Annotated in this window: 53 protein-coding genes (2 of these 53 cut by a window edge); 27 read left to right on the forward strand and 26 right to left on the reverse strand. The window is 67.3% G+C overall.

The window, feature by feature from the left end; genetic code table 11:
• The 10 genes from D7316_RS15385 to D7316_RS15430 form a co-directional block, all read right to left on the reverse strand.
• Nucleotides 1-404: the 5' end (the start) of a lyase family protein gene (locus D7316_RS15385; RefSeq protein WP_124709020.1), read on the reverse strand. The gene continues 835 nt to the left of window position 1, outside the view; only the first 404 of its 1,239 coding nucleotides appear in the window; its start codon is at nt 402-404; its stop codon lies beyond the left edge, outside the window.
• A gap of 3 nt (nt 405-407) precedes the next feature.
• The gene (gene pcaG / locus D7316_RS15390) at nt 408-962 is read right to left on the reverse strand and encodes a protocatechuate 3,4-dioxygenase subunit alpha (RefSeq protein WP_124709021.1); all 555 of its coding nucleotides are present in this window, start codon (nt 960-962) and stop codon (nt 408-410) included.
• Nucleotides 959-1,753: a protocatechuate 3,4-dioxygenase subunit beta gene (gene pcaH, locus D7316_RS15395; RefSeq protein ID WP_124709022.1), complete on the reverse strand. Its 795-nt coding sequence runs from the start codon at nt 1,751-1,753 to the stop codon at nt 959-961. Before pcaH ends, pcaG begins: the two co-directional genes overlap by 4 nt.
• A complete protein-coding gene (locus tag D7316_RS15400) occupies nt 1,738-2,922 on the reverse strand; it encodes a 4-hydroxybenzoate 3-monooxygenase (RefSeq protein ID WP_124709023.1) in 1,185 nt (394 codons plus the stop codon). The genes pcaH and D7316_RS15400 overlap by 16 nt, the downstream gene beginning before the upstream one ends.
• Nucleotides 2,923-3,267: 345 nt before the next feature.
• On the reverse strand, nt 3,268-4,104 hold the full coding sequence (locus tag D7316_RS15405; protein ID WP_124709024.1) for a type IV toxin-antitoxin system AbiEi family antitoxin domain-containing protein: 837 nt from the start codon (nt 4,102-4,104) through the stop codon (nt 3,268-3,270).
• Nucleotides 4,105-4,420: 316 nt separating this feature from the next.
• Nucleotides 4,421-5,752 (reverse strand): FMN-binding glutamate synthase family protein, encoded by a 1,332-nt coding sequence (locus D7316_RS15410; RefSeq protein ID WP_124709025.1) that lies wholly within the window; start codon nt 5,750-5,752, stop codon nt 4,421-4,423.
• A 17-nt stretch (nt 5,753-5,769) separates the two neighbouring features.
• Entirely contained in the window at nt 5,770-6,465 is a 696-nt protein-coding gene (locus D7316_RS15415) for a GltB/FmdC/FwdC-like GXGXG domain-containing protein (RefSeq protein WP_124709026.1), read from the reverse strand.
• On the reverse strand, nt 6,453-7,358 hold the full coding sequence (locus D7316_RS15420) for a class II glutamine amidotransferase domain-containing protein (RefSeq protein WP_124709027.1): 906 nt from the start codon (nt 7,356-7,358) through the stop codon (nt 6,453-6,455). The genes D7316_RS15415 and D7316_RS15420 overlap by 13 nt, the downstream gene beginning before the upstream one ends.
• Before the next feature lie 21 nt (nt 7,359-7,379).
• Nucleotides 7,380-8,726, reverse strand: a complete 1,347-nt coding sequence (glnT, locus tag D7316_RS15425; RefSeq protein ID WP_124709028.1) for a type III glutamate--ammonia ligase — start codon at nt 8,724-8,726, stop codon at nt 7,380-7,382.
• A gap of 126 nt (nt 8,727-8,852) precedes the next feature.
• On the reverse strand, nt 8,853-9,740 hold the full coding sequence (locus D7316_RS15430; protein WP_124709029.1) for a LysR substrate-binding domain-containing protein: 888 nt from the start codon (nt 9,738-9,740) through the stop codon (nt 8,853-8,855).
• Between the two features lie 129 nt (nt 9,741-9,869).
• On the opposite strand from D7316_RS15430, the gene D7316_RS15435 reads away from it, so the two are divergent.
• From D7316_RS15435 to D7316_RS15450, 4 genes are all read left to right on the forward strand, one after another.
• Entirely contained in the window at nt 9,870-10,436 is a 567-nt protein-coding gene (locus D7316_RS15435) for a HutD/Ves family protein (RefSeq protein WP_164473801.1), read from the forward strand.
• Nucleotides 10,433-11,716, forward strand: a complete 1,284-nt coding sequence (locus tag D7316_RS15440) for an allantoate amidohydrolase (RefSeq protein ID WP_124709031.1) — start codon at nt 10,433-10,435, stop codon at nt 11,714-11,716. Before D7316_RS15435 ends, D7316_RS15440 begins: the two co-directional genes overlap by 4 nt.
• Nucleotides 11,713-12,906 (forward strand): NAD(P)/FAD-dependent oxidoreductase, encoded by a 1,194-nt coding sequence (locus tag D7316_RS15445; RefSeq protein ID WP_124709032.1) that lies wholly within the window; start codon nt 11,713-11,715, stop codon nt 12,904-12,906. The genes D7316_RS15440 and D7316_RS15445 overlap by 4 nt, the downstream gene beginning before the upstream one ends.
• A 75-nt stretch (nt 12,907-12,981) precedes the next feature.
• Nucleotides 12,982-13,842 (forward strand): ribokinase, encoded by an 861-nt coding sequence (locus D7316_RS15450; RefSeq protein WP_197718244.1) that lies wholly within the window; start codon nt 12,982-12,984, stop codon nt 13,840-13,842.
• Between the two features lie 7 nt (nt 13,843-13,849).
• Here the strand turns inward: D7316_RS15450 and D7316_RS15455 are convergent, their stop codons facing one another.
• A complete protein-coding gene (locus D7316_RS15455; RefSeq protein WP_164473878.1) occupies nt 13,850-14,626 on the reverse strand; it encodes a crotonase/enoyl-CoA hydratase family protein in 777 nt (258 codons plus the stop codon).
• A 106-nt stretch (nt 14,627-14,732) separates the two neighbouring features.
• On the opposite strand from D7316_RS15455, the gene D7316_RS15460 reads away from it, so the two are divergent.
• Both D7316_RS15460 and D7316_RS15465 read left to right on the forward strand, forming a co-directional pair.
• Complete coding sequence (locus D7316_RS15460; protein ID WP_124709034.1) at nt 14,733-16,058, forward strand: aspartate aminotransferase family protein; 1,326 nt, start codon at nt 14,733-14,735, stop codon at nt 16,056-16,058.
• A 9-nt stretch (nt 16,059-16,067) separates the two neighbouring features.
• The gene (locus D7316_RS15465; protein ID WP_124709035.1) at nt 16,068-17,222 is read left to right on the forward strand and encodes a lipase family protein; all 1,155 of its coding nucleotides are present in this window, start codon (nt 16,068-16,070) and stop codon (nt 17,220-17,222) included.
• A 27-nt stretch (nt 17,223-17,249) separates the two neighbouring features.
• Here the strand turns inward: D7316_RS15465 and D7316_RS15470 are convergent, their stop codons facing one another.
• Nucleotides 17,250-19,262, reverse strand: coding sequence for an OPT family oligopeptide transporter (locus D7316_RS15470; RefSeq protein ID WP_124709036.1), 2,013 nt, complete (start codon nt 19,260-19,262; stop codon nt 17,250-17,252).
• Nucleotides 19,263-19,414: 152 nt separating this feature from the next.
• Nucleotides 19,415-20,134, reverse strand: coding sequence for a DsbA family oxidoreductase (locus D7316_RS15475; RefSeq protein WP_124709037.1), 720 nt, complete (start codon nt 20,132-20,134; stop codon nt 19,415-19,417).
• A 198-nt stretch (nt 20,135-20,332) separates the two neighbouring features.
• Between D7316_RS15475 and D7316_RS15480 the strand changes: the two genes are divergently transcribed.
• Nucleotides 20,333-20,764 carry a MarR family winged helix-turn-helix transcriptional regulator gene (locus D7316_RS15480; protein ID WP_124709038.1) on the forward strand — a complete coding sequence of 144 codons (432 nt, stop codon included), beginning with the start codon at nt 20,333-20,335 and terminating at the stop codon, nt 20,762-20,764.
• A gap of 19 nt (nt 20,765-20,783) precedes the next feature.
• Here the strand turns inward: D7316_RS15480 and D7316_RS15485 are convergent, their stop codons facing one another.
• Both D7316_RS15485 and D7316_RS15490 read right to left on the reverse strand, forming a co-directional pair.
• Nucleotides 20,784-21,374 carry a TetR family transcriptional regulator gene (locus D7316_RS15485; protein WP_124709039.1) on the reverse strand — a complete coding sequence of 197 codons (591 nt, stop codon included), beginning with the start codon at nt 21,372-21,374 and terminating at the stop codon, nt 20,784-20,786.
• Between the two features lie 6 nt (nt 21,375-21,380).
• Nucleotides 21,381-23,000, reverse strand: a complete 1,620-nt coding sequence (locus tag D7316_RS15490; RefSeq protein ID WP_124709040.1) for a carboxylesterase/lipase family protein — start codon at nt 22,998-23,000, stop codon at nt 21,381-21,383.
• Nucleotides 23,001-23,163: 163 nt separating this feature from the next.
• Between D7316_RS15490 and D7316_RS15495 the strand changes: the two genes are divergently transcribed.
• Nucleotides 23,164-23,475 (forward strand): hypothetical protein, encoded by a 312-nt coding sequence (locus tag D7316_RS15495; RefSeq protein ID WP_124709041.1) that lies wholly within the window; start codon nt 23,164-23,166, stop codon nt 23,473-23,475.
• A gap of 14 nt (nt 23,476-23,489) precedes the next feature.
• Here D7316_RS15495 and D7316_RS15500 read toward each other — a convergent pair whose 3' ends face one another.
• The 3 genes from D7316_RS15500 to D7316_RS15510 form a co-directional block, all read right to left on the reverse strand.
• On the reverse strand, nt 23,490-24,899 hold the full coding sequence (locus D7316_RS15500) for a linalool dehydratase/isomerase domain-containing protein (RefSeq protein ID WP_197718245.1): 1,410 nt from the start codon (nt 24,897-24,899) through the stop codon (nt 23,490-23,492).
• Nucleotides 24,896-25,510, reverse strand: a complete 615-nt coding sequence (locus D7316_RS15505) for a hypothetical protein (protein ID WP_124709042.1) — start codon at nt 25,508-25,510, stop codon at nt 24,896-24,898. The genes D7316_RS15500 and D7316_RS15505 overlap by 4 nt, the downstream gene beginning before the upstream one ends.
• Before the next feature lie 126 nt (nt 25,511-25,636).
• Nucleotides 25,637-26,641, reverse strand: coding sequence for a LacI family DNA-binding transcriptional regulator (locus D7316_RS15510; RefSeq protein WP_124709043.1), 1,005 nt, complete (start codon nt 26,639-26,641; stop codon nt 25,637-25,639).
• A gap of 156 nt (nt 26,642-26,797) precedes the next feature.
• Here D7316_RS15510 and D7316_RS15515 point away from each other — a divergent pair, with 156 nt between their 5' ends.
• From D7316_RS15515 to D7316_RS15540, 6 genes are all read left to right on the forward strand, one after another.
• Nucleotides 26,798-27,979 carry a Gfo/Idh/MocA family protein gene (locus D7316_RS15515; protein WP_124709044.1) on the forward strand — a complete coding sequence of 394 codons (1,182 nt, stop codon included), beginning with the start codon at nt 26,798-26,800 and terminating at the stop codon, nt 27,977-27,979.
• A 57-nt stretch (nt 27,980-28,036) separates the two neighbouring features.
• Entirely contained in the window at nt 28,037-29,035 is a 999-nt protein-coding gene (locus D7316_RS15520; protein ID WP_124709045.1) for a sugar phosphate isomerase/epimerase family protein, read from the forward strand.
• 102 nt (nt 29,036-29,137) lie between these two features.
• Nucleotides 29,138-30,076: a substrate-binding domain-containing protein gene (locus D7316_RS15525; protein ID WP_124711372.1), complete on the forward strand. Its 939-nt coding sequence runs from the start codon at nt 29,138-29,140 to the stop codon at nt 30,074-30,076.
• Nucleotides 30,076-30,981, forward strand: coding sequence for a sugar phosphate isomerase/epimerase family protein (locus tag D7316_RS15530; RefSeq protein ID WP_124709046.1), 906 nt, complete (start codon nt 30,076-30,078; stop codon nt 30,979-30,981). Before D7316_RS15525 ends, D7316_RS15530 begins: the two co-directional genes overlap by 1 nt.
• A gap of 118 nt (nt 30,982-31,099) precedes the next feature.
• Nucleotides 31,100-32,002 carry an SDR family oxidoreductase gene (locus D7316_RS15535; protein WP_408610072.1) on the forward strand — a complete coding sequence of 301 codons (903 nt, stop codon included), beginning with the start codon at nt 31,100-31,102 and terminating at the stop codon, nt 32,000-32,002.
• A gap of 3 nt (nt 32,003-32,005) precedes the next feature.
• Nucleotides 32,006-32,509, forward strand: a complete 504-nt coding sequence (locus D7316_RS15540) for a methylated-DNA--[protein]-cysteine S-methyltransferase (protein ID WP_124709047.1) — start codon at nt 32,006-32,008, stop codon at nt 32,507-32,509.
• 16 nt (nt 32,510-32,525) lie between these two features.
• Here the strand turns inward: D7316_RS15540 and D7316_RS15545 are convergent, their stop codons facing one another.
• Nucleotides 32,526-33,752: an oxygenase MpaB family protein gene (locus D7316_RS15545; RefSeq protein ID WP_124709048.1), complete on the reverse strand. Its 1,227-nt coding sequence runs from the start codon at nt 33,750-33,752 to the stop codon at nt 32,526-32,528.
• A 67-nt stretch (nt 33,753-33,819) separates the two neighbouring features.
• Here D7316_RS15545 and D7316_RS15550 point away from each other — a divergent pair, with 67 nt between their 5' ends.
• Nucleotides 33,820-34,692 carry an SDR family NAD(P)-dependent oxidoreductase gene (locus D7316_RS15550; RefSeq protein ID WP_124709049.1) on the forward strand — a complete coding sequence of 291 codons (873 nt, stop codon included), beginning with the start codon at nt 33,820-33,822 and terminating at the stop codon, nt 34,690-34,692.
• Nucleotides 34,693-34,695: 3 nt separating this feature from the next.
• Here D7316_RS15550 and D7316_RS15555 read toward each other — a convergent pair whose 3' ends face one another.
• From D7316_RS15555 to D7316_RS15565, 3 genes are all read right to left on the reverse strand, one after another.
• Nucleotides 34,696-35,922 carry a sulfotransferase family protein gene (locus D7316_RS15555; protein WP_124709050.1) on the reverse strand — a complete coding sequence of 409 codons (1,227 nt, stop codon included), beginning with the start codon at nt 35,920-35,922 and terminating at the stop codon, nt 34,696-34,698.
• A 2-nt stretch (nt 35,923-35,924) separates the two neighbouring features.
• Nucleotides 35,925-37,112 carry a hypothetical protein gene (locus D7316_RS15560; protein ID WP_124709051.1) on the reverse strand — a complete coding sequence of 396 codons (1,188 nt, stop codon included), beginning with the start codon at nt 37,110-37,112 and terminating at the stop codon, nt 35,925-35,927.
• 141 nt (nt 37,113-37,253) lie between these two features.
• Nucleotides 37,254-38,429 (reverse strand): MFS transporter, encoded by a 1,176-nt coding sequence (locus D7316_RS15565; RefSeq protein ID WP_124711374.1) that lies wholly within the window; start codon nt 38,427-38,429, stop codon nt 37,254-37,256.
• Between the two features lie 60 nt (nt 38,430-38,489).
• Here D7316_RS15565 and D7316_RS15570 point away from each other — a divergent pair, with 60 nt between their 5' ends.
• Both D7316_RS15570 and D7316_RS15575 read left to right on the forward strand, forming a co-directional pair.
• The gene (locus D7316_RS15570; RefSeq protein ID WP_232016930.1) at nt 38,490-39,686 is read left to right on the forward strand and encodes an ROK family protein; all 1,197 of its coding nucleotides are present in this window, start codon (nt 38,490-38,492) and stop codon (nt 39,684-39,686) included.
• A gap of 25 nt (nt 39,687-39,711) precedes the next feature.
• Nucleotides 39,712-40,938 carry an NAD(P)/FAD-dependent oxidoreductase gene (locus D7316_RS15575; protein WP_124709052.1) on the forward strand — a complete coding sequence of 409 codons (1,227 nt, stop codon included), beginning with the start codon at nt 39,712-39,714 and terminating at the stop codon, nt 40,936-40,938.
• Between the two features lie 3 nt (nt 40,939-40,941).
• Here the strand turns inward: D7316_RS15575 and D7316_RS15580 are convergent, their stop codons facing one another.
• From D7316_RS15580 to D7316_RS15595, 4 genes are all read right to left on the reverse strand, one after another.
• Nucleotides 40,942-42,204 carry an MFS transporter gene (locus D7316_RS15580; RefSeq protein ID WP_124709053.1) on the reverse strand — a complete coding sequence of 421 codons (1,263 nt, stop codon included), beginning with the start codon at nt 42,202-42,204 and terminating at the stop codon, nt 40,942-40,944.
• Complete coding sequence (locus D7316_RS15585; protein ID WP_124709054.1) at nt 42,201-42,842, reverse strand: GntR family transcriptional regulator; 642 nt, start codon at nt 42,840-42,842, stop codon at nt 42,201-42,203. The genes D7316_RS15580 and D7316_RS15585 overlap by 4 nt, the downstream gene beginning before the upstream one ends.
• 62 nt (nt 42,843-42,904) lie before the next feature.
• Nucleotides 42,905-43,381, reverse strand: a complete 477-nt coding sequence (locus D7316_RS15590) for a glutathione peroxidase (RefSeq protein ID WP_124709055.1) — start codon at nt 43,379-43,381, stop codon at nt 42,905-42,907.
• A 95-nt stretch (nt 43,382-43,476) separates the two neighbouring features.
• Nucleotides 43,477-44,187: a hypothetical protein gene (locus D7316_RS15595; protein WP_124709056.1), complete on the reverse strand. Its 711-nt coding sequence runs from the start codon at nt 44,185-44,187 to the stop codon at nt 43,477-43,479.
• Between the two features lie 115 nt (nt 44,188-44,302).
• On the opposite strand from D7316_RS15595, the gene D7316_RS15600 reads away from it, so the two are divergent.
• From D7316_RS15600 to helR, 10 genes are all read left to right on the forward strand, one after another.
• On the forward strand, nt 44,303-45,160 hold the full coding sequence (locus D7316_RS15600; RefSeq protein WP_124709057.1) for an LLM class flavin-dependent oxidoreductase: 858 nt from the start codon (nt 44,303-44,305) through the stop codon (nt 45,158-45,160).
• An 88-nt stretch (nt 45,161-45,248) separates the two neighbouring features.
• A complete protein-coding gene (locus D7316_RS15605; protein ID WP_124709058.1) occupies nt 45,249-45,506 on the forward strand; it encodes an acyl carrier protein in 258 nt (85 codons plus the stop codon).
• Between the two features lie 90 nt (nt 45,507-45,596).
• Complete coding sequence (locus D7316_RS15610; protein ID WP_124709059.1) at nt 45,597-48,035, forward strand: GcvT family protein; 2,439 nt, start codon at nt 45,597-45,599, stop codon at nt 48,033-48,035.
• A complete protein-coding gene (gene solA / locus D7316_RS15615) occupies nt 48,032-49,180 on the forward strand; it encodes an N-methyl-L-tryptophan oxidase (RefSeq protein WP_124709060.1) in 1,149 nt (382 codons plus the stop codon). The genes D7316_RS15610 and solA overlap by 4 nt, the downstream gene beginning before the upstream one ends.
• Nucleotides 49,177-50,358, forward strand: coding sequence for an aromatic ring-hydroxylating oxygenase subunit alpha (locus D7316_RS15620; protein WP_124709061.1), 1,182 nt, complete (start codon nt 49,177-49,179; stop codon nt 50,356-50,358). The genes solA and D7316_RS15620 overlap by 4 nt, the downstream gene beginning before the upstream one ends.
• A gap of 68 nt (nt 50,359-50,426) precedes the next feature.
• On the forward strand, nt 50,427-51,251 hold the full coding sequence (locus tag D7316_RS15625) for an IclR family transcriptional regulator (protein WP_124709062.1): 825 nt from the start codon (nt 50,427-50,429) through the stop codon (nt 51,249-51,251).
• 65 nt (nt 51,252-51,316) lie between these two features.
• Nucleotides 51,317-52,630, forward strand: coding sequence for a competence/damage-inducible protein A (locus D7316_RS15630; protein WP_124709063.1), 1,314 nt, complete (start codon nt 51,317-51,319; stop codon nt 52,628-52,630).
• 15 nt (nt 52,631-52,645) lie between these two features.
• Nucleotides 52,646-53,305 (forward strand): TetR/AcrR family transcriptional regulator, encoded by a 660-nt coding sequence (locus D7316_RS15635; protein WP_124709064.1) that lies wholly within the window; start codon nt 52,646-52,648, stop codon nt 53,303-53,305.
• A gap of 340 nt (nt 53,306-53,645) precedes the next feature.
• A complete protein-coding gene (locus D7316_RS15640) occupies nt 53,646-55,247 on the forward strand; it encodes a GMC oxidoreductase (protein WP_124709065.1) in 1,602 nt (533 codons plus the stop codon).
• Between the two features lie 216 nt (nt 55,248-55,463).
• Nucleotides 55,464-57,671 carry the 5' portion of an RNA polymerase recycling motor ATPase HelR gene (helR, locus tag D7316_RS15645; protein WP_124709066.1) on the forward strand. Its footprint extends 6 nt past the window's final position, so the window shows 2,208 of its 2,214 coding nt (coding positions 1-2,208); its start codon is at nt 55,464-55,466; the stop codon falls past the right edge of the window.

The raw sequence follows: 57,671 nt of genomic DNA on the forward strand, positions 1-57,671 counted from the left end.
TGGCGCGCGAGGATCTCGACCTGCCGATCGAGTTCGCCGGCGATGGCGGCGAACGCCTCGGCGACACAGATCATCAGTGCCGTATCCACGACGTCCTGACTGGTGAGTCCACGGTGCAACCAGGTCGCGGCCGGGGACGAGCCGAGGCCGTCACGAAGCCGTCGCACCAGCGGGATCACCGGGTTGCCTCCGGATTCCGCCTCCACCGCGATCTGCGCACGGTCGGCACCGGTGATCAACCCGCGGAGCGTATCCGCCGTGACAGCGGCCTCCGGCGGAGCGACCCCGGTTGCCACCAGAGCCGCCGACCATGCCGCCTCGACGGCGATCATGGCCTCGAGAATCGCTGCGTCGGTGAGGATTTCACCGGCGTGGTGATCGCCCGGCCAGAGGAGGTCGGCCACAGGTCATCGGCCTCCGTGGTCGAGGAAGACCGTCTCGCCGTCACCCTGAAGGCGGATGTCGAAGCGGTAGCCGCCGTCCTCGGCGATCGAGATCAATGTCGATCGACGATCCTCGGGGACGGAGGTCAACAAAACGTCGGCGGCCAGCGCGCGAGCACTGTCGGGCAGGTAGGCACGCGTGAACAATCGGTCGAGCAGTCCGCGTGCGAAGACACAGATCGCGAAGAACGGAGCAGCCTCCGAGACGATCGGTCCGGGCGCCACCGTCGCAAACGAGTAGTGCCCGGTTCGATCGGTCTGGACGCGACCGAACCCGGTGAAGGTGAATCCGTCCCGCCGCAGCGATCCGGGCTCCTGGCTGACGTGGCCGGCTCCGTCGGTCTGCCAGATCTCGATCAGTGCGTCGGGCACCGGGTCACCTGCACCATCGAATACTGTGCCGTGCAGTCGAATCCGATCCGGATGTCCGGACGGCACCAACTCCGCACCACCGTCGAACGGCAGGGCGTAGTGGAAGAACGGACCGACGGTCTGGCCGGGGGTGGGTGGATGAGTCACTGGTCCTCCTCCATCGGGGTCTGGCGACTGCCGGTGAGCACGATGTCCCAACGGTATCCGGTGGACCACTCGTGCTGGGTCAGATCGTGGTCGTAGGTGGCGACGAGGCGGTCGCGCGCCTGCTGATCGACGATCGCCTGGTAGATCGGATCGAATGCGAAGAGCGGGTCGCCGGGAAAGTACATCTGGGTGACGAGCCGCTGGGTGAAGGCGGTGCCGAACACCGAGAAGTGGATGTGCGCGGGGCGCCACGCATTGTGATGGTTCTTCCACGGGTACGGGCCGGGCTTGATGGTGGTGAACCTGTACCACCCGTCGTTGTCGGTGAGGCAGCGGCCGACTCCGGTGAAGTTGGGGTCGATCGGCGCCGGGTGCTGGTCACGCTTGTGGATGTAGCGCCCCGCTGCGTTGGCCTGCCACACCTCGACGAGCTGGCCGCGGATCGGGCGGCCGTCACCGTCGAGCACACGCCCGGTGACGACCATCCGCTCACCCACCGGTTCGCCGCTGTGCTGGATGGTGAGGTCGGCCTCCAGGGGGTCGACGTCGCGGTGCCCGAATGCCGGCGACCAGAGCTCGATCCCCTCCGGATCGGAATGATGAAAGCTCTTGGTGGGATGGCGGAGCAGACTCGACCGGTAGGGCGCATAGTTCAGGCGCGGTGCGGTCTCGGGTGCCGTCCCGGCCGACACCGACGAGGCGTACTCCGCACCGATCCGTGCGATCTCGTCGCTGATCTGCTGCTGTGTGCCCGCGGCGGCGTCCGAGCCGGCGATCAATGGTGTGGCCATCCTGTGTACCCTTCTGCGAGATAGGTTGAGCCGGCCTCCGAGGAGACCAGGGACTGAAGCTCTCCGAGTTGTCGCTGTTCGTCGAATTCCGAAGCGCCCGAGACATTGTGGAGCATCGAGGTCATCCAGTACGAGAAGTGCTGCGCCTTCCACACCCGCGCCAGCGCGCGGTCGGTGTAGCCGTCCAGGGCGTCGCCGTCGTTCTTCTTGATGGCACGTTCGATCGCCTCGGCGAGCACCCGGACGTCGGAGAGCGCGAGATTCAGACCTTTGGCGCCGGTCGGCGGGACGGTATGGGCGGCGTCGCCGGCCAGCAGCAGTCGACCGTGGCGCATGGGCGACTGCACAAAACTGCGGAACGGCAGCACCGTGCGCTCGATGACCGGCCCCTCCTGGAGTCGGAAGCCGTCGGAACCGGACAGCCGAGTGTGCAGCTGATCCCAGATCCGGTCGTCGGACCATTCGCCCGGGTTCTCGCCGGGATCGCACTGGAAGTACATGCGCTGCACGGTGTCAGTGCGCTGACTGATGAGCGCGAAGCCCTCGGGCGCCCGGTTGTAGATGAGTTCGGGAGCGCTCGGCGGCGCCTGCACCATGACGCCGAACCAGGCGAAGGGGTACTCGCGGAAGTACTGGTGAGCGTCGGCGACCAGTGATCGGCAGATGCTGCGGGAACCGTCGGCGCCGACCAACAGGTCCGCGGTCACCTCGTGCGAGATGCCGTCGGCATCGGTGTATCGGACGGTCGGAGAATCGAGGACGCCGTGCACCTCGGTGTCGGTGATGCCGTAGCGCAGGTCGCCACCGTCACGGGTGCGGGCCCGGTGCAGATCGATGAAGACCTCGGTCTGCGGATAGAGCCAGCATGATGCACCGGTCAGCTTCTGGAAGTCGATGCGATGGCTGACACCACCGAAGCGCAGCGCGATGCCCTCGTGCTCGTGGCCCTCGGTGAGCACGCGATCGGAGACCCCGGAGTCGACCAGCAGCCGCACGCTGTCGCGCTCGAGGATGCCGGCGCGGTGCGTGGTCTCGATCTGCTCGACGGTCCGGTTGTCGACGACGACGCTCTCGATCCCGGCGACGTGCAGCAGGTGAGAGAGCATGAGGCCCGCCGGCCCGCCGCCGACGATGGCCACCTGGGTTCGGGTGGTGGGCCCAGCGTTCATGGACTGTCTCCGCGTTCTGTGAGGTGGTGCAATGGGTCGACCATAGGAGTCGCCGATCACAACTGTCGATGCGCGGATTTCACTCAGTGAAAGTTGGTTGGTCCGGGTTCAAGTTCGGGTTCGGGTACCTCGGACAGTCGCCAAGCCGCTCCCGGGAAATGCACCCCGGAAATGCGCCCGACTCAGCGGAGGCATCGACACTGTGTCGACGGGCTCGCTGCAGGGGGTGCATCTCCGGGGCGCATTCCCGGGCCGCAGGTGCGGAGCGGCTTCCCAGGGAGCGTTTCCCAGGAGCATTCCCAGCGCCACCATCTTGCCGGCACGCATCAGATCGGACGTCCGCGATCAGCACGCCCGACGGCGATGGATCTGCTGACGCATGATCCGCTGGATGTCGGCGTAGGTGGCCTCCCATTGCCGGAAGACCTGACCATAGGTGAGGCGGAGCGGGATGTAGCCATCCGCGACCAACAACCGATCCCGACGACGGTCGGATTCGTAGTTCGTCACACCCGTGTGGTGGTCGCGGCTGTCGAGTTCGACCGCGAGCCGCTCCCCGACGAGCAGATCGATGTGCCCGACACCGGGGACGTGCTGCTGGACCTCGACGGTCTCCCCGGCCGCGCGAAGCCTGAGCCGCACCGCGGTCTCGGTGCCGGATCCGGCCAATTTGTCGCGCCTCTCGATCAGCCGACGTATCGAGTCCGGAGAATGCCGGAATTCGGTCCTCAGCTGCTCTTCCGTGAGCTTCCCGTGATGCATCGCCGAATCGCACAGGATCACGAAATCCTCGGCGGAACAACACCGCGCGGCGTAGTGCAGCGCGGTCATCACATCGTCGATCGCGCCGACTGCCGGCGTCGGCCGACCGTGGCGTCGGCACCGATCATGGGATTGCCGGCGTCCATATCGTGTGACGCGCGAATGCACACCCTCGTGTCCCTCTGGGATCCACAGACCGTGCCGGGTCAGCGCGGTGATGCACGTGACGAGGCACCCGTCCTCGACCGTGCTCACCACCTCGAGATCCGCATCGAACGTTGCGTACCAGCCGTGCCGGAGGCGTCTGAGCACGTCTGCGTCCACCGCCCGACGGATCGCTTCTTCGCTCTGTCCCGACTCGAGCAACTGGCGCGTGGAGACCACGCCACCGAACTTCTCGATCACTGCGTCATAGTCCACGACGACGAGCGTGACCGGATGTCAGTCGAATTCCGGACCCGAGATCTCAGATTGTCGAGATCTGGGGATGAATATCCACCGGTGGATAGATGGGAGGCTGACCCGGCACACACCGTCGCAATCCGTCCCTCCACCCGGAAATGCGCCCCCTGCAGAGGCGCCGACGACACAGTGTCGATGGTCCCTCTGCAGGAGGCGCATTTCCGGGGCGGTTTTCCTGGGTGGCTCCCCGGGTGTACTGCAGGGGGCGGGTCTCCGAGGCACACTTCCGGGGCGGCTTCCCGGCAGAGTTTCCCGACGACCCCTCACCAACCGATCAGAACCCCTGCCCTGGAATCCAACTCGTGCCGGCCAGCGGCACGCGTGCCATCGCCGACGCCTCGATGGTGATCGCCACCAGGTCCTCCGGCTCGAGGTGCTGCAGATGCGCCTTGCCGCAGGCACGCGCGATGGTCTGCGCCTCCATCGTCATCACGCGCAGGAAGTTGGCCAGCCGACGGCCACCCTCGACCGGGTCGAACCGTGCAGAGAGCTCGGGGTCCTGCGTGGTGATGCCCGCCGGGTCCCTGCCCTCCTGGAAATCGTCGTAGTAGCCCGCCGCCGAGCCGAGCTCCTCGTACTCTGCCGAGTACCGAGGATCGTTGTCACCCAGAGCGATCAGCGCCGCGGTTCCGATCGCGACGGCGTCGGCGCCGAGGGCCATGGCCTTGGCGACGTCCGCACCGTTACGAATACCACCCGACACGATGAGCTGGACCTCTCGGTGAACTCCCAACTCCTGCAACGCCTGCACGGCCTGCGGGATCGCGGCAAGGGTCGGGATTCCGACATGTTCGATGAAGACGTCCTGGGTCGCAGCGGTGCCACCCTGCATGCCGTCGACGACGACGACGTCGGCGCCCGAATGCACGGCCAGCTTCACGTCGTAGTAGGTGCGTGTCGCGCCGACCTTGACGTAGATCGGCTTCTCCCAGTCGGTGATCTCACGCAGTTCGTTGATCTTGATCGCGAGATCGTCGGGACCGGTCCAGTCGGGATGCCGGCAGGCGCTGCGCTGATCGATGCCCTCCGGAAGGGTGCGCATCGACGCGACGCGCTCGGAGATCTTCTGACCCAGCAGCATTCCTCCACCGCCGGGTTTGGCTCCCTGACCCAGCACGATCTCGATCGCATCGGCGCGACGCAGGTCGTCGGGATTCATCCCGTAGCGCGACGGAAGATACTGGTAGACCAGGTTCTTCGACTGACCGCGCTCCTCCGGGGTCATCCCGCCGTCCCCGGTGGTGGTCGACGTCCCCACTTCCGACGCGCCGCGACCCAGCGCCTCCTTGGCGCCCGCCGACAACGCGCCGAAGCTCATTCCGGCGATGGTGACCGGGGTGTCGAGATGCAAGGGGAACTTGGCATTCCGCGAGCCGAGCACGACGTCGGTGTCACAGCGCTCGCGGTATCCCTCCAACGGGTACCGCGACATCGAGGCACCCAGGAAGAGCAGGTCGTCGAAGTGCGGTAGCTTGCGCTTGGCGCCCCAGCCGCGGATGTCGTAGATGCCGGTGTCGGCGGCCCGCTGGATGGCGGCGATGGTGGTGCGGTCGAAGGTGGCGGACTCGCGGAGCCCGCGCTGTTCGACGGACAGATTGTCGGTCATGGTGTTCTCCGAGGTCCTCAGTAGGCCGACGTGTTGTCGACGTGGAAGTGGTAGAGCTCGCGGGCCGACCCGTATCGGGTGTAGTCCTTCGGGTCGTCGTCCTTGAACCCGGCGGCCTTGAGCAGGCCGGCCAGTTCGTCGAGATGCTCGGCGCGCATCGGCTTCGCGATGCAGTCGGCACCGAGGGAGCCGACGTCACCACGCACATAGATCCGCGTCTCGTAGATCGAATCACCCAGCCCGTCACCGGCATTGCCGCGGATGACGAGGCGTCCGGCCTGCGCCATGAACGCACTGTTGTGGCCGACGTCGCCGCCGACGACGATGTCGACACCCTTCATAGAGATCCCACAACGCGCGGCCGCGTCGCCCTCGACGACGAGGAGACCGCCATGCGCGGTCGCCCCGGCCGACTGCGAGGCGTTGCCCTTGACGACAACGGTCCCGCTCATCATGTTCTCGGCCACACCGGTTCCCGCGTTGCCGTTGATGGTGATCTCCGCCTGCTGGTTCATACCGGCGGCGTAATAGCCGACGTGTCCGTCGACGGTGATCTTCACCGGTGCGTTGACACCGGCCGCGACACTGTGCGCCCCGGAGGGGTTCTCGACGAGGATCTCACCGGAGATGTCGTCAGCGTGCAGCGCGGCGTTGATCTCCCGCAAGGGGGTCGTGGCGAGATCGAATGTGTGATGGGGATTCAGCGTGTCCATGCGTAGACCACCTCCGGCTCGGGTTCCCAGATACGTGCGTCGGCGACGCCGGGCAGGTGGGCCAGGGCGCGGTACTCGCTGGCCATGGCGACCCAGTCGTCGGTCTCGGCGATGACCGCCGGCTTGCATGCGATGGCGTCGCGCACCACCGCGAACGAATCGTGATTCGAGACGAGCAGGGTGTAGAAGCCGTCGAAGGTGGCGCACACCTCTTTCAGTGCGGTCTCGACGTCCTTGCCCTGTGCGAGCTGATGAGCGACGAAGCGTGCACCCACCTCCGTGTCGTTCTCGCTGTCGAACTCGACACCGACAGCACGCAATTCACGACGGATGGTCGCATGGTTGGAGAACGAGCCGTTGTGCACCAGGCACTGCTCGGGTCCGACGGCGAACGGATGTGCGCCCGACGGGGTCACGGCAGACTCGGTGGCCATACGGGTGTGTCCGACACCCTGCCAGCCGCTCGCGTTCGACAATCCCCACGCCTGCACCAGATCACGCGGCGCACCGACGCCCTTGAGGACCGTCAGGTCGGCACCGAAACCGGCGACGAGAGCGTCCGGGTACACCGTGATGGCCGTCGCGAGGAGGATCTCCGAGTCGACCTCCGCGCTGAGCACCAGCGTGTCGTCGACGAGCCGACCCGCGACCTCGCTCCCCAGTGCCGCTCCGACGGCGGCGGTCGCGGCATCGAGTTCGGCTGCACCGACGCCGGTTTCGAGCAGCGACACACAGCCCTGCCCAGCAGGTGACCAGGTCGGATCACCGTAGATGGCGATGCCGGCCGAATCGGCGCCACGGTCCTGCATCTCGCCCAGCATCTGGCCGAGGAGCTCACCGAGGCGAGGATGGAGTTCGGGGTTGCGCAGGTGCAACCCGACGATTCCGCACATGTGTTGGCTTTCCTGTTCTGTCTAGAAGGCGGTCAGGTAGTTGTCGATCTCCCACGGCGACACCGCGGAGTGCCAGGTGAAGAACTCCTCGCGCTTGAGGTGAGAGAAGTACTGCGAGACGGTGTTCTGCGCCTCCGGCCAGTCGTCGGGCAGCGCGGCGTCGAGGGTTGCGGACACCACCGGGTCGTTCTCGAGCGCCTCGACGGCGTGCAGCAGGGTGAGCGGCAGCTCGTCGACGTGATCGGGGCAGGTGCCCAGCGGGCCCGGGTCCAGGCTGCGCTTGATGCCGTCGAGCCCGGCACCCAATGCCGCGGCGATGGCGAGATACGGATTGGCCGAACCATCGCCGCCGCGCAGCTCTGCGCGCTGGGCGTCGGGGATGCGGACGTAGTGCGTGCGGTCGTTGCCTCCGTAGGTGGCCCGCCGCGGCGCCCACGAGGCACCCGAGCGGGTGGCGGTGGCCCCGGTTCGCTTGTAGGAGTTGACCGTCGGTGCCATGACCGCCTGCAGGGCGGGTGCATGTTCGAGCACGCCGCCGACGAAACCGTAGGCCTCTGGGGACAGGCCCAGGCCGCGCACGTCGTCGGCCTCGATGCCGGGGAAGACCGGTTTGCCCGCCGATGTCAGGGACAGGTGCAAGTGCAGCCCCGATCCGGTCCGCTCGGCGAACGGCTTGGGCATGAAGGTGGCGACCATGCCGCGTTCGGCGGCGATGGTCGACAGCAGATAGCGCAGGGTGACCACCCGGTCGGCAGTGGTGAGGGCATCGGCGTACTGGAAGTTCTGTTCGAACTGGCCGTTGCCGTCCTCGTGGTCGTTGGCGTAGTTGCCCCACCCGAGCTGGTTCATCGCAGTGGACACCGCGGTCAGGTGGTCATACATGCGGGTCAGACCGCGCACGTCGTAGCAGGGCTGATTCGAGTCGTCGGCGTCGTCGGCGGTGACCAGCGAACCGTCGGCGGCACGCTTGAGCAGGAAGTACTCGACCTCGGCGCCGACCCACGGCTCGAAGCCGGCGTCGGCGGTCTGCGCGATGAGCGACTTGAGGATGTTGCGCGGCGCGAACGGCCACGGCTTGCCCTCCACGTGCGGATCGCAATGGACAAGAGCCAGTCCCTCTTTGATGAACGGGATCGGAGTGAAGGACGCGACGTCGGGGATCGCGACGAGGTCGGGGTCCTTCGGCTCCTGGCCGATCGCGCCCACCGCGTATCCGGCGAAGCCCACTCCGTCGTTCGCGAGTTCCTCGACGGCCTCGACGGGCACGAGCTTGGCACAGGGCTTGCCGCGGAGGTCGACGAACATGGCGAGGATGAACGTGGTCCCCGACGCCGCGCAGAGGTCGGCGAGTTCGTTGCGGTCGGTCATGAGGTTTCTCCGATGTGAGGTGTCGAGATCAGTATGTCTGCTGTTAGGAAACTTTGTCTACACCGAGTAGACAGTCCCCATATTTCGATCCCGTTACATCGTCATGAGTGCTGTGTGTCCATCAGATCAGCCGTCCACGCGTTGTGCCGCCCGCAGGCATTCGATGAAGCCCTCGACCGCCGGATTCGTGACGTCGGAGCGGCGTGCGATCACCAATGCAGTCGTCGGGGCGCCTGCGATGGGCCGGATGACCACGTCTGCGGGCCGGAATCGCGACACCGACGCCGGGAGGATCGAGATCCCCACACCCGCGGACACCAGGCCGACGACCGTCTCGTGGTGAATCGCTTCCTGGACGACATCCGGCTCGGCGCCGACCGTCGCGAACATGGCCCAGATCTGCGCCACATATGCCGGCATGAGGTCGTTCGGGAACAGGATCAGACGCTCGCCGACGAGGTCACGGACATCGACCTCCGACCGCAGCGCCAACGGGTGTTCCACCGGCACCACGGCGACCATCGACTCCTCGAGCAGCGGTTCCACCACGAGTCCCGGTTCCGCACCGCCGGAACGGATCAGCCCGACGTCGAGTGCCCCCGCGGACAGGCCATCGAGTTGTTCGCGGGTGGTCAGTGGTGAGAGATCGACGCGTACCCCCGGGTGGATCTCTCGGAAGATCCGGAGTCCGGGGGGCAGGACGGTGCCACTGGCAGAACTCACGAAACCGACACGGATACGACCCCGTCGCCCCTCCGCGTGATCGCGCGCCTCGATCACCGCGTCGTCCAACTCGGCCAGCAGCCCGTCCACGCGCGCCGCGAAGACGGTGCCGGCATCGGTCAACGACACGCGTCTGGTCGTGCGGTCGAACAGGCGGGCGCCCACCTCCCGCTCCAGCTCCTTGATGTGCGCGGTGAGCGGCGGCTGCGAGATGTGCAGTCGGGCCGCGGCACGACCGAAGTGCAGCTCCTCGGCGAGGACACGGAAGTAGCGAAGATGTCGAAGCTCCATCGAATTATTCTGCTTACCAGAATAATAGTCGTCAAATACATATTGGAGTTTTGCCAATCGAGCGCATCTACTGAGTGCATGACAATCGACTGCGCACCGCCACCCGGTTCTTCGACGGGGGTGGCGACGGTGATCCGCGTTTCGGAAGTCACCCCGACGGCGTGGCGCAACGGCGGCGGCGTGACGCGGCGCATCGCGACCGGAGGCGTCGAGCCGACGGACGCCGGTTGGACTCTCAGTCTGGCCGACATCGAAACCCGCTGCCAGTTCTCGACTTTCCCGGGGTTGGTCAGGACCGCGGTGGTGGTCGGCGACGACCCGGTGGACCTGACGATCGACGGGTTCACCCGCACCCTCGCGCTTCTCGATCGGATCACCTTCTCCGGCGAGGCGGAAGTGCATGCCGAGCCGACCCGCCGGGCGACCCGCCTGCTCAACCTGATGACGCGACGCGGTTCCCACGAGGGCACGCTGTCCCTGCGCCACCTGCGTGGTACCCACCCACTGGGCCCCGACGACGGAGTCGCCTGCGTCGTACTCGCCGGCACCCTCACCGTCGCCGGTGCCCGGTTACGTCGTTGGGACACCATCCTTCTGGACGGGGCGCCGATCGAGGCCGCCGGCGCGGCCACCGTCGCCATTGTCCGCATCCGCCCGATCACCGCCCCGTCGACCGAGGAGGACACCCTCTCGTGACCGAGACCCCATCACAGACCACCTCGGTGAGCGGCCTGCTCGCAGAGATCGCCCGGATCGGCACGGACAGCGCCCGGGGCGGCTACAGTCGTCCCGTCTACTCCGCCGCCGAACTCGAACTGCGGGAATGGTTCACCGCCTCCGCGCGGCAGCGATCGCTCGAGATAGAGGAGGATCGCAACGGCATCATCTGGGCGTGGTGGAACCCGTCGGGTCTGCCACTCGCCGACGCCGTGGTCACCGGAAGCCATCTCGACTCGGTCCCCGGCGGCGGCGCCTTCGACGGCCCGCTCGGTGTCGCCTCCGCGCTCGCCGCGATCGATGCCCTCCAGGCGGCCGACCTCCGCCCGACCCGCCCGCTGGCACTCGCCGTGTTCCCCGAGGAGGAGGGTTCGCGCTACGGACTCGCCTGTCTCGGTTCGCAATTGATGACGGGTGCCGTCACGCCGGAGCGGGCCGCCGCGCTCGTCGACGCCGACGGCACCACCTTCGCGGACCTCGCAGCCCGCAACGGTCTCGACCCTCGCGGGATCGGTCGTGACGACGAACGACTCTCGCAGATCGGATGTTTCGTCGAACTCCATGTCGAGCAGGGACGTGGACTGATCGACCAGGGCCGTGCCATCGCGATCGGATCGTCGATCCTGGGGCATGGACGGTGGCGATTGTCGTTCAGCGGTCAGGGCAATCACGCGGGTACCACCCTGATGAACGGTCGACGGGACCCGATGCTCGCCGCGGCCGCCAGCGTGCTCGATGTCCGACGGTTGGGCCGAGCGGTCGAGGGCGCCCGCGCAACGGTCGGGAAACTCGACCCGATCCCGGGTGGCAGCAACGTGATCGCGTCGCGCGTCGACGTCTGGCTCGACGTGCGGCACGAGGACGATGCGGTGGTCGCCGCCCTGGTCACCGATATCGCCGCGGCGGCGCGCGAACACGCCGCGGCCGAGGGATGCGCGGTGACGCTGACCGAAGCCTCGATGAGTCCGCGTGTGGATTTCCATCCCGGTCTGCGCGGCAGACTGTCGACCATCCTGCCCGACGCACCCATCCTCCCGACCGGTGCCGGCCACGACGCCGGCGTGCTCAAGGAGGAGATCCCCACCGCGATGCTGTTCGTCCGGAACCCTACGGGGATCTCGCACTCCCCCGACGAATACGTCGAAGACCCCGACGCCGACGCCGGCGGCCATGCACTGGCCACCGTTCTCGCCGACCTGATCACGTACACGACCTCACCGCCCCAACACTTCCCCCTCATCGAAAGCGATCCCACATGACCTCCACCACCACCCGCTTCCTCATCGTCGGCGGCGGCCTCGAAGGACTCGCGATCGCGTGGTCGCTCGCCGATCAGGGCGAGACCGATGTCCTCGTCGTCGAACGCGACACTCTGTGTTCCGGCATGACCGGAAAATCCAGCGGCGTCGTGCGCTGCCACTACGGCAACCCGTCGCTCGCCGCGATGTCCTGGTACGGCGTCGACATCTTCACCCGCGCAACCGAACTCTTCGGCGACGACATGGCATTTCAGCAGTGCGGCTACGTCGTCGGCGTCGGCGAGAACAACGTGGCCCCGTTGCACGCCAACGTCGAGATGATGCAGGGCCTCGGCATCGACGTCTCCATGATCGGTCACGAGACGATGGCCGAGCTCTGGCCCGGGTTGCATCTCGAGGACTTCGCGGCGTTCGCCTACGAGCCGCTGGGCGGCCGCGGTGAGGCGTACATGGCCGGGATGGCCTTCGGTGCGGCGGCCCGCAAACTCGGCGTCAAGGTGCGCCAGTCGACGACCGTCACGAAGCTGCTCCAGGGCGCGGACGGCCGTGTCGTCGGCGCCGAGCTCGCCGGCGGCGACACCATCCACGCCGACACCGTGATCGTGGCCGCAGGCCCGTGGACCCCCGCGCTGACCGAACCCGTCGGAGTACCCGTGGACGTCCGCGCGCAGCGCGCCCAGCTCGTGCTGATCGACCAGGGCGAGCCGACTCCGGTGGTTCCCGTCCTCTCCGACCTGGCCGGACTTTCGTACGTATGCCGCGAGCCGAACGGCGAACTGCTGGTGGGCAATTCCGATCATGCTGCGCCGCAGTACATCGACCCCGACAACTACATCAACCGGGCCGATGAGAGCACCATCGACAAGATCATCATGAAGATGGGTCATCGCCTGCCGGACATGCCCGACCCGCGCATCACGAGCAGCTACGTCGGCGCCTACGACGTCACCCCCGACTACAACCCGATCATCGGGCCGTCACCGGTCGACGGCCTGTTTCTGGCGACGGGATTCTCCGGCCACGGCTTCAAGATCTCCCCCGCGGTCGGCAAACTCGTCGCCGATCTCGTACTCACCGGCGACACGACCCTCAAGAACGTCGATCCGCGCGACTTCCGGTACTCACGGTTCGCCGAGGGCGATCTCCTGCTGAGCCTCAATCCGTACGTAGGTGCGGGCGAGATGCGTTGAGGGCCCGCACCACACTCCCCGGTGATCATCGACGCGAGCTTGGCTCCTCGCGTTCGGCGGGCGGATACTCGAGACATGGACATCGCCTCAGCGATCGACGTGGCCGTCGTCGGCACGTTGAACATGGACGTCATCATTCGGGTCGACCGGATGCCCGACGTCGGGGAGACCGTCATCGGCCGCTCCCGATCCGAACGCCCCGGGGGTAAGGGAGCCAACCAGGCACTCGCCGCGGCCACCGTCACCCACACGGCATTGATCGGAGCGGTCGGCGAGGACGACGCAGGGCTCCGTCTCGTCGCGGGTCAGGACGAGGGCGGCGTCGACATCGCCCACGTGCAACGCCTCAACGGCCCCAGCGGCCAGGCGATCATCGAGGTCGACGAGAGCGGCGACAACCGGATCATCGTCCTGTCCGGCGCCAACGCGATGCTGACGGCCGACAGTGTCACCCGGGGACTCGAGGCGATCCACCCGAAAATCGTTCTCACCCAACTCGAATCGCCGCAAGAGGTGACCAGGGCGGCCGCCAGCTGGGCCGGTGATCGGGGCCGCAGGTTCATCCTCAACCCCAGCCCGGTCGCCGACCTCGACGACGAGATTCTGGCCGCGGCCGACCCGCTGGTCGTCAACGCGGGCGAGGCCGCCCATTACGCACGACTCGACACCGACGACCCCACCGCCCTGGCCCGCCGGTTGCTCGACGTCTCCCGTTCCGTGGTCATCACCCTCGGCGCGGAAGGTGTCGTGGTCGCCGACAACGGGGAGATCCACCGCATCGAGGTGGACAGGGTCCGCGTCGTGGACACCACCGGTGCCGGTGATCAGTTCGCCGGCATCCTGGCCGGGCACCTCGCCCGCGGCGTCCCGGTGCTCGACGCTGCCGAGCGCGCTGCCGCGGCGGCCACCGAATTCGTTGCGCGTCCGCGTCTCTAGGACGCGATCAACGCTTCGACCACCTCGCCACCCGTTCCTTGTGCTCGCTCGTCTGGTGCGCGAGTGGTTGCATCGCCGCTGCCAGGTTCAGCACGGTGTCGAGCGAACTGGTCCGCGACTCGGTGAGGAGACGCTTGGCCATCCGGAGTGCGTGCGGCGGGTTCTTCGCGATCCGCTCTGCCAGCGCCCGGGCCTCGCCGAGCAACTCGTCGTCGGGCACGACGCGGCTCACCATGCCCCACTCGAGCGCCTTCGCGGCGTGGACCCGGTCACCGGTGAACGTCATCTCGGCGGCGCGCTCGTAGCCGATCGCCCGTTGCAGGAACCAGGACCCGCCGTCACCGGGGATCAGTCCCACCTGCACGAAACTCTCGGCGAAGAACGCCGATTCGGCGGCGACCCGCAGGTCGCACATCATCGCCAGATCGCAGCCCGCGCCAACCGCGGCACCGTTGACCGCGGCGATGACCGGGACCTCGAAGCGCAGCATCGCGCGGGGAATCCGTTGTATCCCATCGGCATAGCCGAATCGCTGCTCGGCACCGCCGAGACCGAACAGACCCTCCTCGTCGGCCATCTCCTGAACGTTGCCACCCGCCGAGAAGATGTGGCCCGCCCCCGTGAGGATCACCGCACGCACCTCGGTGTCCGCGTTCGCGGCGTCGACCGCGTCCTCGATGGCGGCGACGAGGTCGATCCCGGTGATCGCATTGCCCACCTCCGGCAGGTTGATCGTCCACACCGAGACACCGCCATCGGTACTGATGTCCAGAGGTTTCTGCACGGTCATGCCGCCTTTCGATCGGGAACGCTCTCTGCACCTTACGACGAAGGACCGCGGCCGGGATCGCCCGAGTTGCCACGCGTGGGGCGCGACGTACCGTTGGACCATGACGAGCACCCGTGACCGCGCCCTGTCGGCGAGCTCGATCGCCGGCGACCCACAACGGCACCTCCTCCGCTACGGCGGCACGATCTCCCCGGAGGTGATCGGCCGCGCCGCGGGCAGCTATGTGTACACGGTCGCCGGTCGCGGGCTCCTCGATTTCACCTCAGGCCAGATGTCGGCGATCCTCGGCCATTCGCATCCGGACATCGTCGCGACGGTGCAACACCAGATCGGTACGCTCGACCACCTGTTCAGCGGGATGCTCTCGGAGCCGGTCGTCGAGTTGTCGGAACGGCTCGCCGACTCCCTGCCCGCGCCGCTGGACAAGGTGCTGTTGCTGACCACCGGAGCGGAATCCAACGAAGCGGCGATCCGGCTGGCCAAGCTCGTCACCGGCAAGCACGAGATCGTGTCGTTCGCACGATCGTGGCACGGCATGACCCATGCCGCAGCGGCTGCCACCTACAGCGCCGGACGAAAGGGTTACGGCCCCGTGGCGGCAGGCAACCTCGCCCTGCCGACCCCGAACTCCTACCGTCCCGATTTCGTGGCGGCCGACGGATCCTTCGACTGGCGACGACAACTCGACTACGGCTTCGACATGATCGACGCCCAGTCCGTCGGATCCCTGGCCGCCTGCATCGTCGAGCCCATCCTGTCCTCGGGCGGCGTGATCGAGCTCCCGCTCGGATACCTTCGCGCGCTGAAGGACAAATGCGCGGAGCGGGGGATGCTGCTGATCCTCGACGAGGCCCAGACCGGGCTGTGCCGCACGGGCGACTGGTATGCCTTCGAGCGCGACGGCGTGGTCCCCGACATCCTCACCCTGTCGAAGACACTCGGCGCCGGCCTCCCGCTGGCCGCGACCATCACCTCGGCGGAGATCGAGTCCGTCGCCCACGAACGCGGCTTCCTGTTCTTCACCACCCACGTCTCCGATCCACTCCCCGCTGCCGTCGGCAACACCGTGCTCGACGTCCTCATCCGCGACGAACTCGACACTCGGACCGGACAATCCGGGGAGGTGCTGCGAAAGGGCCTGCTGCAGATCGCCGAACGCCACCAGACGGTCGGCGATGTCCGCGGACGAGGGCTCCTGCAGGGCATCGAACTCGTCACCGACCGCGAAACCAAGACCGGCGCAGATGAACTCGGCGCCGCGGTCACCCGCCGATGCTTCGAGCTGGGTCTGCACATGAACGTCGTCCAACTCCCCGGCATTGGCGGCATCTTCCGCATCGCCCCACCACTGACCGCCACCGACGACGAGCTACGACTCGGGCTCGAGATGCTCGATCAGGCCATCGGGGAATGCACTTCGGCGTAGATTCCGACCATGCCGATCACCACCGCCGTCGGGCCGTCGGCCGGCGACCTGCGGGTCACCAAGTCGTATCGCAACCCGGAGGGTGTCACCGTCGCTCCGGAGGGTGCCGAGCCGCTCGGCGGTCTGCCGCCGAAGTTCCCTGTCTACGACGACTTGAGTACCACACTGCTCGCGGGACCTGACTCCGCCGACGAGGCCGACCGGATGGCGATCGCCCACACGCTTGCGGTCGCGTCCGGATATGCCTACTCGGATGTCGGGACCGAGGCCCAGATGATGACGCGGATGGGCCTGGAGAAGAGCCGATGCATCGCCGCCACGCTGTCGGTCGACGCCATGTTCATCAAGAGCACCGCCTATGTCATCCAGAGCGCCGACGGCCGCGTGGTGATCGTGGCGTACCGCGGGACCGAGCCCACCAACTCGATCAGTTGGCTCGCCGACGCCGACGTCCACCCCGACCGCATCGCCTTTCAGTTCGGCAAGGACGTGGTCCATCCCGACAAGACCTATCCGATCCACGCCGGCTTCTACCGCAACGTACGAAGCACGCGGCAGGTGGTCATCCAAGCGCTCCTCGACGCATCCGAGGGAAAGCCCATCCACGGCGATCCGGATCCCGATCTGCCGACGCATCCGATGGAAGCCCTGTACATCACCGGACACAGCTTCGGCGGCGCTCTGGCGTCACTTCTCTCCGTGATGCTCGTGACCGATGACCAGTACCAGGACAGATTCGGCTCAAAACTCAAGGGCACCTACACTTTCGGTCAGCCGATGATCGGATCACGAGAGTTCGCGCAGACCTGCGACGAGATCCCGCTGCTGAAGCACCACACGCGGCGCTACGTGTATCAGAACGATCCGGTTCCCGCGCTGCCACCGAAGGCGAGCGGCGATTTCGCACACCACGGCACGGAACTCGAGATCCACGAAGGCAGCAGAGGCAAGGCGGTCGAGCGACGATCGAGGCAACAGGAGCGATCACCGCTCCGGTTGCTCTGGGCGCCGGTCGGATTCATCACCCGGAAGTTCCCCGAGCTGAGCGGGATATCACTGCCCTATTCACTCGAGGATCACTTTCCCCATCACTACATCTCGGCGCTGACGCCCGAAGGCGTCGCCAACGAATTCGGCGATGCGGAGCTCTACGCCCGCAGCTGACCGCCGGCAGTCAGACGATTCCCGGCGTCACTTCGTGGCGGGATCGTCCACCGCGGATTCCTTCGACGCCCAACCCTGCGTCCACTTGTAGAGCCATGCGAGCACCGCGACGAACAGGACGACGCCGAGGATCTCCGAGCCGGTCTCCCACGCGTCGCCGATGAACGGGAGGTTGAGCACCGCGTCGTTGCCGCTCGCCGCGACGATGGCGGCGAACACGACGTTCCACAGACTCTCGCCGACGATCAGTCCGGTGGCGAGGAGCACGCCCATACGCTTCTTGCGGGCGACATTGCCACCGGTCCGCTCGGCCCACCTGTTGTACCACCGACCGATGAACGCGCCGATCGGGATGATCAGGGTGACCGACATCGGGAGGTACATGCCCATGCCGACGGCGAGCGGCGGCACCCGGAACCTGGTGCTGGTCTTGGCCAATACCTCGTCGACGATGATCACCACGGCACCGATCAGGATGCCGATACCGATGAGCGCCCAGTCGAGATCTCCGCCGAACACACCTTCGGCCAGCGACGAGATCAGACCGGCCTGGGGCGCGGGCAGGGCATCCTCGCCTGCTCCCGGCGCGCCGACGAAACCGAAGGCGGTCTGCATCAACTGCAGGACCGGCGGGATGACCGCGGACCCGAACACGACGCCGATGATGAGGGCGACCTGCTGCTTCCACGGTGTCGCGCCGACCAACTGGCCGGTCTTGAGATCCTGCAGATTGTCGTTGGAGATCGTCGCGACACCGAAGACGATGGCCGCGGTGAAGAGCGTGTAGGCGACGAGCGCGGCGGATTCCTCGGCGTCCGCCGAGCCGAACGTGACCTTGATGAGGACCGCGGCCACCAGCACCACGACGATGCCGACGCCGGAGATGGGGCTGTTCGACGAGCCGATGAGCCCGGCCATGTAACCACAGACCGATGCCACGACGAGACCGATCAGGAACACGAAGATGATGCTCACCGTAATGATCCCGCCCGCGCTGCCGTGCAGGGCGGTCCCGTGCGCGAAGTCCCAGAGCATGAACCCGATCGGGATCAACGAGGCCAGCACCACACCGGAGACGATGGTGACCGGGATGTCTTGTTCGGTGAGATCGACCTTGTTGCCTGCGCGACGGGCACGGGTCGAGACCAGCGCGTCCTTGATGCCGCGGGCGATCGGCCCGATGATCTTGATCAGGGTCCAGACAGCGGCGACGGCGATCGCACCTGCACCGATGAATCGCACGTCGTTGGCGAAGGCGTCGCTCACCACGTCATCGATGGGGCCGCTGGACGGGAGGTCACCCCAGGTCTCGATCGGCAGCAGGACACCGTAGGAGATCAGGAGTCCGATCAGCATCGAGATTCCGACGGTGACGCCGACGAGGTGCCCGACACCGATGAGCGAGAACAGCAGTCCGGCACCGAACATCGTGCCGCCCGAACCGACCCGGAAGAATCCGGAGATCGTGCCCGCGATCAGCTTCGTCTGAGTGAGGATCGAGAACAGCGCGGAGACAACGGAGCCCACCACGATGACCCGCATTCCGCGTCGGTTCTCCTCGGCGCCCTGCGCGGTATCACCGACCTTCAAGACCTCGGCAGCAGCGGCGCCCTCCGGATACGGCAGGTCGGAGCCCGTCACCAGCGCGCGGCGAAGCGGGATGGAGTACATGACCCCGAGGACGCCGCCGATCAGGCAGACGGCGACCGTTGTCCAGTAGGGGAATCCTGTCCACCAGCCGATCATGATGAGCCCGGGGAGCACGAAGATGATCGCCGACAGCGTGCCCGCCGCGGAGGCGATCGTCTGGACGATGTTGTTCTCCACCACGGAGTGATCGGCGAAGTACCGGAGCAGGCTCATCGAGATCACCGCCGCCGGAATGGCGGTGGCGAACGTCAAGCCGACCCGCAGACCCAGGTAGACGTTCGCTGCGGTGAAGACGAGCGTGATCAGGCCGCCGAGGATGATCCCGCGGAGGGTGAGTTCACGCAATCCGGCAGACGCGGAGCCCTTGATGATGGAGCCTGGCGTGGACATGACGGCGACCCCTTACCCCGACCGGTTAGGCGTTGTGGACTGCACCCAACTGTAGGAGTGGGGTCGGTGATCCGCAGGGATTCGTCATCCGTCGGCCATGTTGACCCGGATGCGTGACCGAAATGTCGGATTTCTGGTGTGCGCCAAGGGCGTCAGTCGGTGGTGCCCGGTACCTCGCACCCGTCCGGACCGCACGTATCGGCGGCCTCCACACCGACCGGGACGAGCTGGTCACCCCACGCGAGTTGCAAAGCCCGCGCGAACGTCTCGGCCGGTTGAGCGCCGGAAACCGCGTATTTCCCACCGAAGACGAAGAACGGCACGCCCGTCGCGCCCAGCGCGGCCGCCTCCTGCTCGTCGCGCCGGACGGCGTCGGCGAAGGCGTCCGGGTCGTCGAGGACCCGTCGTGCGTCGTCTTCATCGAGTCCGGCGCGGACGGCGACATCGAGCAGACGCTCCCGATCACCGAACAACGCCTCGTTCTCGGCGAAGTTCGCCGCGTAGAGCGCGTCGAGAAGGTCCTCCTGCTTTTTTTCGGCCAGCGCGTGATGGAGCAGCCGATGCATGTCGAAACTGCTGCCGAAGTCGCGCCCGTCCGTGAGATACGCCAGACCGACCTCGGCTGCCTGCGCCGCTATGCCCCGCTCGTTGGCACGGGCCTGGTCGACCGGTATGCCGTACTTCTCGGCGATGTGTTCGGCCACCGACCCGCTGACGTCGGGGGCCAGATTCGGATCGAGCTCGAACGAGCGATGGACCACGGTCACATCGTTCCGCTGCGGGAACTCGTCCAGCGCCTGCTCGAAGCGCCGTTTGCCCAGGTAGCAGAACGGGCAGTTGATGTCGGTCCAGACGTCGACCCTGACGCTCATCGCAGACAATCCTCTCCGCCGGCGCGTCCATCGCTGCCGACACGGCGTGTTCAACGCCCACCAACCGGTCGATGTTCCGACCGGCCGGTGACACCGCCCCCTGCTCCATCGCACGCCTGGGTACGCTGTCTGCGTGCGGGCCGACGGGGACCCGTCGGGCCTCGACCACCGGCCACTCGAGAAGGGGACTGCGACGCCATGGGCTCGGATCCGATCAGCGACCTGGAGAGCGAGCTCGCCGACATCTGGCGCCGCGGCCGCATCCAGATCCGCGAACGGGCCCGGGTGATCGACCCCGGGCTGGAACCCACCTGCTATCCCCTCCTGGTGCTCCTGTCCCGCCATGACGCTGTCCCGATGTCCGGGCTGCTCGCCGAACTCGGCCTCGAGAAATCGACGCTGACCCGACAGATCGATTCGGTGGTGCGACTCGGGTTGGTCGAACGCCACCCCGACCCGGCGGACGCGCGCGCCCGACTGGTCGCTCTGACGGACCGAGGACGAACGCGATTCAAGGAGGTCACCGAGTCCGCGCTGAGCGAATGGCGGGAACGGCTGTCCCGCTGGGATCCCGCCGACGTGCAGCAGTTGGCCGAGTTGCTGCGACGGTTGGCGGAGAGCACCACGTAACGCTCCACCTCTGCCGGCATCACACCTGCGTCGCACGCTCGAAAAGCGCTATCAGTTCTCGCTTTTCGTGATCGGGGTCGCCACCCGCGGCGATCCGGGCGAGTGCCGCATCGAGGGTCGCCCGGATCGTCGCGGCCAGAATCGTCGGGTCGAACTCGGCGAACTCGCCCTCGCGAATTCCGGTGGACAGCAGGCGCTCGAGCTCGAGAAGCTCTGCGGCATGCTCGCCCCGACCGGATCGGGCGTGGCCCGGTGACCGATAGATCGCCGTCAGCGCTGCCATCTCCGCGGGGTGCCGAGCATAGAAGTCGATGCTGCCGCCGATGAAGGCGGACAGCGACTCCCTCGACGACCCGGTTCCGTGGACGCGTTCCCCCAGGACGTCTGTCGCCAGCGAATACACGTGCTCCACAACCGCACTCAGCAACGAGTCACGATCGGTGAAGTGATACGAGATGACGCCGCGGCTGACTCCGGCCCGGTCGGCGATCCGCGACGATGTCGCGCGCTCGACCCCGACCTCGTTGATCACGGTGATCGCCGTGTCGACGAGTTGTCGTCGACGCGCCTCGTGGGTGAAAGTCGAGGCCGACGTGCGCACAGAGGGCATGACCGATCACCCCCAGAATCCGCAGTGGTGGTCGGCGGCCACGTCGACGACTTCGGTGGATGATGTCCCCAACCGGAGCACGTCGTGCGAGTTCTCGGTTGCCTGGACCATGTCCGGTGCACCGTCCGCATGAGGGGTCTCGTCGCGGGCGAACGACGACCAGTAGTCGATCATCTGATCGGCGATCTCCCGCTGACGCGGAGAGGTCAGCAGATTCTTGCCACCGAGATCGAAGTAGTAAGGGAGGTCGGTGGCGTGCGCGGCGTTCTGGGGGATCGTCGTCACGCCGTTGACGTTCGGCGCCGTGGTATCGGCGAACTCGTAGGCGAAGGTCGGCGCCGACCGCGACATGAATTGTGCGCCACGCAGTGTCGGGCACGTCCACGAGGCATCCGTGACGACTGTCGCCCATGCCACACCCGGACTGGGGAAACCGGCCAACGGATAGCGTGCCAGCACCTCCGGCGCACGGTCGCCGAATGACTTTCGCACCAGATCAGGATAATTCGCTCTGGTGACAGCGTCGGGCTGCACCGCGAGAAGCCCACCGATGAACGACCGGTGTTCGTCGTGGGTGCCGCCGGTGATCACCGGGATCGCCAGCCGGCGCCCGTCCGCGATCGCCTCGGCCGGATCGCGCGGCAGGAGCCCGGTCCCATAGGTGAGTTGGTTACCGAAGTCCTCGTTCTGGGTGAGGAGACGGTCTGTCGACAATCCGCGCATGCAGCTCATCTCGGATTCACCTGCGCACCCGAGTTGTCTTGCCGCTGCGGCACTCGTCGCCTGACTCTCGGATCGGCCGGCGTACGGCGTCTGCGCCGGGGCCTCGGGGAAGAGTGCTCCAGCCGGCCAGTTCAGCATGCACGATCCCGATGCCAGGATCGCGCGGTCGATCAACCCATGTGCCGCGGGCGAGGTCATCAACGCGCACGCGGCCAGCGATCCGGCCGATTGACCGAAGACCGTCACGTTGCCCGGATCTCCGCCGAATGCCCTCGCGTTGGCCTTGATCCAGCGCAGGCTCTCGATCTGATCGGCGAAGCCGAAGTCGCCGCCGCCGTCCAGCCCGGGCGCGTTCAGGTACCCGAACATGCCCAGACGATAGTTGACGGTGACAACGATGACATTGCCGCGGTCCGCGAGTCGCTGCGGGTCGTAGGCACTACCCGCCCCGGTGGTGTAGCCGCCGCCATGCCACCAGACCATCACCGGGAGTCCGGTGGGGTCGTCGATCGATTGCGGCGTGGTGACGTTGAGTGACAGGCAGTCCTCCGACGGCGCCGGGTGATCACCGGGCACAGGTGCCGTCTGCGGGCATGGACTGCCGGCTCGGCCGGCATCGACCTGAGCCGACGGCGTCGCGATCGGGCGAGGCAGTCGCCACCGGCGCTCGCCGATCGGCGGTTGCGCGTATCGGACACCGAGGAATTGCCGGGCATGTGCGGTCCGGATCCCGGTGAGTTCGCCGCTCGTCGTGGACACCCGAAGCGGCGCCGGTCCGTCCGCAGACGGCGAACACCCCGCCAGAGATGCGGCCACAAGAAGTGCCGAGAGGATCAGTCCGGCCGCGGCAAGGGTAGTGCTCGCCGTGCGCCCTGGGATGCCCATGCGTTCGTCGCGATGCATGTCTCCACCATAGACAAATATTTCCCAGCAACGGGAAATTCGAGATCCGCGCAGTTCAGCACGGGTCCGAGTAGTGGAGCGCAGGACCGAGTGGGCCTGCTCCGCGAAGTCGCGTACCCGGCTACGCACGGCCTCGACCATCTTCCGCCCTAGCGTTCGAACGGTGAACCAGCAGGAGACGAGTCCGGACAGGCGGTCCCGCCTGCGATGCTCCGCGGCAGGTGGGGTCATCGCGCTGATCGTCACCGCGTGCTCTCCGGGGACGGTCGTCGACATCCGCGACTCGGCACAGATCACGCCGCGGATCGTCCGGCCCGCTGGTGAACGCGCCGGTGAGTCATCCTGTGTCGACCCGGCGACCGCGGCCGCCGGACTCACGAACCGCCTGCAACGCATCCTGCGGACACACGATCTCGATTCACCGCAGAGCACTCCGTCGATGCGCCCCGTGGCCGCGACGTCCTGTTCGCCGTGACGCGCAGGGCGGGGTCACACCGGTTCGACGCGCAACTCCAGGCGGCCGGCGATGGTGACGCCGACGGAGGCCTCACCGTCGGCGTCTGCGATCAACTCCGCACGGTCCGCACCCATCACCCGATACCGGCCATGCGGGGCGAGACGCGCCAATTGCAGTGTCGTGCGACGATTTCCGCGACCGGGCCGCAGGACCAGATCCAGCGCCGTTCCGTCGGTGATCGCCTTGGCGACCAGAACGTCGGGATACGGTGCGCCCGCCAGGATGGGCCCGGTCCGCCACGCCGCGGGGACGTCCCCGTTGGCCAGGCCACGCACACTACCGGCCTGGATGAAGCGGGAGAATGCGTACGCACAGTTGGCCCAGGTGGACACGCCCGCCAGTTTGCGCGCGCCGGCCGACGACCGCTCTCGGGTGAATCGATCATCCATGGCGACGTCCACCGCACCTGCCACCTCCGCATCACCCATCTCGCGCGCCGCGCACGCCACGTTGACCCATGCCCACGCGTCGCCCATCCGATAGGACCCGACATCGAGATTGTCGATCGGCGCGGTCGCCAGGCGAGCTCGTCCTCCCCGCAGCGTGATCTTCCTGTCCCGCAGGTTCTCCCAGGTCTCCTGCGCGAGGTCGGGCATCACGCAGGACAGCCAGTAGGTCATGACCGCGTCGTTCGACAGCATCGCCGGCAGCTTCAGCCCAGCCGGGCCGAGTCCGAACCGGAACCGGCCGTTGGACATCAGATATCCGTTGCGGTGGAACGATTCCCGGATCTTCACCACGAGATCGTCCGTCAGGTCGGTGCCGTGCAACCGGTCGTACCCGGCCAGACCGGCAACCGCGATCGTGTTGCACATGGGATAGATCAGATGCGGCTCACAGGGATACAGCGTGTGCGGACTCTGCCGCATGTTGTGCTCGATCGCCTGCGCGATCCTGTGGAAACCGTAGTCGTAGCGAGTGTTCCGGCTCCACACCAATGGGAGCGATCCGTCGTCGTCGAACGACCGGTCGTCGTTGAGCGTCTCGTAGAAGGAGAGCATGGTGGCGAAGAAGCCCGTGTACATGACGTTGGCGAACACCATGGGGTCGGGATTCCACCGGAGGTAGCCGGCCAGCCGTTCCGTCGCCCAGTAGCCCCACACCTTCTTGTCGCACATCTTGCGGATCATGTTGGCCTGCGCCTCGGCGAGATACCCGGTGAAGGCCGGTGTCCGCGTGTACTGCGCCATCGAGAGCGCATAGCCGACATAGTTCAACTGGTAGCGAAGCGCACTTCCGCCGATCTGCTCGAGCCGCGTGAAGCCGTCCCATCGGTCGACGGGTTGCAGCGCGAGGTCGAGGAGATATCGCAGGGACGCGAGGTCATCGAGATCGGACTCGCCGACGTCGGCGATGGGAGATACGGTATCGGACAACGTCATCCTGACTTCGATGAGACAGCTCGGGCCGTGAGGGCGGGTCTGGCGAGCGCATCCGGACACGCGACGAACAACATGCCGCCGAACACGGCGAGCACGGGCAGGCCTTGCATCACGAGGTGCGCCACAGTGCCGTGAACGTGGTACAGGTGCAGTAGGTGCATGTCGATCACCATGAGCCCCAGCCCCGCGATACCGGCACCCATTGCGCCGTAGCCGACGATCTGCGCCCGCGTCGACGGGTCGTATCCGCGCCGACGGATACGCGTGGAGAGATGCAGCAGGACGACGATCGTCGCCACTAGGGCGAGCGACCGGACCACCCAGGCCGTGACCGTTCCGGTGTCCGCGCCGAGACCCGACGCGAGCAGGGCGGCCGCCGCGACGAGGTAGACCGCTGTGCTCGCCGCGACGGACCGCGCCGTCCACGACAACGCGGCGGAGCGCTGATCGAGCTCGGGCACCGCCGTCGTCGACGGCGCCTCGACGTCACTTCCGGGCGACCCGGTCCGGGTCGCGACGGGGGCGAATCCGCCGTCGTCGCAACGCGACCTCCACGGCATGACTCGCTGCGCGATCAGCAGGACGAACGCCGCCACGACACAGCAGACCATGGTGACCTCCTCGTCCCGAACCCCGCACGGATGAGACGAATCTACATCTTCGTCCCAACCCGGTGGTGCGGTTTCACGAGTTCGCCGGTGCGCGACACGTTCACCGGCAACACGTCTCGCGAGCCGCTACCGCGGGGGTGCCGTCGTCGCGCGGATGACCAGTTCCGGCACGAGCGTCGACGCCCAACGTTCGGTCCGCCGGCCGTCGAGCCGCCCGACGACGGCCTTGATCGCCCGATCGGCCTGGGCTCGCGGCTGCTGGCTGACCGTCGTCAGGTCCACGCTCGACAGTCGTGCCAGCACGCTGTCGTCGTATCCCGTGACCGAGACATCCCCGGGCACGTCGACGCCGGCCCGGCGTAGGACGTCGAGGACACCGACTGCGAGTCGGTCATTGGCGCAGACGACGGCGGTGGGCAGGTCGGCGCCCAGGATGATGCGCCCTGCCGCCATCCCGGCCTCCTCGGTGAAGTCGCCCGCGTCGATGACCGCGTCGTCGGTCACCAACCCGGTGCGTTGCATCGCACGCAGGAATCCGGTGCGACGATCCGCGGCGATGACGCCGGGGCCGGCGGCGACGTGCACGAGACGTCGGTGCCCGAGGCCCACCAGGTGGTCGACGACGCCGCCGATACCGCGGCCGTCGTTGGTACGAACGACGTCGACCGAGGCCACCCCGATCCGGCGGCCGATGACCACGGTCGGCAAGCGCTCGCCCAACTCCGCGATCACCCTCGAGTCGAGTTCGGGACCGATGAGAAGCATTCCCTCACAGCGGAAATCGATCAGAGTCTCGATGACCTTCGCCTCACCGTGGGTGGGCGTCACCGCGCCTAGCACGATCTCGTAGCCGGCGAGATCTGCTGCAGCGACGATACTCTCGACGATCTCGGCGTGAAAGCCGTTGCGGATCTGCGCGGCGACGCCGATCAGATGCGAGCGCCGGGCGGTCATCAGCGCGGCCGCCCGGTTCATCCGATAGCCGAGTTCGTCGGCGGCACGAAGAACATCCTGCCGGGTCTTCTCGCCGACACCCGGGGCCTTGCGGAAGACCAGCGACACCGTCGCCTTGGACACCCCGACGCGGTCCGCGACGTCCTGCATGGTCGGCCGCGCAGACGTGTTCGCCATCGACCCTCCTCTCCCCGACGAGATCCTCACCCCAGGGCTTGACATACCCCTGTGACTCGGCTCATAGTACAGGAACTAGACCGGTTTAGTAGACCGGACAAGTTGAGACCCCGAACACGCCGGACGACCAACCGGCAGCACAAAGGAGCTGGCCCAGTGACCGAGAAATCGATCGGAGTCGCCGTCATCGGTGGCGGAATGGCAGGACGCGCCCACGCCGCGGGATACCGGATGGCGAGCACCCTGTTCGGCACCGACCGTCCGGACGTTCGCCTGGTGGCGATCGCCGATGCGAACCAGGCGGTCGCCGACGACACCGCCAAGCGCTACGGCTACGAGCGCGCGGAGTACGACTGGAAGGCCATCGCGGATGCTCCCGACATCGACGTCGTGAGCGTCGTCGTGGCCAATCATCTGCATCGCGTGATGGTCGAAGGCCTGCTGGCAGAGGGAAAGCACGTGCTGTGCGAGAAGCCTCTCGCCGGCTCGGCCGAGGACGCCGAGGCGATGCTGCTCGCGGCGGAGCGCTCCGACAGCGTGGTCGGCGTCGGCTACACCTACCGCCGCTCGCCCGCCGTCGAGCAGATCCGACGCGAACTGGCAGCCGGCACCGTCGGCGACCTGGTGCACTTCAACGGGCACTACTGGTGCGACTACGGGCTCGACCCGAGCTCACCGATCACCTGGCGCCACCGCGGCGGACCCGGCACCGGCGCCCTCGCCGACGTCGGCAGCCATCTGATCGATCTGTCTGAGTTCGTGTGCGGACCGATCACCGAGGTCAGCGGAGCCACCTTCCACACCCTCATCACCGAGCGCCCGGTTCCGGTCGGCACCACCTACGGGCACACCAAGGCCGAGGTGACCGGCGAGATGGCGCCCGTGGAGAACGAGGATGTCGCCACCTTCACCGCGACGTTCACCAACGGTGCCGTCGGCACCTTCTCCGCCTCGCGCGTCGCCCATGCACTGCCGGACGGACTCGGCTTCGAGCTCTTCGGATCGCAGGGCTCGGCATCGTGGCAGCTCTTCCGCGCCAGCGAGTACGAGATCTCCGTCGTCGGCGATCGTCCCGAGCTCTCCGGTCCGCGTCGGGTGATCATCGGACCCGACCACCCCTACATCCGCGGCGGCCTCCCGATGGATGCCGGCGGCGTCGGACACGGCAAGGCGGAGTTCTTCGCCTACCAGGCGCGCGCCTTCCTCGACCAGGTGGCCGGGATCGACGGCGGCCTCGCCCCGGTGCCCGACTTCACCACCGGCGTGCACAGCATGCGCACCGTCGCCGCCATCACCGAGTCGGCCCTCGGTGGGGGCGCCACCGTCAAGGTCGTCTGACCCCGGACCCGTTCCACAACAACCTTTCTCTTCCTGACCCCCAAGGAGACATCCACCATGAAGCTCGGCGTCTACACCGCGATCCTGCACGACAAGCCACTGCGCGAAGCCCTCGAGATCATCGGCTCGATCGGCCTGACCGGCGCGGAGATCAACGCAGGCGGATTCCTGCCGACCCCGCACCTGCCCGTCGACGACCTCCTCTCCGGCGCGGTGACACCGCAGGAGTACCTGGCGAACTTCGAGGGCACCGGCGTCTCGATCGCGGGCCTCAACTGCAACGGCAACCCGCTGCACCCCGATCCCGAGGTCGGTCCCGAGGACGCCGACGACCTGCGCAAGGCGATCCGCGTCGCCGGACTGCTCGGTGTCGACCGTGTGGTCACGATGTCCGGCCTGCCGAACGCGCATCCGGGCGGCGAGTGGCCTGCGTGGCACGTGAACACCTGGGACTCAGGCTATCTCGACTCGCTCGACTACCAGTGGGACGAGGTCGCGGTGCCGTTCTGGAAGGAGATCGACGCCCTCGCCCGCGAGCACGGGGTGAAGGTCGCGATCGAGATGCACCCGCAGAACCTGGTGTTCAACCCGCCGACCCTCAAGCGCCTCGTCGACAAGGTCGGCGCCACCAACGTCGGTGCCGAGATGGACCCGTCGCACCTGTTCTGGCAGGGTATCGACCCTGTCGCGGCGGTCGAATGGTTGGGCCCGCTGGTGTTCCACGCCGCCGCCAAGGACACCCGCATCAACGACAACTGCTCGATCTACGGCGTTCTCGACGAGCGATTCACTCGAATCCCGCTGTCGGAGAACCCGACCGGCCTGGGCGGCAAGCACGTCGTGAACAAGTGGCCCGAGGACTCGGCCTGGGACTTCGTGGCTGTCGGCCGCGGCCACGACGTCGACTTCTGGGCCCGCTTCCTCCAGGCACTGGAGAAGGTCGACCCCGAGATGTGGGTCAACATCGAGCACGAAGACGTCGAGTTCGGCGCTCTCGAAGGCCTGCAGGTGGCCGCAGAAAACCTCCAATCCGCCAACTCCGCTCTGGTTCACTGAGACCCGGCCGGAAGAGAAGAGACAATCATGTTCACCACCGGAAGCCGTTCACGCGGCACATCCCTCAAGGTCGCCGGCTCTGTCGCCGCGGTGCTCGCACTGATGACCGCCTGCTCCAGCACCGGCGGTAAGCCCGACTCCAGCGGTGGCGGCATGAACGCGGGCTCCGCCGACACGCCACGGTTCACCGTCGCGATGGTCACCCACGGCCCTCCCGGTGACACCTTCTGGGATCTGATCCGCAAGGGCGCCGAGACCGCGGCGGCCAAGGACAACATCGACCTCAAGTACTCCTCGGAGTTGGAGGCGCCCAACCAGGCCAACCTCATCCAGAACGCGCTGGACAGCGATGTCGATGCGGTCGCGGTGACCCTGGCCAAGCCGGAGGCGCTCGCGCCCAACGTCAAGAAGGCCACGGACGCCGGCATCCCCGTCGTCGCCTTCAACGCCGGGATCGACGCCTGGAAGGCGATGGGCGCCAAGTCCTTCTTCGGTCAGGACGAGCAGGTCTCCGGCGAGGCGGCCGGCAAGCGTCTCCAGGAAGAAGGGGCCAAGAAGGTCGTCTGCGTGATCCAGGACCAGGGCAATGTCGCGCTCGAATCGCGATGTGCCGGAGTCAAGGCCGGGATGGCCGGTGGGGTCGTCGAGAACCTGAACGTCAACGGCACCGACATGCCCAGCGTGCAGTCGACCATCGCAGCCAAGCTGCAGGAGGATCCGAGCATCGATCACATCATCACGCTCGGTGCGCCCATCGCGTTGACCGCCGTCAAGTCCGCCGACAACGCCGGCAGTGACGCGAAGATCGCCACCTTCGACACCAACGCGGCGCTGGTGACCGCCATCGAGGACGGCTCCGTGCAGTGGGCGGTGGATCAGCAACCGTTCCTGCAGGGTTACCTCGCAGTCGACTCGTTGTGGCTCTACCTCAACAACCGGAACGTGATCGGTGGTGGCCTGCCCACACTGACCGGCCCGGCGTTCATCGACAAGAGCAACATCGATGCCATCGCCGACTACGCGAAGAAGGGGACCCGCTGATGAAGGTCGCTCTCGACCCGACGCCGTTTCACCACAGCCATGACCTGCTGGAGTTCCCCGCACTCGTCGCCGACCTGGGTTACGAGTACCTCCAGCTGACCCCGCACCGGGACTTCATCCCGTTCTTCAATCACCCTCGGGCCGATGATGATCTGGTCGCGAAGTTCCGCGCGGCGTGTGCCGACGCCGGCGTCGGGATCGCGTCGGTGCTCCCGGTGCTGCGGTGGTCAGGCCCCGACGAGGATGCGCGAGAAGCGGCGGTCCGCAACTGGAAACGCGTCATCCAGATCACCGTCGACCTCGGTGTGAACGTCATCAACACCGAGTTCTCGGGTCGTCCCGAGCGCGCCGAGGAATCGGAACGGGCGTTCTTCCGGTCGATGGAGGAGCTCGTCCCGATCATCGAGCGCGAGGGCATCGACGTCCGGATCGATCCGCACCCCGACGATTTCGTCGAGGACGGTCTCGAGGCCATCCGCATCATCCGTGGCGTCAACTCGCCGAACATCGGCATGGTCTACGTCGCGTGCCACAGCTTCCACATGGGTGGCAACATGGCCGAGATCATGGCCGCGGCCGGTGAGCGGCTCCGTCTGGTGCACGTCGCGGATTCGATGGATCACCATCGCTCCCACGGCCTGCGCTACATCACGAACCCGCCCGGCAACGCCGTGCGCGTCCATCAGCACCTCAAGATCGGCGACGGTGACGTCGACTGGGACGAGTTCTTCGGCGGGCTCGGCCGACTCGGATTCTACGATCGCGACGACACGGTGATGGTGTCGTCGGTGTTCGCGGAGAACGAGAACGCCGCCGACGTGTCGCGCTATCAGCTCGAGACGATGCGCACCTACGTCGACAAGTACCGCACAACCCGGCCGATGAGCGGGTCGCGCGGCCGTTAGCAGTCCTCACCAGCATGTACAGCAAGCGTGTGGGAGGGCATACTGACACCGCCCGATGAACCTCCGCGAGGAGCCGACCATGCCCGCACTGCGCATGCCCCGATCATCGTCGAACGACCTGGCGGCGCTGTCCGGAAAGGTCGCCGTCGTCACCGGTGCGGCGCGCGGTATCGGCAGGGCCACAGCGCTTTCGCTGGCACGGCACGGCACCGACCTCATCCTCCTGGACATCGACGAGCCACCCCTGCGCGACCTCGCTGACGAGATCGGGGCGGATCATGCGATCGCGCGTCGTGTCGACGTCTCCGACTTCGCTCAGGTCCAGGCGGCAGTCGACGAGGGTGTTGCGCGTTTCGGTGGGATCGACCTCGTGCTCGCCAACGCCGGCATGGCGTCGTATGGCTCATTGGGCGTCGTCGACCCGGCGGCGTTCGCCCGCGTCGTCGACGTCAATCTGACGGGGATCTTCCACACGTTTCGGGCCGCCCTGCCCTCCGTCATCGAGCGCAAGGGTTACATCCTCGTCGTGTCGTCGGCGGCAGCGTTCGTCCCGCTACTGGGCCACTCCCCGTACAACGCGAGCAAGGCCGCAGTCGATCACCTCGCGTCGTCGCTACGCGCGGAGATCGGATACCGCGGGGTGGCGGTGGGTTCGGCCCACATGTTGTTCATCGACACACCGTTGGTCCAGGACGCGTCGGCCGATCTGCCGTCGTTCTTCGACGCACTCGACGAACTCCCCGCCCCGATGCGGGCGATCATCTCGGTCGACGACTGCGCGGCGGCAATGACGCGTGGTCTGGCCCGGCGTAGTCGTCGGGTGTACGTCCCGTCGTGGGTCGCGCTCGCCGCCTGGCTCAAACCCGTTCTGGCATCACGCATCATGGACAAGGTGTATGCCGGGATCGCGGAGCGCCACCTCGATCGGGTCGACGCCGAGGTCGCCGCACTGCATCGGTTCACGAGTGCGCGCAATGTCGCAAGCGGCAACCTGCCGGCCGGACCGATCTCCGAGCAATGAGCAATGAGCACCGTACGTCACACGACGATCTCCACGTCACTCGGCGACACGACGCTGGTCGCCGACGGCGACGTCCTCATCGGCTGCTGGTTCGACGCCGACGACACGCCCGCATTCGGCGAGCGCACGGCCCCCGAAGGTGATCCGGTGCTGGACCGCGCGGCCGCGCAGCTCACCGAGTATCTCGCCGGGAACCGCACGGACTTCGACATCCCGTTGCGCGCCGACGGCGACGAGTTCGCCGGCGAGGTCTGGGCAGCGTTGCGCGACGTGCCATACGGGGAGACGACCACTTACGGCGAGTTGGCCACCCGACTCGGCGACCGATTCCTCGCGCAGCGCGTCGGTCGAGCACTCGGACAGAATCCGATCGGAGTGTTCATCCCGTGCCATCGGGTCATCGGTGCTGATGGATCGCTGACCGGCTACGCCGGTGGCCTGGACCGCAAGCGCCGACTGCTCGAACTCGAAGAACCCGAACACATCCGGGGGTCGCGGCTGTTCTGAGCGCAGTTGACGCGACCTATTCCGTGGGCAGGGAACCGATCTCGGCTCCGGAGTCCCCGAAGTGCCGGTACAGGGCGCGGTCACGTGCCCGCCGTCCGCGCCACTCCAGGTATCGGTCACCGACCGGCGTCCGCCCGATGAGTCGATAACTGACCGTATTGCGCACCCAGGCGGTCCCGAACGCCCACGGAAGGCGATGCGGCAGTTCGAGATCACGCATGCCGCGGGCACCCAGGAATCCCTCCAGCATGCTGAGGAGACGTTCGCGGGTGTAGCGGGCCGACAGTGCGGGCAGGTGTCGGTAGTTCAGGTCGCGCTGGACGTCCACGAGTGCGTTGGCGAGTTGGGGTCCGGCGGCCGAGACGTCGGCCTGCGACAGCAGGATCGCATAGCTCAGTTGGTGTTGGTCGCGCTCGTCGTCGAACAGCCAGTCGTCGTCGACCCCGATCAGCCATCCGACGTACTTCCACAGGTGCATCATCGCCCGGGAGTCGTCGCGACCGATCGGCACACCGAGCGCCCGCACTCCCATCATCAGGGCACCGCTGAAGAGGTTCAGCGTCGACGCGAGGTCGCTCTGGTTGATCGGCAGCCCCCACTCCGTGCTGTCCCATCGGCCGTTGCGCTCGAACGACGCATTGACCAGTGCGTGCATCAGCCGGACGTGCACGGTGAGCTTCCAGCCCTCGCCGTGCCGGTCCATCCCACCCTCGCGACCGACGGCGATGGCCCACGTCTGTGTCTCACCGAGACGCCGTTTGGTGGTGGCGCCCGACAGCCCGCCCGTCTCCGCGAGGAGGTCGACCGGTCCACCGAACCGATAGCCGCCGATCAGGGAGAGTTGGAGCAGCACGTCGTCGGCGTTCTGCCCGAACCGACGGAAGACCGTGGCGCCGCGCTCGCAGAGGTCCCGGTCGACCCACGACGGGGTGGCCTCCACCTGGGCGAAGAAGTCGCGCAGCGCGCGGGGATCGTCCTCGGACACGCCCACGTCCAGCGCGTGGTGGAAGCCGCCCATGCTGACGCGTTCGGGATCGTCCTTGGGCAGGCGCATCGCACGTACCAGTGCCGCCGCGGGCTCGTCTCGCTTCATCAACCGCTCGCCCAGTGCGGCGAGTTCGGCGTCCGACGGCTCGCGCAGATTCCAGTAGAGACGCAGCAGGCGACCCATCTGACGGCCGCGGGCGTCGGCGGACCGGTGCCGTCGGGGCAGGACGGTGGAGGTATCCGTCGTCGCAGTCATGAGACCAAATTAGCAATTCGTCTCACTCGGGACAATCTTCGTTCGCTGCTGCCTACCCTCGGAGGTCATGGACGAGAACGAGAAACTGACTGCCCTCGCCGGCCGTCGCGCCGTGGTGACCGGTGCGACCAACGGGCTGGGCATGGCGACCGCGCGTGCGCTCGCCGTCGCCGGACTCCGCGTCGTGCTCGCGGTCCGCGACGTCGAGCTGGGCATGCGGAGGGCACACGAGTTCGGCGGCGACTGCGAGGTCATCCATCTCGATCTCGCCGACCTGGCGTCGGTACGGCAGTTCACCGAACAACTCGACGGTCCGATCGACTACCTCATCAACAATGCCGGCGTGTTCCCGCATCAGCACCGGACCACGACGGACGGGTTCGAACTGGGTATCGGCACCAACTTCTTCGGCCCGTTCGCACTCACGAATCTGCTGCTGCCGCGGATCACCCGGCAGATAGTCTCGGTCGCCTCCGACGCCCACCGCGGCGCCCGGATCGATCCCGACGATCTCGACCTGGTGCGCGCATCGTGGAGTCCGCCGCGGGCGTATGCACGGTCGAAATTGGCGGTGATGGTGTGGGGCCTCGAACTCGACCGCCGCCTCCGCGCCGCGAGCTCACCGGTCAGCGCGATGCTCACGACGCCGGGCTGGGTCGCGTCGAACATCTCCAACAAACCGCATCTCGGCGTCGCGCACCGGGCGGTGCAGGGTGCCGCGTCCAGGTTCGCCAACGATGTCGATGCCGGCGCGGAGACCACGTTGTACTGCTTGACCGAACCGATCGCGCCGGGCAGCTACGTCGGCGTCGACGGCCTCTGGGCGCTGCGGGGGAAGCCGGTGCTGTTCGGACGATCCTCGGTCGCTTGCGATTTCGACCTGGCAGCGCGGCTGTGGGCCAAGGGGGAAGAACTGACCGGGACGTCCTGGCCGCTCTGACGTTCAGAGGCCGAATGCGGCCCGATAGCGCGCATAGACTTCGGCGACCTCGTCCGGAGTCAGGCCGAACTCCTCGAGGGTGTAGGTGTGCACGCCGTGCGAGTGTTGGCCATGTCCCTCGCGATGCCGCTCCATCTCGACGCGGATTCCATCGGTCAGTGCGAAACCCGCTGCCGTATAGATTCGTTCGACCTGGGCGATCGGATCGTCCATCAGGTCGTCGTACCGGACGTCGACGAACACGTCGGGATGCCGGCCCCGGACGTCGAGAGCCCGGTCGACCATGTCGCGGTTGAGTTCGAGCCAGTGCCGGGCAACGGATTCTGCGTCGACATGGTCGCTGAACATCGAATGCCCGTGCGCGAGCATGCTGGAGAACGACGCGGTCGTGCGGACAGGGTCACGATGCGTCTGCACGATGACCGCGTCGGGGAAGACATCGAGCAATGCGTCGAGATTCTCCAAGTGCGCGGGCGTCTTCAGCACCCAGCGCGGGCGAGGGTTCTGGGTGTGCAGGATCTGCAGCAACGTCTTGAGATACGCATACGATCCGCGCATGTCCTGACGTCGCAGCCACGCCGAGTAGGACGGCACGTCGAGCATCGCCTCGGGAACCTGCGAGAGCAATGAATATTCTTGCAGCAGAACGTCTTCCTCGGGTCCGTCCGCCTCCACCGCATGGATCGCGAAGAACTGCGGGCTGAGGTAGCGCAACGCCAGTTCCGCGAGCTTCGTCTCCGCGAGTCGCAGGGTCGGCTTGCCCGGCTTCTCCCTCGAGCCCGGCAGCAGATGGATGACCTCCCACGAGCCGACCGCGCGCATGTCCGGGTCGGCCGCGATGAGCCGGTGCAGCATCGTGGTTCCGCTGCGCTGCAGACCGGCGATCACGATCGGCGGTTCGATGGGCGTCGCGAGGATCTCCGGACGGGCTCGGATCAACTCGGCCACCCGGAGTCGGGTGCAGAGTATGCCGTGCATCCGGGCACGGATGACGAGTGAGCCGAACAGGCTGAGCTTCGCCTCGTCGACGATCGCCGCGCACAAGACGTCGAGCGCCTCGTCGGCCTGCGGGTCTGCCGACCAGGGCAGTCCGGTCGTCTTCTCCGCACGGCGGCGGAGAGCGTCCGCGGTGAGGTCGACCGGCGAGACACCACGCGCACCCATGACTTCCCCGATCCGATTGATCAGCCGGATCGGGCGGCGCCGGAACGGCACGAACGTGACCGTCATCGTCAATCCAGCTGTGCGAGTTCAGAGATCGGGACCACCCGGGTGCGCGGTTGCGGATGGGTCGTCGCCCGAATCCAGCGGAAGGACATCGCGCCACAGTCATGTCCGGTCGTGTCGATCCAGTTGGGCAGACCAGGATCCCGGTGGGTGACGATGATCCGGACGCTTCCGTCGGGCCGGTACGTCGCGGTGTGCTTGTTGACGTGGATGGTGTGGTACCGGTAGTCGAGGGACTCGAGCCAATGATTGTCCAACTGGAAGTTCCAGCCGTCGCAGTCCGGGATCTCACTGTCGATCACCAACGCCTCTTTGAGGCCCAGACGCCAATAGCTGTGGTAGTAGATGATGTTCGGGTCCCCGCCGGCCTTGGTGGACCGCTCCGGATCGAACATCGGCAGTTCGTTGGTGTGTTTCTGAAAGTCCCTCGCCCATTTCGCGAACAGCATCGACGCGCCGGCGACGAGCAGACTCGCCTTGCCCAGACCCGCATCCAGTTGCGCGGGTGTCAACGGTTCCGGGGCCGCCGACCCGGCGAGCAGCTCGATGTGCAGGTCGGCGGGGACCTCCGTGGACCGATCCGCGAAGGTCTGCCGGACGATCAGCAGCCCGGTCGCCGCCGTCATCGACAGCCAGTTGCCCTCGTGCTCGGTGGCGCTGAGGATGAGCTCGAATCTGCCGTCGGGCCCGATCTCCAGGTCGGCGGCCTCCACGTAACCGGTGGTCGGCATCTGGCCGCCCTCACCGTAGTTTCCTTCCTGGGTGCCGAAGCCGAGGTAGTCGACCGTGCCACGGGTACCGGTGATGCGGTAGTCGAGTGTGCCGTCGATGGTGGCGTTCATGTAGTGGTTGTCCGGGTTGTCCGAACCCATCTTGGCGGTCTCGTGGATCATGCGCCGCAGCACCGGCGCCCGGGGATCCGCGTACTCGACGAACGCCTCGAGGCCTGCGCGGGTGAGTCGGCTGAGGTAGCGGTAGCCCTCCGCCTGGGTCAGCGGATCGGTCGGCGTGCCCGGGAAGACGATCGCAGCACCGGCCGACTTGAGGGTGTCGCAGAACTCGTCCCACGATGTCCCGCTGACGACCCGTTGCTCGGCGACGGTGTCGGGGGTCTGCCCCCGCAATTTCAGATACGCCACCCGGGCCTTCTTGAACTGACCCAGCGCGGCCGTCGCAATCGTCCTGCCGTTCATCGCCCACCTTTCGTGATCGGTGGTTCCATGATCAGGTAACCACCGCCGAGATGTCGGCGAATGACCCGTCATGGCCGCGGCCCTCGACGCGGGACGCGACGGACTGTGGACGCTCGTCACCGCGTGACCGGCGTCTCGGCACTAGCCGCCGAAGGCGCGCCGCCCGATGAGCGCGACCGCCAGGCCCAGCACGACGAAACCCGCGCCGATACATGCCAGATACGAGGTCGCGGACGACGATGAGATGACCGCACCACCCAAGACCGCGCCCACCGCGATGCCGACGTTGGACGTCGCGTTGATCCAGGCGCCGGCGATCTCCGGGGCATCGGGGAACGCGCGCACCGCGACGGACTGGAAGATCGACGGGACGCCGCCGAAAACGCCGTTCCACAGTGCCACCACGATCACCAGGACGACGAGCCACTGGTGTGACAACCCGACACCGACGATCGCGGCGGCGAGCAGGCCGAGGACGGTGAGGACCGTGGCGGCCGGCCGCGGGTCGATGGTCCGGCCGGCACATGCGAGTCCGAGCAGGCCACACAGACCGCACAGCAGGAGCAGAGGTCCGATCCACGATTCGTCGGCACCCGCGGTCAGCAGCACCACGCTGATGTACGTGTAGACCGTGTACTGGCCGATGAAGGTCAGCATGTTGGAGGTCACCACGATGCTGAGACCTCTGCGTGCGCCGGGCGTCTCGATCCGCCGGCCCGCGGGCGCGCCCCCGACGGCGGGCAGGAAACGTACGATCAGCACCCCCGTGACGACGGCCAGCACGGCCAACAGACCGAAGGCATTGCGCCAGCCCACCGCCGCCCCGAGTGTGGTCGACAGCGGGACACCGAGCACGAAGCCCGCAGTCGAGCCGCCGGCCACGACTGCCAACCCCCGGCCGACCTGGCCCCGCTCCACCAGACGCGGGACGTACCCGATACACACGGAGAAGAAGAGGGCGTGCGCGATGCCGCCGAGCACGCGGCCACCCGCGACGAACGCGAAGGTGGGCGCGGTGGCGATCAGCAGGTTGCTGACCAGATACGCCCCCACCGTCGCCAGGATCAAGGGCTTGCGACGCAACCGCGTGGTCGCGATCGTCAGCGGAACGGCGAAGACCGCCACCATCGTGGCGAACACCGTGACGAGCAGCCCCATCGTCGAATCCGCGACGCCGAACGCGTCACCGATCGCGGGCAGCAGCCCGACGGGCAACATCTCGGTCGTGACGGCCAGACATGCGGCGATGCCCAGCGACAACAGCGCAGGCAGGTTCTCGCGGACGCCCCGCTCGGGGGCCGTCACGTCGGTGGTCATCGTGGGCACCCGCACGAATATACTCTGTTTCAGAGTTTAATAGAAAGCGATAATGACCCGGTGACCTCCCAGCCGACCGGCGCGACACCGTCGCGCTGGTTCACCACCGCGCGACTGATCGATCTGGTGCGGACGAAACCCGACATCACACGTGCCGCGGCCGCCCACGAACTGGGTATCGGCAGCGGTGCCGCCACCGAGTTGTCGGCTCGACTCCGTCGCATCGACCTCCTCGACGAGGCGCCGGCCCCCGTCCACGGCCGCGGACGTCCGACCACCATTCTCCGACCCCACCCGCGCGGGCCGATCGTGATCGCCGCCGAGCTGTCCACCAACGGCTGGCGGGTCGCGACCGCCGACATCGACGGCAGGCCCACCGTGGAGGCGTCGGCCCGGCGCCTGGCCCGCAACCCGCAGCGCGTGCTGACCGACATGGCCGACGCGATCCGGACCATCCACGCACGCGAGACCCGCCGCGTACGCGCGGTGTCCGTGTCGGTTGCGGGCACGGTGATGGACGACCGCCTGGTCCAGTTCACTCCGCGTGGATGGATGGACATCGATCTCTCGCGGGTGACGTCGGAACTGCCGGCCGACGTCGACCTACCGGTGCTCGTCGGCAACGACGCCACGCTCGCCGGTCTCGCCGAGGCGCGGACCGGTTCGGCGAGCGGCGTCGGCACCACCCTGCATCTCATCATCGCGGTGGGTCTCGGCGGTGCCCTGATCGTCGACGGTGTGCCGGCGGTCGGCGCCCACGGAGGCGCGGGCGAGTACGGCCACATCCCGTTCGGGGATCCCGCCCGCCGCTGCCCGTGTGGCGCGTACGGATGCTGGGACCTCACGGTCGACGGGCGCGCGCTGGCCGCTCTGCGCGGTGACCCGGAACCGAAGAACGCGCTCGCCTACGGCTACGACCTGCTGGACCGCCATCGGACCGCCCCGGACGTCGACGAGACGACCGGTCCCGCGATCCGCACGGTGGCCGGCTCCCTGGGCCGCGGCATCGCCGGTCTGGTCAACCTCCACGACCCCGACGTGGTCACCCTGGGCGGACTCGCGCCACCACTACGCGCGGCGGCGACCGCCGAGTTCGACGCCGCATACCGGGCGGGGTTGATGTCCTTCCGGAAAGAGGCTCCCCCACCCGTCATCGACGGCATCCACGGCGACGACGGTCCGCTGCACGGCGCCGCGCTGCGCGGCATCGACCACATCACCACTCCCGAGGCGCTCGCCGAATGGGGAGATCGGTAGTGCACCCGGGCGTACAGTGAAGTGCATGCCAACCATCGTGATCATCGGCGGCGGTTTGGCCGGCGCCAAGGCGGCCGAAGCGTTACGGGCAAAGGACTTTGACGGACGTGTGGTGCTCTTCGGCGGCGAAGAACACCTCCCCTACGAGCGGCCGCCCCTGTCCAAGGAGTTCCTCGCCGGCAAGAAATCCCTGGACGACTTCACCGTGCACGACGGAGAGTGGCATCGGGACAACAGGATTGACTTCCGCCCGGGTACGACCATCGAGAAGGTCGATGCCGCAGCGAAAACCGTGCACCTGCCGGACGGCTCCACCGTCGACTACGACAAACTCCTGCTCGCCACCGGCTCCCGATCCCGTCACCTCGATCTCCCGGGTGCCGATGCCGACGGCGTTCATCACCTGCGGACCATCGACGACGCCGAGCGCCTGCGCGACGCGATCACCGAGGGCTCGCGCGTCGCCATTCTCGGTGGCGGATGGATCGGACTCGAGATCGCCGCCGGGGCCCGCGAACGCGGCGCCGACGTCACCGTCGCCGAGGCGGCCGCCGCACCGCTGCTCGGCGCGCTGGGCGCGGAGGTCGCCGAGGTGTTCGCCGACCTCCACCGCGCGCACGGCGTGGACCTGCGCACCGGCGTCGAGGTGGCCGAGATCGTCACCGGTGACGACGGCCGCGCTCGCGGCCTGCGCCTGAAGGGCGGCGACACGATCGACGCCGACGTCGTGCTCATCGCGGCCGGCGCGGTGCCGAACATCGAACTCGCCGAGGCGGCGGGGCTCGACACCGGTGGTGGCGGAGTGCTGGTCACCGCAGGTCTGCGGAGCAGCGATCCCGACATCTATGCGGTCGGCGACATCGCCAACGCCGAGCACCCCACACTGGGGAGGCGCGTCCGCACCGAACACTGGGCCAACGCCTTGAACCAGCCGGCGATCGCTGTCGCCAACATGTTGGGCGGCGACGCGGAGTACTCGAATCTGCCGTATTTCTTCACCGACCAATACGACCTCGGCATGGAGTATGCCGGGCTGGCCACCGACTACCACCAGGTGGTGTTCCGCGGCGACGTCGAGGGCCGCGAGTTCGTCGTCTTCTGGCTCGACGACGCCGCCCGCGTGCTGGCCGGGATGCAGGTCAACATCTGGGATCAGCTCGAGGACATCAAGGCGCTCATCGCCTCCGGGGCCGCCGTCGACACCGCGGAGCTCGCGAATCCTGATGTGCCGCTGTCTGATCTCGCCCGCTGACGGTCAGCCGTCCGGCAGGTGCTTCCGATAGCTCGCGAGCACGGCGAGCGTGGAGAAGATCAGCAGGACCATCAACACCAGCAGCAGACCGATGGTCGTGAACGGCGGAGTCAGTGCGGCCAGGATGGTGGGCACGGCGAACCCGAGGTAGGCGATCGCATAGAACACACCGGTGAGCTTGGCCAGGTCTGCCGGCGGTGCGATCCGCTGGACCTCGAGAAGCCCTGAGACCAGGCCGATTCCGAATCCGGCACCGAATACGACGCCCGCCACCGCACCCACGACGAGCCGGCCGGTGGCGACCGCGGCGATCATCACCGACAGTCCGACGGCCAGGGTGGCGAGTGAGACGACGATGCCGCGCGCACTCGAGGTCGAGTCGATGCGTTTCGCGACGGGTTGGATCAGCGCACCGGACACGAGGGCGATGACGCTCAGCGCGGTTGCATAGGCCAGGCCGAGTCCGCCGGCCTCGTCGCCGAGCAGCACCGGGAGGTACCCGTAGGATAGCCCGCAGGCGGCGAAAAGCCATGGGCCGCACACCAGCACGACCCGTACGAATCGGCGGTGACGAGCCGATGGCACCGCGAGCCGGGCGCGCAGACCCGCGCTCGCCGCCTGCCGGGTCACCGTCTCGGGTGGCCGACGGACCAGCCACAGGAACGGAAGGGTCGCTGCGGCATGGAGAGCGTAGGGCAGCACCTCGGGCCATGGCCCCCATTGCGCGATACTCCCCGCGACCAGTGCGCCCAGCGCGGAGCCGAGGGTGAAGGCGAGCGATGCCCGGCGGGCGCCCGCGCCGGCGTCGCGCACCCGGCCGCCCTTGCCGGCGCGCAGGTCGTACGGCGCGCTCGACACCTCTTTGAGCCAACTCGACCCGACGGCCATCGCCGTACCGACCGACATACCGGCCACGAGCCGACCGAGATAAATGGGCACCGAACCGAATTCACCGAGCGCCAGCAACAGGCTTCCCATCAGCCCGAAGCACACGGCGTAGAACATCGGCGTGCGCCTGCCGATGTGGTCGGAGACCGCACCCGCGATGACCAGGGCAGGTGCGAGGCCCAGGACGTAGATGCCGAGGAAGCTCGTCACCACGCCGGCCGAATAGTGCTCGACGTCCCTGTACAACAACAGCATCGGACTGAACTGGTTACCCGACCACGAACACACGAACACCGCGCCGAACACCAGCAGCCACGGGCGCCGCACCGCCGGGGACGGTGCCCGGGGCGGCGCGGATTCCGCGGTGGAGAGGCTCATATCGCCCCCTGATAGCGCCGGAGATGCGCGGCGAGGGCATCGGTGAATCGCGTGGCTTCGCCGCAGACGAAGTAGTCGGCGAGTTCGCGGTGATCGTCGTACGACGATTCGAGCGTCGCGGGATCGACACGCAACAGGAGGTTGCGCAGTCGCTGTTGCCTGCTGCGTAGTTCGTCGTAGAAGTGCATGGCCACCGGATTCCCGGACGCCTCCACCATCAGCGCATGGAAGTCGTCGTCGGCGGCAACGAAGCCGGGGACGTCGCGGGCGGCGACATGGCCGCGCTGGAGTCGGAGATTCGCGGTCAGCAGCTCGGCGAACCGCTCACCCGGACCGCCCGCGGCGAACACCTGCGCGGCCGAGGCCGATTCGATGCCCTGACGCATGGCGAGCACGTCGGCGGCCTCGGTCGGGGTCATCGGTCGCACGATCGCACCCTTGCGGGAGACCAGTTCCAGCAGCTGTTCGGCGCTGAGCAGGAGAAACGCCTCATGAACCGGGGTGCGGCTGATCCCGAGCTCGGCGCCGATCGCCCCTTCGCTCACCAGCGTGCCGCCCGGTAGCTCGCCGCTGATGATCCGCGCCTTGGTGTGGGTATAGGCCCGCTCGGCGGCGACCGGCCCCGTCGTCGTGGTCATCACGGGCACGCTACACCCCTTGCATGTAACCTTGCATGCAAGGGGTGATCACCCCCGTGGGGTCAGAGGAGTTCGGTGATGGCGCCCGTCAGCTTCTCGGGCTTGGTGGCCGGTGCGAACCGGTCGACGACCTCACCGTTACGGCCGATGAGGAACTTGGTGAAGTTCCATTTGATCCGGCCACCGAGCAGACCCGACTTCTCCGCCCGCAGCCAGGCGAACAGCGGGTGCGCGTCCGGCCCGTTGACGTCGACCTTCTCGAACATCGGAAACGTGACGTCGTAGGTCAGCGAGCAGAAGTTCTTGATCTCCTCGGCGTCACCGGGCTCCTGATGGGCGAACTGATCGCACGGGAAGCCGAGTACCTGCAGACCCTGGTCGCCGAAGTCCCGGTACAACGTTTCGAGGCCCTGGTACTGCGGCGTGAAGCCGCACTTCGACGCGGTGTTGACGATCAGCAGCGGCAGGCCGGTGTAGGTGGCCAACGGGACGGCGGTCCCGTCGATGTCGGTGGCCGTGAAGTCGTACGCGGTGGTCATTGGTCTCCTCGAGAGCGAAACAGCGGAACGGTGCGATCCCGTCCATTCTGCATCGCCTCGTCACCCGCAGACGAGCACCCGGTTCGGTCCGGCCGCTATGTGTATGCGCGCTGTCCGAGGATCTGATCGCACGCCGCGCCGCCCTCGACGACACCGCGTTCGAACGCCCGCCCCCGCTCGGGTCCGGCGCCGTGGTTCGCCCGGTCGGGAAGGGAGTACATGAAGGTCGTCGCCTCGGCGAGGTCGCGGGCCGACAGTTGGCCGTCGGCGACCAGCCACGCCCAGCCGGCGCCGGACCAGCAGTCACTCGCGTTCTCCAATCGCCGCATCTCCTCGGCGGGCCCGAAGAGCGTGGCGGACACCGGTTTGCGGCCGACGGCCTCCTGCACCCCGTGACTCGATTCGTGCAGGAGCACGGTGACCGCCCGAGCACGCGTCGTGATGAGGGGGGCATCGGCTGCGGGATTGACGAACGTGGTCGAGTTGCAGTGGTGCAGACCCAGGCTGATCACGGTGCCGATCTGTGCATACCCGCAGACATCCCGGTTCACGCTGTTCCACGACACCCCGGCCGACGGATCGAGGACGCGCACCGTCTGCCGCACTGCCGACGACCTGCCGCGATGAGCCAGCCATATGTCCGTCAGCGCAACGGCACACGCCATGTTCTTCTCCGCGGTCTGCTCTGCTGCGCACGCTCCCCTGTCCGCCGCCACGAGAACGGTTCGGAAGGGTGCCGCGTGCACGTGCGCCCGGTCGCCGACGAGCATCGCGGCGACCAGTGTCGGTACCGCGATCACGATCATCAGGCCGCGTCTCAGGATCTCCCGACCTCCACTCGGCTCGCCGTCTCGGTCGGCACCGAAAACGTGGGATGGCTCAACGGTATTGGTTCACCCGCCGCGGTACTAGTGTCGGATCATGCGATACGGCATCTGCATCCTGCCAGAAAGGCCCTGGCGAGAATCCCGTCCGTTGTGGGAGCGAGTGGAATCCATGGGATTCGACCACGCCTGGACCTACGACCACCTCGTCTGGGGCGGGCTCCCCGATTCGCAGTGGTTCTCCTGCATCCCCACCCTGACCGCCGCGGCCGCGGTGACATCGCGGATTGCGCTCGGCGCCTTCGTGATCTCCCCCAACTTCCGTCACCCCGCGGCGCTGGCGCGCGAGGTGCAGACCGTGAGCGACATCGCCGACGGACGGCTCCTCGTGGGCCTCGGCGCCGGCGGCAGCCCAGACGACACACTCCTCGGCCAGACCGGTCTCTCGGCCCGCGAACGGGTCGACCGCCTGCAGGAGTTCACCACGCTCCTCGACCGCACGCTGCGCGAGGATCACGTCTCCGCCGACGGCGACTTCTTCACGATCCGCGACATGCGTCTCGTGGGCGGGTCTGTTCGTGATCGGATTCCGTTGCTGCTCGCCGGCAACGGACCCCGATCCGTCCGGTTCGCCGCGCGTCACGGCGACGGCTGGGTGACCACCGGCGGGAGCGCCGAGACCGTGGACGACTGGTTCGCGGGCGTCGCCCGCAACTGCGAGATCCTCGAGCAGGCCCTCCTCGATCGCCCGGGCGGCGGCGACATCGCTCGCTATCTGAGCCTCGACTCCGGTCCGCGCAACGCACTCGAGAGCGTCCATCACTTCGACGACCTGGTCGGGCGAGCTCAGGACCTCGGATTCACCGATGTGATCGTGCACTGGCCGCGGAGCAGCGAACCGTATCGCGCCCCGGGCAACGTGCTCGACGCGATCGCCGAGCGCGGCCTCCACTGATACAACGCCCGTTGTAAGGCGTTGTCGGCGTCGAGTAGTGTCAGCCTGAGTCAGGTGACTCAAGCAGACATGCGCAGGGGGAGGCGGCATGACAGCGGAACTCACAGTGGTGGTCGATCTCGTTCCGACACTGGTCAGGCGGGCGCTCTCCGACGTCCTGGTCCTGCCACCGACGGTGTTCGACGACGCCACGCCACTCGCCGATTACGGCCTCGATTCGATCTCGGCGATCGACCTCACGGTCCGCCTGGAAGAAGTCTTCGACCTGCGGATTCCGCACCGGGACATCGGTCGGCTCGTGACCGTCGATCGAATAGTGGCCTACATCCACAAACTCGACGACTGAACTCACACCCCACCTGTTGACAGGGCATTCCATACCCTTCATTCTGTTGCGTAATGAGCATTGGTTGCTCATAGCGCAACAGGAGAACCTATGGTTCAGCCCACCATCGTCATCATCGGCGCCGGTATCGTCGGCACCTCGCTCGCCGACGAGTTGACCGCCCGCGGTTGCCGGCGCGTCACCGTGCTCGACCGCGGACCGCTGTTCTCCACCGGCGGCTCGACATCTCACGCGCCCGGTCTTGTCTTCCAGACGAATCCGTCGAAGACCATGACGGAATTCGCGCAGTACACCGTCGAGAAGTTCCGGGGACTCGGCGCGTTCGACCAGGTCGGCGGGCTGGAGGTGGCGGCGACCCCGGAGCGGTGGACCGATCTGCATCGCAAGCAGGGGTGGGCCCGTTCGTGGGGTGTCCCCGGCCGGCTGTTGACTCCCGACGAATGCGCCGAACTGAACCCGTTGATCGATGTCGGCCGGATCCATGGCGGCTTCCACACCCCGACCGATGGTCTCGCGAAGGCCTTGCGTGCCGCGACCCTGCAGGGCGAGCGGGCGATGAGCCGTGGCGCCCATTTCATCGGCGAGCAGGAGGTCACCGAGGTGATCGAGCGCGGTGGGCGGGTCGTCGGCGTCCGGACGGCGGCCGGTGACGTCCACGATGCCGACGTCGTCGTGTCGGCCGCCGGGTTCTGGGGCGCACATCTGGGCAAGCAGGTCGGCCTGACGGTCCCGCTCGTACCGATGGCCCATCAGTACGCGAAGACCGGTCAGGTCGCCGAGTTGCGGCTCGATGGTCGACCGGACCCCGACGATGGCGCGCGGATGCCCATTCTCCGCCACCAGGATCACGACCTCTACTACCGCGAGCACGGCGACCGGCTCGGCATCGGCTATTACGGTCATCGCCCGATGCCCGTCGACATGGACACGTTGCTCACCGATACCGCGGGCGAGGCGATGCCGTCGATGCTGCCCTTTACCGACGCCGATTTCGACGAGGCGTGGTCGCAGAGCACGACGCTGCTTCCCACCCTCGCCGAGACGAAGGTGGAAGAGGGGTTCAACGGCATCTTCTCGTTCACCCCCGACGGCTTCTCGATCATGGGCGAGCACCGCGAACTGGCCGGATTCTGGGTTGCCGAGGCCGTCTGGGTGACCCACTCCGCGGGCGTGGCACGTGCGATGGCCGAGTGGATCCTCGACGGCACGCCGAAAACCGATGTGCACGAATGTGATCTGTATCGGTTCGAGGAGGCGGCGAAGAGCCCGGACTTCATCCTGGCAACGAGTTCGCAGGCGTTCGTCGAGGTCTACGACATCGTTCATCCCCATCAGTACCGCAGCGAACCACGTGAACTCCGGGTGAGCCCGTTCTTCGCTCGGCAACAGGCGCTCGGTGCGTATTTCTACGAGGGAGCGTGCTGGGAACGACCCGCGTGGTACGAGAGCAATGCGGAACTCGTTGCCGAGCTCGCCGCCGGGGGTGTCGCGTTCCCGGAACGCGACGACTGGGCCGGACGGTACTGGTCACCCATCTCCATCGCCGAAGCACGTTGGACCCGTGAGCATGTGGCGCTCTACGACATGACGCCGCTCACCCGCTACGAGGTCACCGGACCGGGCGCGTGCACATTCCTGCAGCGTATGACGACCAACAACGTCGACAAGCGCGTCGGGTCGGTCACCTACACCCTGATGCTCGACGAGAACGGCGGGATACGAAGCGATCTCACCGTCGCACGGATGTCCGACGATTCGGTCCAGGTCGGTGCAAACGGACCGCTGGACCTCGATTGGTTGGTCCGGCATGCCGGCCCCGACGTCACCATCCGCGACATCACCGGCGGCACCTGCTGCATCGGGCTGTGGGGCCCACGGGCACGCGATGTGGTCGCGCCACTGTGTTCCGCGGATATCTCGCACACGGCCTTCGGATACTTCCGGTCGTTGCAGACCTTCATCGGCTCCGTCCCGGTCACCATGATGCGGGTGTCCTACGTCGGCGAGTTGGGTTGGGAGATCTACACGACCGCGGAATACGGCCCCCGACTGTGGGATCTGCTCGTCGAGGCCGGCGCCCCCCATCGCGCCATCGCCGCGGGCCGGATCGCGTTCAACAGTCTCCGAATGGAGAAGGGCTACCGCGCCTGGGGCACCGACATGACCACCGAACACACCCCGGCAGCGGCCGGGTTGGGATTCGCCGTCAGCTCCACGAAGGGTGACTTCCTCGGCAGGTCGGCGCTCGCCGATCGCGCAGCGCCGACGACATTGTGCAGCATCGTGTTCGACGACCAGAACGCCGTGGTACTGGGCAGAGAACCCGTCAGCATCGACGGCGCCCCGGTCGGCTATGTGACCAGCGCCGGATACTCCGCCACGATCGGCCGCAGCATCGCCTACGCGTGGCTGCCGGCCGGCACATCCGTGGGGACGCGCGTCCAGGTCGACTATCTCACCGGAACCCACACGGCCACCGTGCATGCCGAGCCGGTGGTCGATCCCGCCATGACATTGATCCGGAGATGACGTTGAGCGACAAAACCTATGACGTGATCGTCATCGGCCTGGGCGGGATGGGCAGCGCCGCGGCCTATCACCTCGCCCGCCGGGGTCAGCGCGTGCTCGGTCTGGAGAAGTTCACCCCGGCACACGACCGCGGCTCGAGTCACGGTGGCTCACGCATCATCCGGCAGTCCTACTTCGAGGACCCGGCCTATGTGCCGCTGCTGCTGCGCTCGTACGAACTCTGGCAGGAGCTGGCGGAATCGACCGGCCTGGAGGTCTACCGCACAACCGGTGGATTGTTCGTGGGGCCACCCGACAGCCTGACGGTGGCGGGCAGTCAACGCGCGGCGCTCGAATGGGATCTGCCGCACGAGATCCTCGAGGCCGCCGACATCCGGCGCCGCTTCCCGAGCTTCGATCCGGCCGATGGCGAGATCGCGCTGTACGAGGCGAACGCCGGGTTCGCACGGCCCGAGATGACCGTGCAGGCCCACCTCGATCTGGCCGCCCGCGAGGGCGCCGACCTCCACTTCGGCGAGGCCGTAACCGACTGGCACGACAGCCCTTCCGGTGTCCGCGTGACGAGCGGCAACGCCGTCTACCACGCCGATCAGCTGGTCATCTGCCCCGGGGCCTGGGCACCGGAGGTACTGAGCGATCTCGGCATCCCCATCACCATCGAGCGCCAGGTCCTGTATTGGCTCGAACCGGCAGGCGGCACCGCCGCATTCGACGACCAGCCGATCTTCATCAGCGAGAACACGGAAGGCCAACAGATCTACGGCTTTCCCGCGATCGACGGGCCCGATGGCGGGGTGAAGGTCGCGTTCTTCCGCAAGGGCCAGGAGTGCACACCGGACACCATCGACCGGACGGTGCATCCCGACGAGATCGATGCGATGCGGGACCGCGTGACAGAGCTCCTCCCCGACCTCTCCGGACCCGCCGTGCACACGGCCACCTGCATGTACTCGAACACCCCCGATGAGCACTTCGTGATCAGCCGACCCGCCCACCTCACCAATGTGACTGTCGCCTGCGGATTCTCGGGGCACGGTTTCAAGTTCGTCCCGGTGGTCGGCGAGGTCCTCGCCGACCTCGCCACCTCCGGGACCACCACCCATCCCATCGCCCTCTTCGACCCCGCACGGCTGGTGACCACATGACAACGTTCGACGACTCGTCACCCCTCGACGTCTCGCCACCGGCCCCCGAGGGCTCCCTGGTGCCGACCCTCGGCGGCCACTACTATTGCGCCCCGGATGTTTTCGTCGGCGAGCAGCAGACCATCTTCGAGACGATGTGGATGTGTGCGGCACGCACCGCCGAGCTCGCCAGACCAGGCGCGTTCCGCAAGGTCCAGGTGGGCCGGGAGAGCGTTCTGGTGGTCCGCGGCCGCGACGGCGAACTCCGCGCCTTCCTCAACATCTGTCGCCACCGCGGCGCCATGCTGTGCACGGAGGATTCCGGCGAGGAGCCGCGCGGTCTGCGCTGCCCCTATCACGCGTGGACGTACCGACTGGACGGAAAGCTCTTCGCCGCACCGAATCTCGGCGCACTCACCGACGAGACCGGCGGTGGGATCGACCGACGCCGATACGGTCTCATCGAGGTCGCCCTGCGTGAATGGCTCGGCTACGCCTGGGTGTGCCTCGCCGATGAACCGCCGTCGTTCGAGGTCGACGTCATCGGCTCGGTGACCGCTCGACTCGGCGACACCGAAGCCATCGACCGCTACCGGATCGACGAACTCGCCCTCGGTAAGCGTGTCACCTACGACGTCGCCGCCAACTGGAAGCTCATCGTCGAGAACTTCATGGAGTGCTATCACTGCGCGACCATCCATCCCGAGCTCACCGAGGTCCTCCCCGAGTTCGCCGGCGGCTTCGCCGCCCAGTACTACGTCGGGCACGGCGCCGAGTTCGCCGAAGGTGCGCAGGGTTTCACCGTCGACGGCAGCCCCGGACTCACCCCGATCCCCGGGATCACGCCCGAGCAGGATCGTCGCTATTACGCCATCACGGTCCGGCCCACGGTGTTCATCAATCTCGTCCCCGATCACGTGATCATCCACCGCATGTATCCGATGGCCGCCGACCGCACCGTCGTCGAGTGCGATTGGCTCTACATGCCGGATGTGGTCGAACACAAACGCGACGTGGCGCGGTCGGTCGAGTTGTTCCACCGGGTCAATCAGCAGGACTTCGAGGCCTGCGAGCGGACCCAGCCCGCGATGGCCTCACGCGCCTACCGGCGTGGTGGGGTCCTCGTGCCGTCGGAGCACCACATCGCCGAGTTCCATCGATGGACGCTGGACAGACTCGCCGGCACGGACCGGGCATGACTGGTCAGCGTGTCGCAGACGGCGGCCATCCGAGATCGATCGGGGCGCCGACTATGCTGGGGCACGCCATGCCCGAACGCGCACACCCGTCCCAGTCCGGGGACAAGTCTGCCGCCGACAAGTCTGCCGCCGACAAGTCCGTGGCGGCAGTGCAGTCGGTGGACCGGGCGCTCACCGTGCTGGAGATCATCGGCAGATCCGGCACCGCCGGCGTCACCGAGATAGCCGCCGAACTCGGCGTGCACAAGTCGACGGTGTCCCGGTTGATCGCCGTCCTCGAGTCACGGGGGTTCGTCGAACAGCTCTCCGACCGAGGTAAATACCAGCTGGGGTTCTCCATCGTCCGGCTGGCCGGCTCCACCAGCGCCCGCCTCGATCTCGCCAAGGTGAGCCAGGATGTCTGCGACGACCTCGCCCTGCGCACCGGCGAGACCACCAACCTGGCGATCCTGGACGGTGTGCGCATCATCAACATCGTCGAGGCCATCGGCCCCGGCGAGATCGCCCTGCGCACCTGGGTGGGCCAGAGTTGTCCGGCACACGCCACCTCGAGCGGCAAGGCCCTGCTCTCCGGACTGACCACCACCGCCGTCCACGACCTGCTCGGTCGGCGGCTGGAGGTGTTCACTCCGAACACCGTCACCGATGTCGGAACTCTCGACGCTGAGCTCGACCGGACACGACTCAGCGGATGGGCCAGTGTCCGTGAGGAACTCGAGATCGGGTTGAACGCCGTGGCGTCACCCGTCCGGGACGGCGACGGCCAGGTGGTGGCGGCCCTGAGCGTCTCCGGGCCGGCCTACCGGCTCGACCCCGACACCTTCGACGACGTCGCCAAGCAGACGACGGCAGCGGCCGCGGAGATCAGTGGACGACTCGGCCACATCGGCTGACGCCGGCCGCAGCACACCCCACGACGTCCACGTCTGGTTGGACCGGTCCGGTTAGGCTCGGTCAGGTGAGTGTGCGCGCAGGCATCGTGGTCACGGGTACCGAGGTCCTGACCGGTCGGGTCACCGACCGCAACGGCCCGTGGGTGTCCGAACAGCTCCTCGACCTGGGGGTCGACGTCGCGCACATCACCATCTGTGGCGATCGTCCCGACGACCTGAGTGCGCAGCTCCGATTCCTGGCGGAGCAGCGGGTCGACCTGATCGTCACCACCGGCGGCCTCGGGCCCACCGCCGACGACCTCACCGTGGCGACGGTCGCCGCGTTCACCGGGCGTGATCTGCATCTGGACGTCGGACTCGAGGCCCGCATCGCCGACATCATCCGGCGTTGGCAGCAACGCTCACAGGTGACGTCCGACCCCGAGTCCACCCGCGCCGGCGTTCGCAAGCAGTCGATGGTTCCGGCAGGGGCGCAACCGATTCCACCTACCGGAACCGCTCCGGGTATCGCCATTCCCGCCGGGTTCGGCGCGGCCGGCGTTGCGGATGGCGTGGCACCACCGGCGATTCTGGTGTTGCCCGGTCCGCCCCGGGAACTGCAACTGATGTGGCCCGCCGCGCTGGACACGGATGCGGTGGTCGAGGCGCTGGCCGGCCGCTCGGAGTTCCGGCAGGAGACGATCCGCGCCTACGGACTGTCCGAGGCCGAGCTCGCGGCCTCGCTCCGCGCCGCAGAACTGTCCGTCGACGGCTTCGCCGACCTCGAGATCACCACCTGCCTACGTGGCGGTGAGGTCGAGATGGTCACGAGGTTCCCGCTCGGCGCCACACACGCCTACGACGCGCTCGCGGCGGTGATCGCCGACAATCATGGCCGGCAGGTCTTCTCGACCGACGGCTCGACCATCGACGACCTGCTCGCGGCAGCACTCACGGATCGGCGCATCGCAACCGCGGAGTCGTGCACCGGCGGGATGATCGCGGCACGCCTCACCGACCGGCCCGGCTCGTCGGCTTATGTGATGGGCGGCGTGGTGTCCTACTCGAACGCGGCGAAGTCGGCGGTCCTCGACGTACCGGACACACTCATCGCGACTCACGGCGCGGTGAGTGAGCAGGTCGCCGCGGCAATGGCCGAGGGCGCCGCACGACATCTGGCAGCCGACGTCGCGGTGTCGACCACCGGTGTCGCCGGGCCCGGCGGCGGCACGGAACTCAAACCGGTCGGCATGGTGTGCTTCGGCGTCGCGGTCGCGGGACGCCCCACGGTGACCCGCACCCGTCGATTCCCGGGTGACCGGGCGACGGTGCGTGCGCTGGCCACCACCGCCGCCCTGCACCTCATCGCCGACGTGCTGGGCGACGACACCAGAACATGAGGCATCATCATCTTCGTGGTGGTGAGCAAGGGCAATCAGTCGGCGACGACCAGACAGCTGCTGCTCGAGACCGCCGAGCGCCTCTTTGCCCTGCACGGGATCGCCGCGGTCTCCAACCGTCAGATCAGCAGGGCCGCCGGGCAGGGCAACAACTACGCGGTCGGGCATCACTTCGGTGACAAGGTCGGCCTCATCCGGGCGATCCTCGAATCGCACAACTCGCGCATCGACGAGATCCGTGCCCGCGTGCTCGCCGAGATCGGATACATCGCGGGCGTGCGGGAATGGATCGACTGCCTGATCCGCCCCGAGATCGAGCATCTGGCCGCACTGGACGGTCCGTCGTACTACGCGCGGTTCTGCGCCCATCTCGCCGCCGACCCCGAGATCGGCTATCTGTTGTATGACTCGGTGGCCGTGTCGCAATCGCTCACCGAAGTCCTCACCGGGTTCTATCGGGTGCTTCCGGCGATGCCGAAGCCCGTCATGGACACCCGGCTGACCATGAGCCAGCACATGGTCATCCACGCCATGGCCGACGTCGAGCGCACGATGGACGGTCCCGGTGCCGCACAATCCGTGGCCGCGCATTCCTGGTCACAACACTGCGACATGATCGTCGACGCGACGGTAGGGCTCTGGCTCGCGCCGAACACCAGTCGGGATGTCCGTTAAGTCAGCTGCAAGGCCTTTGGCCGACTTTTTCGTGAGCTGCCTCACATAACCTCGAAGAGTCCTTCCATCTCTCAGTCATATGACTGATGATGTCTGGGTTACTGCTGCCTGTCGGTCACGAAGGGGAGGATGGCTCGACAGAGCGGGGACTGTGACCGGCCGTCGGGGTGATCGCTCCGACCGGTCGGGCGCGCCCTCATGTCGGGGCGTGCGACCCGTCCCTCGCCCGGTCACCGTCGCCATCGCCCGTTCATCACCTGTCGGTGACGCAGTCGCACAACCTCATCCGTGCCCGGACAGCCCGTTCTCGGTCCGACGGAGATCCGCAAGCACTGACGCCATGCGACAAGGAGATTCGACCGTGCCCTTGACCCGACGTTCATTCCTCACCGGCGCCGCCGTGACCGGGGCCCTCGCCCTGACCCCGGCGACCGCGGGGGCCGCACCCGCGGGACGGCGCGTACGGACCACCCGGGAAGAGCACCGCGTGATCGTCGTCGGTTCCGGTTTCGGCGGCGGGGTCACCGCGTTACGGCTGACCCGGGCCGGTGTTCCGGTCCTGCTTCTCGAGCGTGGAAAGCGTTGGCGCACCGGCCCAAACGCCGAGACGTTCCCGCGCGCCAGCTCCCCGGACAAGCGGATCGTGTGGCACAAGTCCGTCGGCCAGATCATCGGGCGCCCGCTGGAGGTCGAACCCTACGTCGGCCTGGTCGATGCGGTCGTGGGTGACAACATCACGGCGCTCGCACCTGCCGGCCTGGGTGGCGGATCCCTGGTCTACCAGGGGATGACGCTGCAGCCCGCCGAGGCCGTGTTCAACGAGTTCCTGCCCGAACAGCTGGACTGGCAGACCATGAACCGGGTTCACTACCCCCGGGTCGCACGCATGCTGCAGATCCGGACCGCACCCGACGCGCTCATCGCCAGTAAGAACTATCTGGCGGCCCGGGTCTTCGCCGCCAACGCCCGACGCGCCGGTCTCCCCGTCTCCAAGATCCCGATGCCCATCGACTGGAACTACGCACTCGCCGAACTCCAGGGCCGGATGAAGCCGTCCTACACCAATGGGGACGGCGCAATGGGCGTGAACAACGGCGGCAAACACAGCGTCGACGTCACCTACATCAAGGCGGCGGAGGCCACCGGACGGTTGACCGTGGAGACGATGCACGAGGTCATCGACGTCGCACGAACCGCGGACGGCAAGTGGCGCCTGCACGTCGACCGAACCGACCTGACCGGCAAGGTCCTCGAGCGCAAGATCCTGACCACACCGACGTTGGTCATGTCCGCCGGCAGTGTGCACACCACCCGACTCCTGGTCCGCGCCGCCGCGACCGGTGCCATCCCCGACCTGCCGGACGCGATCGGACACGGGTGGGGAACCAACGCCGACCGGATCTACGTGTGGAACAGCCCCGACGACGACTTCGGCTCCCCACAGGGCGGACCGGTCATCTACGGCAGCCTCAACTGGAAGAATCCGGCAACGGCCCACACCGTCATCCAGGCATCGATCCCCCCGTTGTCCGTCGACCCGAACAGCACGATGATGGTCGGCTACGGCGTCAGCAAGGACCGCGGACGATTCAGTTACGACTCGGGCCGCGGTGACGCGGTGCTGCACTGGCCGAAGAACGGCGACGCCGCCATCCAGTGGAAGCACATCCACCGCACCGCATCTCGTATCGCCGGACCGTCCGGACGGCTCATCGACACCAACGCCGCGCTCAACACCACATGGCACAGCCTCGGTGGCGCCTGCATGGGCACGGTGTGCGACCTCGACGGGCGAGTCCACGGCCAGCGCGGCCTCTACGTCATCGACGGCGCATTGCTCCCCGGCAACACCGCCGCCTGCAATCCGTCGATGACCATCGCCGCCGTCGCCGAACGCGCGCTCGACAACATCGTCGCCTCCGACGTCGGACGGATCATCTGATCGCGAAGACCTGTGTACGGTCGGCAGTTCGGGAGGGGGAACGGCGGGGCGGTGAGAACGGCGGGGCGGTGAGAACGGCGGGGCGGTGAGAAATCACGGGGGAAGCGGACAGTCCCCTCGCTCTTCTAACGTATAGCGCAGAGGGGGCCTTGCGGCAAGGCCCCCGGTGGGGTGCAGGATTGGGTCCTCGTCCGCGACAGATCGGAGTCCCCATACATGCGCAGCTCGACGACCAGCGCGTTCAATCTCCCCGAGAGTCGTGCGTTCAAAGACGCTCTTGCGCTGATCGATGCCGACGAGGACCACTTCGCGTTGATCGCGGAGAGCCTCGAACTGTCTGTCGACGGGTTGACCCGACGGTTGGAGTCACTCCGCAAGTCGCCCGGCGGCAAGGGACGTCAGGCCGCGGACCGCGATCTCGAGATCCATCAGGTCACCGCCCGCCTGCGCACCCTGCGACGATTCAGTCTGGACCTGTGCCTCGGCCGGGTCGTGTTCGACGACGGCCAGGAGACCCTGTACATCGGCCGGATCGGTCTGACCGATGCCGCCGGCCGGACTCTGCTGGTGGACTGGCGTACGCCCGCCGCGGAGCCGTTCTTCGCGGCCACGCCGGCCAATCCACTGGGGGTGGCGAGCCGACGCCGGTATCGCTGGACCCACGGCCGGATCACCGACTACTGGGACGAGGTGTTCACCGCCGATGCCGTGGACGGTCACGTCTCGCTCGACGACGAATCCGCGTTCATCGCGAGTCTCGGCGCCAGCCGTTCACCCAGGATGCGCGACGTCCTGGGCACCATCGCGTCCGATCAGGACGCGATCATCCGCGCGGGCTCGCGGGGTGCGCTGGTCGTCGACGGCGGCCCGGGCACCGGCAAGACGGTCGTCGCCCTGCACCGGGCCGCGTACCTCATCTACGCCGATCCGCGGCTGAGTGGCAACCGGGGCGGTGTCCTGGTGGTCGGGCCCCACGAGCCGTACCTCGCCTATGTCGCCGACGTGCTCCCCAGTCTCGGCGAGGAGAGTGTGCAGACCTGCACCCTGCGCGACCTGGTGGCCGAAGGCCGTGCGGCCGGGGTCGAGGCCGACCCGCGGGTCGCCGATCTGAAGTCGACGACCCAACTCGTGTCGGCGATCGAGACCGCGGTGAAGTGGTACGAGGAACCGCCACGCACGGATCTGACGGTCGAGACCCATTGGGACGAGGTACGGCTCACGGTCGCGGATTGGGCGCGCGCCTTCGATGTGCCCGAGCCGGGTACGCCGCACAACGAGGGACGTGACCAGATCTGGGCGGAACTGGTGCGGATCATCCGCGACAAGCACCACGACGACGTGCCGGTCGACCTGCTGCGGAAATCGTTGGCGCGCAACGAACAGCTGACCAAGGCCGTCAACCGGGCGTGGCCTGTCCTCGAACCAACCGACGTGATCGCCGACCTCTGGTCGGTGCCCGCGTTCCTGAGGATGTGCGCGCCCTGGCTCAGCGCCGACGAGATCGCGCTCATGCAGCGCGAGGACCCGTACGGATGGACCGTGTCCGACCTGCCGCTGCTGGATGCGGCGCGGCAGCGTATCGGCGACCCCGCGGCGTCGCGGCACCGCCGTCAGCGGGAGGAGGTTCTCCGCTCCGAGCGGGCGCGCATGGATCAGGTGGTCGACGATCTCCTCGACGCGCACACCTACGACGACGGTGAAGGGTTGACGACGATGTTGCGCGGTCAGGACCTGCGCGACTCGTTGGTCGACCAGTCGGCGGCACCGGCACTCGACGCCGACGCCCTCGCCGGGCCGTTCGCCCACATCATCGTCGACGAGGCCCAGGAGCTGACCGATGCCGAATGGCAGATGCTGTTGAGCCGCTGCCCGTCCCGCAGTTTCACCGTCGTCGGAGATCGGGCCCAGGCCCGGAACGGGTTCACCGAGTCCTGGACGGAGCGCCTGGAACGCACCGGATTCCGCAGCGTGACGATGGCGTCACTGAGCATCAACTACCGGACCCCCGAAGAGATCATGACCGAGGCGGAGCCGGTCATCCGGGCGGCGCTGCCGGACGCCAACGTCCCGACATCCATCCGCAGCAGCGGTCTCCCGGTGATCCACGGCCCGGTATCGGACCGGGACACGATCCTCGCGGACTGGGCCGCCACCCATGCCGAGGGAACCGCCTGCGTGATCGGCGACCCCACCTTCGACGCGACGTCGGGTACCGGCAACATCGCGACCGGCCCGCAACGATTCGACGTCCGATCGCTGAGCCCGGAGCATGCGAAGGGGCTGGAGTTCGACCTCGTCATCCTGGTCGATCCCGCGGAGTTCGGCACCGGCGTCCGCGGTGCCGTCGACCGATATGTGGCGATGACCCGGGCGACCCTGCAATTGGTGGTCCTGACCACACCCGATCAGGCTCCCGAGCTTTCT

The organism is Gordonia insulae, assembly GCF_003855095.1.
Classification (GTDB): Bacteria; Actinomycetota; Actinomycetes; order Mycobacteriales; family Mycobacteriaceae; genus Gordonia; species Gordonia insulae.

Excerpts from the sequence above, each read along its gene's own strand:
- pcaH (WP_124709022.1), bottom strand. The coding sequence starts at position 1,753 with ATGGCCACACCATTGATCGCCGGCTCGGACGCCGCCGCGGGCACACAG.
- D7316_RS15400 (WP_124709023.1), bottom strand. The coding sequence starts at position 2,922 with ATGAACGCTGGGCCCACCACCCGAACCCAGGTGGCCATCGTCGGCGGC.
- D7316_RS15410 (WP_124709025.1), bottom strand. The coding sequence starts at position 5,752 with ATGACCGACAATCTGTCCGTCGAACAGCGCGGGCTCCGCGAGTCCGCC.
- D7316_RS15415 (WP_124709026.1), bottom strand. The coding sequence starts at position 6,465 with ATGGACACGCTGAATCCCCATCACACATTCGATCTCGCCACGACCCCC.
- D7316_RS15420 (WP_124709027.1), bottom strand. The coding sequence starts at position 7,358 with ATGTGCGGAATCGTCGGGTTGCACCTGCGCAACCCCGAACTCCATCCT.
- glnT (WP_124709028.1), bottom strand. The coding sequence starts at position 8,726 with ATGACCGACCGCAACGAACTCGCCGACCTCTGCGCGGCGTCGGGGACC.
- D7316_RS15430 (WP_124709029.1), bottom strand. The coding sequence starts at position 9,740 with ATGGAGCTTCGACATCTTCGCTACTTCCGTGTCCTCGCCGAGGAGCTG.
- D7316_RS15445 (WP_124709032.1), top strand. The coding sequence starts at position 11,713 with ATGACCTCCACCACCACCCGCTTCCTCATCGTCGGCGGCGGCCTCGAA.
- D7316_RS15450 (WP_197718244.1), top strand. The coding sequence starts at position 12,982 with ATGGACATCGCCTCAGCGATCGACGTGGCCGTCGTCGGCACGTTGAAC.
- D7316_RS15460 (WP_124709034.1), top strand. The coding sequence starts at position 14,733 with ATGACGAGCACCCGTGACCGCGCCCTGTCGGCGAGCTCGATCGCCGGC.
- D7316_RS15465 (WP_124709035.1), top strand. The coding sequence starts at position 16,068 with ATGCCGATCACCACCGCCGTCGGGCCGTCGGCCGGCGACCTGCGGGTC.
- D7316_RS15470 (WP_124709036.1), bottom strand. The coding sequence starts at position 19,262 with ATGTCCACGCCAGGCTCCATCATCAAGGGCTCCGCGTCTGCCGGATTG.
- D7316_RS15475 (WP_124709037.1), bottom strand. The coding sequence starts at position 20,134 with ATGAGCGTCAGGGTCGACGTCTGGACCGACATCAACTGCCCGTTCTGC.
- D7316_RS15480 (WP_124709038.1), top strand. The coding sequence starts at position 20,333 with ATGGGCTCGGATCCGATCAGCGACCTGGAGAGCGAGCTCGCCGACATC.
- D7316_RS15485 (WP_124709039.1), bottom strand. The coding sequence starts at position 21,374 with ATGCCCTCTGTGCGCACGTCGGCCTCGACTTTCACCCACGAGGCGCGT.
- D7316_RS15490 (WP_124709040.1), bottom strand. The coding sequence starts at position 23,000 with ATGCATCGCGACGAACGCATGGGCATCCCAGGGCGCACGGCGAGCACT.
- D7316_RS15500 (WP_197718245.1), bottom strand. The coding sequence starts at position 24,899 with ATGACGTTGTCCGATACCGTATCTCCCATCGCCGACGTCGGCGAGTCC.
- D7316_RS15505 (WP_124709042.1), bottom strand. The coding sequence starts at position 25,510 with ATGGTCTGCTGTGTCGTGGCGGCGTTCGTCCTGCTGATCGCGCAGCGA.
- D7316_RS15510 (WP_124709043.1), bottom strand. The coding sequence starts at position 26,641 with ATGGCGAACACGTCTGCGCGGCCGACCATGCAGGACGTCGCGGACCGC.
- D7316_RS15520 (WP_124709045.1), top strand. The coding sequence starts at position 28,037 with ATGAAGCTCGGCGTCTACACCGCGATCCTGCACGACAAGCCACTGCGC.
- D7316_RS15525 (WP_124711372.1), top strand. The coding sequence starts at position 29,138 with ATGACCGCCTGCTCCAGCACCGGCGGTAAGCCCGACTCCAGCGGTGGC.
- D7316_RS15530 (WP_124709046.1), top strand. The coding sequence starts at position 30,076 with ATGAAGGTCGCTCTCGACCCGACGCCGTTTCACCACAGCCATGACCTG.
- D7316_RS15540 (WP_124709047.1), top strand. The coding sequence starts at position 32,006 with ATGAGCACCGTACGTCACACGACGATCTCCACGTCACTCGGCGACACG.
- D7316_RS15545 (WP_124709048.1), bottom strand. The coding sequence starts at position 33,752 with ATGACTGCGACGACGGATACCTCCACCGTCCTGCCCCGACGGCACCGG.
- D7316_RS15550 (WP_124709049.1), top strand. The coding sequence starts at position 33,820 with ATGGACGAGAACGAGAAACTGACTGCCCTCGCCGGCCGTCGCGCCGTG.
- D7316_RS15555 (WP_124709050.1), bottom strand. The coding sequence starts at position 35,922 with ATGACGGTCACGTTCGTGCCGTTCCGGCGCCGCCCGATCCGGCTGATC.
- D7316_RS15560 (WP_124709051.1), bottom strand. The coding sequence starts at position 37,112 with ATGAACGGCAGGACGATTGCGACGGCCGCGCTGGGTCAGTTCAAGAAG.
- D7316_RS15565 (WP_124711374.1), bottom strand. The coding sequence starts at position 38,429 with ATGACCACCGACGTGACGGCCCCCGAGCGGGGCGTCCGCGAGAACCTG.
- D7316_RS15575 (WP_124709052.1), top strand. The coding sequence starts at position 39,712 with ATGCCAACCATCGTGATCATCGGCGGCGGTTTGGCCGGCGCCAAGGCG.
- D7316_RS15580 (WP_124709053.1), bottom strand. The coding sequence starts at position 42,204 with ATGAGCCTCTCCACCGCGGAATCCGCGCCGCCCCGGGCACCGTCCCCG.
- D7316_RS15585 (WP_124709054.1), bottom strand. The coding sequence starts at position 42,842 with ATGACCACGACGACGGGGCCGGTCGCCGCCGAGCGGGCCTATACCCAC.
- D7316_RS15590 (WP_124709055.1), bottom strand. The coding sequence starts at position 43,381 with ATGACCACCGCGTACGACTTCACGGCCACCGACATCGACGGGACCGCC.
- D7316_RS15595 (WP_124709056.1), bottom strand. The coding sequence starts at position 44,187 with ATGATCGTGATCGCGGTACCGACACTGGTCGCCGCGATGCTCGTCGGC.
- D7316_RS15600 (WP_124709057.1), top strand. The coding sequence starts at position 44,303 with ATGCGATACGGCATCTGCATCCTGCCAGAAAGGCCCTGGCGAGAATCC.
- D7316_RS15605 (WP_124709058.1), top strand. The coding sequence starts at position 45,249 with ATGACAGCGGAACTCACAGTGGTGGTCGATCTCGTTCCGACACTGGTC.
- D7316_RS15610 (WP_124709059.1), top strand. The coding sequence starts at position 45,597 with ATGGTTCAGCCCACCATCGTCATCATCGGCGCCGGTATCGTCGGCACC.
- solA (WP_124709060.1), top strand. The coding sequence starts at position 48,032 with ATGACGTTGAGCGACAAAACCTATGACGTGATCGTCATCGGCCTGGGC.
- D7316_RS15620 (WP_124709061.1), top strand. The coding sequence starts at position 49,177 with ATGACAACGTTCGACGACTCGTCACCCCTCGACGTCTCGCCACCGGCC.
- D7316_RS15625 (WP_124709062.1), top strand. The coding sequence starts at position 50,427 with ATGCCCGAACGCGCACACCCGTCCCAGTCCGGGGACAAGTCTGCCGCC.
- D7316_RS15640 (WP_124709065.1), top strand. The coding sequence starts at position 53,646 with ATGCGACAAGGAGATTCGACCGTGCCCTTGACCCGACGTTCATTCCTC.